A 56,163-nucleotide genomic window follows, 5' to 3' on the forward strand; every position below is an offset into this window, starting at 1 on the left:
GCGCATAACCCAGAATGCCACCGATCAGCAATGCCCCGATCGCCACGTCGGCATGGTTGCTGCGGCGGGATTCGTAGCGCTGGCGCGGTGGCTGGTAGGGGCGGCCCGGGCCGCCATACTGGTGGCTGTGACCGTTGCTGTAGCCACTGCCATAGCCAGGGTGGTAACCGCGGTCGTACCGCTGGCCGTAGCCTTGCTGGGCCATGGCCGAGCCGGCCGCCAGCAGGGCTGCCAAAGCCAGTGCGATGCCGGTGAGTTGTCTGGGCATATCGAAAATCCTTTCAACCGGATGAGCAGTATCCATGCAGCCATCAACGCGGCTGCGAGCACATCAGCTTACACAGCGCATGTAAAGCTGCAATAACGACAGGTTTCGCTGTCGAGAACAGGTATTGAGGGTGGCAGGATCGCCTTGGCGCGGATAATCGCGCTCCATGGCATTGATTTCCCTTTTGAACCTGCAGCTGGCCTTTGGCGATGTGGCCCTGCTCGACCAGGCCGACTTCAGCGTCGAAGCCAATGAACGCATCGCCTTCATTGGTCGCAATGGCGCCGGCAAGTCCTCGCTGCTGAAAATCATGGCGGGCCTGGCCTACGCCGATGATGGCAGCATCCACATCCAGAACGGTCTGCGCATGGCCTATGTGCCGCAGGAACCGGTACTGGATGCCGACGCCCGTATTTTCGAGGCGGTCTCGGCGGGTCTGGCCGAGGTGATCGCGCTGCGCGACCAGTACCTGCGGCACGAGGACGGCGTGGACCTGGATGCGCTGCAGTCAAGCATCGAGGCTGTCGATGGCTGGAACTGGGAGCAACGCGTCGAGGAAACCCTGCAGCGCCTGCACCTGGACAAGGACACGCTGGTGGGCACGCTCTCGGGCGGCAACAAGAAACGCGTGGCGCTGGCCCAGGCGCTGGTGACCAAGCCCGACCTGCTGCTGCTCGACGAGCCGACCAATCACCTCGACCTCGATTCCATCGCCTGGCTCGAAGAATTGTTGCTGGATTTCAAGGGCAGCATCGTCGTCATCACCCACGACCGGGCCTTTCTCGACCGCGTCGCCACCCGGGTGGTCGAGCTCGATCGGGGCAAGCTGCGCTCCTACCCCGGCAACTACAGCCAGTACCGCGCCCAGAAGGAACAGCAACTGGCGCAGGAGGCCATCGAAAGCGCCAAGGCCGACAAGCTGCTGGCACAGGAGGAGGTGTGGATCCGCAAGGGAGTGGAGGCGCGCCGCACGCGCAGCGTTAGCCGCATTGCCCGGCTCGAGGAACTGCGCCGCCAGCGTGCCGAGCGCCGCAACGCACAGGGCAATGTGCGCATGGAGGTCGCCAGCGGCGAATCCAGCGGCAAGCTCGTGGCCGAATTGCAGGACGTCCACAAGGCCTATGGCGAGAAGGTGCTCATCAAGGATCTCAGCACCACCATCCTGCGCGGCGACAAGATCGGCCTGTTGGGGCCCAATGGTGCGGGCAAGTCCACGCTGCTCAAGCTGATCCTGGGCCAGATCCAGCCCGATGCCGGTCGCATTCGCCAGGGCACCAACCTGCGGATTGCCTATTTCGACCAGATGCGCGAGGCCATCGACCTTGAGGCCACGCTGGAGGATTTCATCAGTCCGGGCAGCGAATGGATCGAGATCGGCAACCAGAAGAAGCACGTCAAGAGCTACCTGGGCGATTTCCTGTTCTCGCCACGGCGCGCGCTCTCACCGGTCAAATCGCTCTCGGGTGGCGAACGCAACCGCTTGCTGCTGGCGCGCCTGTTCGCGCAGCCGGCCAATGTGCTGGTGCTCGACGAGCCGACCAACGACCTCGACATGGAAACCCTGGAACTGCTCGAAGAACTGCTGCAGACCTATGACGGCACGGTGTTCCTGGTGAGCCACGACCGTGCCTTCGTCGATAACGTGGTCACCAGCATCCTGGCCGCTGAAGGCGATGGCCTGTGGCGCGAATACGAAGGCAGCGTGCAGGACTGGCTGCTGCAGTCGCAGCGCAGCCGTGACATTGCCGCGCAACGCCAGGCCGCGCAGCAGAAGGCTGTGGTGCCAGCCCAGAAAGCGCCAACGCCAGCTACACCTGCCACGCAGCCCGCGAGCAAGCGCAAGCTCAGCTACAAGGAGCAGCGCGAACTGGAGGCCCTGCCGGCCCGCATCGAGGCACTGGAGGCCGAACAGGCGGACATCCATGCCCAGTTGGCCGATGGCAGCCTGTATGGCACGGACCATCAGCGCGCCATGGCCCTCACCGAACGGGCTGCCGCCATCGAGGAGGAACTGATGCAGGCGCTGGAGCGCTGGGAAGCATTGGGCGGCTGAAGTCGGCCCAGCGCTGGAAAAAGAAAAAGCCACTGTCATAGTGGCTTTTTTATGGCTCGTACACGGTCATTCCACCTGCAGGGTGAGACCGTGCACGGACAGGATCGCTCTTCACACAAGGCGAAAACGGTAAGAAAAGCGCGATGCCAATGTTCTCACCATGACTATGAAGACTTTTTAAAAAAAGGAAATAGTCATAGTAATAGGCCTGCTGCCGTTCTGTTGACAAGTGCTCTTTTCCTTTTCAGAACAGCTGGTTGCAGACCTGGAAAGCATGTGTTGCAACGGCGGTAAACAGCAGGTCCGATTGTGGATGGATCACCTCTCGGGCTCCAATCTGTGGACAAGTGGTCTTTTATTCCCGGCGCTGCCCAAAGACTTGTCCACAGCTTGTCATGGCCCGCGGCTGCCGTCCGCGACGGTGCTGCTCAGCCCAGCGCGGGATAGTCGGTATAGCCGGTGGCGCCACCGCCATAAAAGGTGGCACGCTCGGGTGTGTTCAGCGCCGCATCGCGCTGCCAGCGTTCGACCAGGTCCGGGTTGGCAATGAAGGGCCTGCCAATGGCGACGATGTCGGCCTGGCCAGCCTGCAGGACCTGCTCGGCCAGCGCCTTGTCATAGCCGTTGTTGACCATCCAGGCGGCCGTGCCCCCCGCAGTGCGGTAGGCGTGGCGCAAGGCCGCATAGTCGAAAGGCCGCTCGGGCAGCACGCGCGGGCCGCCGGTGGCGCCTTCGATGATGTGGATGTAGGCCAGTGCATGGCCCGCCAGTTGCTGCAGCACGTAGGTGAACAGCGGCTGCGGGTCGGCATCCTCGATGCCATTGGCCGGCGTGACGGGCGAGAGGCGGATGCCGGTGCGGCCGGCGCCGATCTCCCCGGCAATGGCCGCCACCACTTCCAGCAGCAGGCGGGCGCGGTTCTCGATGCTTCCGCCATAGGCGTCGGTACGCTGGTTGGCGCCGGTCTTGAGGAACTGGTCGATCAAATAGCCATTGGCGGCGTGGATTTCGATGCCATCGAAGCCTGCCTCGATGGCCGCGGCGGCGGCACGGCGGTAGTCGGCAATGATGCCGGGGAGTTCATCGAGCGCGAGCGCGCGGGGCGTGGAGGTTTCCACGAATGCGCCCTGACCATTGGCATCGATCACATAGGTCTTGGTGGCTGCTGCCAGCGCCGACGGGGCTACCGGCGCAGCGCCGCCAGGCTGCAGGCTGACATGCGAGACGCGCCCGACGTGCCAGAGCTGCGTGACGATGGCGCCGCCCCTGGCATGCACCGCAGCGGTCACGGGCTTCCAACCCTCGATCTGCTCGGGCGCATACAGCCCCGGCACGTCGGCATAGCCCTGGCCCTGCTGGCTGATGGCGGTGCCTTCGGTGATGATCAGGCCGGCGCTGGCGCGCTGGGCATAGTATTCGGCATTGAGGGCGTTGGGCACGGCGCGTGGCGAGCGGTTGCGCGTCAGCGGCGCCATGGCGATGCGGTTGCGCAGATGCAGGCTGCCGGCCTGCACAGGCGTGAACAGGATGGAACTCATGGAGTGACGGACCTTTCGTCTTTTTTGCAGGTTTACTTGAGCAGGCCTTCGGCCTTCAGCGCGGCCTGCACGGCTGGGCGTGCCGCCACGCGGTCGCGGTGGGCCTGCAGGTGCGGATAGGCGCCGATGTCGAACTTCACAGGCACCGTCCAGCTGGTGACGGTGAACAGATAGGCATCGGCAACGCCGAACGATTCGCCGCAGAAGTAGGGCTGTGTGGCCAGTACGTTATCGACGAACTGGAAACGGTTCTGCAATGCCGCCACGGCATCTTGGCGCGCCTGCTCGGCGCTGCCGGGCTTGAACAGCGGGCCGAAGTTCTTGTGCAGTTCGGTGCTGATGAAATTCAGGCGGCTTTGCAGCACGTAGCGCTCGAAGCTGCCATTGGCCGGCGCGAGCTGCTTGTCCGGCACCTGGTCGGCCAGGTACTGCACGATGGCCACGCCTTCGGTGAGGCGGCGGCCGTCGTCGAGCTCCAGCACCGGCACATAGCCGAGTGGATTGATGGTGTAGAAGTCGGTGCCGTCGCGCAGCTTGTGGGTCTTGGTGCTGGCCAGCACCAGTTCGTGCGGCAGGCCCGCCTCCTGCAGGATGATGTGCGGGGAAAGTGAACAGGCGCCGGGGCTGTAGTAGAGCTTCATGCAATCCTCTTGGTGATGGGAAAACGGTCCCGAAGGGACGATTGGCGCGGTGCTGCGCAGCGCCGGCGCCACTGACCATTCGACTATAGCCAGAATCACCAGAAGGTGCTTGTGTGGGCTCGTCCGGCCGGACCGGAACGCCTTGCACGATAGGCGCGGCCAAGACAAAAAAAGGTGACCGGGGTCATCCCCCGGTCACCCGGCTTGTCGTGCGCGCATGTTTGCAGCACCCCAGGACCAGGACATGGCCCTGGCGCCCGTCAGTCTTGCTTGGTGCGCAGGATGGAGCCGTCGGCTGCGTCGATCTTCACCTCGAAGATGCGGCCGTCGGCCTGCAGGATGTCGACCTCGTAGCTGGTCTTGCCCCAGTGGGAGTCAAGCTGCGCCGAGAAGGGCGTGCCCGGGGTGTTCTTGACGGCGGCATCGATGGCCTGGGTGATGTCGATGCGCGCTTCCTCCAGGCGCGACAAGTCCTTGCGCGACGCCTTGCCATCATTCTTGAACTGGTCGATGGCGCCGGTGGCGGCATTGACGTGCACCTCGATGTTCTCCTGCTGCGCGGTGATGATCTCCAGTTCGTAGCGCACCACGCCATCGTCACGGTCGAGATCGATGTCGATGACCTTCCCGGGAGCGGCTTCGAGGCCCTTCTCGATGGCCTGTGGCAGGCTGAGGCTGGCGCTCGAGAGACGGGCGCGGACTTCATCGGGCGAGTCGGCCAGCGCTGGCGCGGCCAGGCTGAAGGCCATGGCGGCCGCTGCCAGGATGTTGCGAGCGTTCACTTCGGATGTTTTGATTGTGGTCATTGGTTCCTCCTGTGTTGATCAAGGCACCATTTTGGCGCAGTATTTAGGCCGTGTTTGTCATCCAAGGCCGCATTGCCGGTGCGGGATTGTTCCACGTGAAACAGGCCTGTCCGTATGGGTTTCCTTCCTGACGGCATGGCGGGCAGGGCGCTTGTCGGAGTGAACCGGTAAAATCGCCGGTTTGATATGCCCGGCGCAAGACCCTGTTCTTCTTCTTTCGGTCTTGCCGCCTGATGAGGCCCACGCACCATGTCCGATCTCACTCCCTACACCTACCCGCAGGAATTCGACGTCATCGTCGTCGGTGGCGGCCATGCCGGCACCGAGGCAGCGCTGGCGGCTGCCCGCATGGGCTGCCGCACGCTGCTGCTGACGCACAACATCGAGACGCTGGGGCAGATGAGCTGCAATCCTTCGATCGGTGGTATCGGCAAGGGGCATCTGGTGCGCGAGGTCGATGCGCTCGGCGGCGCCATGGCGCTGGCTACCGACGAGGGCGGCATCCAGTTCCGCACGCTCAACAGCAGCAAGGGACCGGCGGTGCGTGCCACGCGTGCGCAAGCCGACCGCATTCTCTACAAGGCGGCCATCCGCCGCATGCTCGAAAACCAGCCGAACCTGTGGTTGTTCCAGCAGGCCGTCGAGGACCTGATGCTCGATGGCGAACGGGTGGTGGGCGCCGTCACGCAGGTGGGCATTCGCTTCCGTTCGCGCACTGTGGTGCTGACGGCCGGCACCTTTCTCGATGGCCGCATCCACGTGGGCCTGAACAACTACCAGGCCGGCCGGGCCGGCGATCCGCCGGCGGTGTCGCTGTCGGCGCGCCTGAAGGAGCTGAAGCTCCCGCAGGGGCGGCTCAAGACCGGCACGCCGCCGCGCCTCGATGGCCGCAGCATCGACTTTTCCAAGTGCATCGAGCAGCCCGGTGATGGCGTGCCCGGCGGCGAGCGGCCCGGACACATGCCGGTGTTCAGCTTCATGGGCAACCGGACCATGCACCCGCGCCAGATTTCCTGCTGGATCACGCACACCAATGCGCGAACGCACGAGATCATCCGCAGCGGTTTCGACCGCAGCCCGATGTTCACCGGCCGCATCGAAGGGGTGGGGCCACGCTACTGCCCGAGCGTCGAGGACAAGATCAACCGCTTTGCCGACAAGGACAGCCACCAGATCTTTCTCGAACCCGAAGGCCTGACGACGCACGAGGTCTATCCCAACGGCATTTCCACCAGCCTGCCGTTCGACATTCAGTACGAACTGGTGCGGTCGATGCCGGGGCTGGAGAATGCCCATATCCTGCGGCCCGGTTATGCGATCGAGTACGACTATTTCGATCCGCGCGGTCTCAAGAACAGCTTCGAGACACGCCAGATCCAGGGCCTGTTCTTCGCCGGCCAGATCAACGGAACCACCGGCTATGAGGAAGCGGCTGCGCAAGGTCTGTTCGCGGGGCTGAATGCCGCGCTGCAGTGCCAGGGCAAGGAACCCTGGCTGCCCCGCCGCGACGAGGCCTACCTGGGCGTGCTGGTCGATGACCTGATCACCAAGGGTGTGACCGAGCCTTACCGCATGTTCACCAGCCGCGCCGAGTACCGGCTGCAGCTGCGCGAGGACAACGCCGACCTGCGCCTGACCGAGGCCGGCCGCCGGCTGGGCCTGGTGGACGACGCACGCTGGGATGCGTTCTGCCGCAAGCGCGATGCCATCGAACGCGAGACAGCACGGCTGAAGGCCACCTGGGTCAGCCCGCGCAACCTGCCGCAGAGTGAGGCCGAGCGCGTGCTGGGCAAGGCCATCGAGCATGAGTACAGCCTGTTCGACCTGCTGCGCCGCCCCGGCATCGGCTATGCAGATCTGATGGGTCTGCAGGCCGAGGCCTCCGCAGCGCCGATTGCCGCCCCTGATGTTTCACGTGAAACATTGGGAGACCTGTACGAGCCGGTGGCCGAGCAGGTCGAGATTGCCGCCAAGTACAGTGGCTACATCGACCGGCAGAAGGACGAGGTCGAGCGCGCGCAGCACTTCGAAAACCTGCTGTTGCCCGAGGACCTGGACTACGGCCAGGTTACCGCGCTGTCCTTCGAGGTGCGGCAGAAGCTCGCCCAGCATCGTCCGCAGACGTTGGGGCAGGCCTCGCGCATTTCCGGCGTGACGCCGGCGGCCGTTTCGTTGTTGCTCATTCATCTCAAGAAGATGGGCAAGAAGTGGGCTGCCAGCGGGTCGGTGGAGGCCTGATGCGGGACGAGCAACTCGACACCAGCCTCCGGGCCGGCACGCAGGCGTTGGGACTGGCCCTGACGGATGGGCAGCACCAGGCCCTGCTGCAGTATCTGGCCCTTTTGTCCAAATGGAACAAGGTCTACAACCTGACGGCGGTGCGCGATCCGGCCGAGATGCTGCGGCTGCACCTGCTCGACTGCCTGGCGGTGGTGGCGCCGCTGCAGCGCGAGGCGGCGCGGCTTGCCACCCCGGAGCAGGGCGCGCAGCTGCAGTTGCTCGATGTCGGCGCTGGTGGTGGCTTGCCCGGCGTGGTGCTGGCCGTCTGCTGTCCTGGTATTTCCGTCAGCTGCGTGGATGCGGTGGCCAAAAAGATGGCCTTCGTGCGCCAGGTGGCGGCCGAGCTTCGGCTGCCCAATCTGCAGGCCATTCATGCCCGTGTGGAGACGCTGACACAGTCCTGGGACATCATCAGCTCGCGGGCCTTTGCCAGTCTGAACGACTTCGTCTCGCTGACTTTGCCGGTGCTGCGGCCTGGAGGCCTATGGATGGCGATGAAGGGGCGCGAGCCCGATGCCGAGATCACGGAACTGCCGTCTGGCGTGCAGGTGTTTCACGTGGAACAGCTGCAGGTTCCGGGCCTGGATGCACAGCGCTGCATCGTCTGGATGGGCAAACCGGCTATCATCGGCCGCTGATGAATGAACGCGTTGCGGGTACTGCCCGCTGCGGCCGGCACGGCCGGGGCGTGGCCAATGGTGCAAATGCAAAGCGGCAGGAGGAAACTGAAAAATGGCGCAAATCTACTGTGTGGCGAACCAGAAGGGTGGAGTGGGCAAGACCACCACCACCGTCAACCTTGCCGCGGCGCTGGCCGGCATCGGCCAGCGCGTGCTGCTCATCGACCTGGACCCGCAGGGCAATGCCACCATGGGTTGCGGCGTGGACAAGCGTGCGCTGGAATTCTCCGTCTACGACGTTTTGCTCGGAACCAGCACTGCCGTGCAGGCGCTGGTGACCTCGCCCGCCGCCAGTTTCCAGGTGCTGGGCGCCAACCGCGACCTGGCCGGGGCCGAGATCGAACTGGTGGGATTGGAGCGCCGCGAGCGCCGCCTGCGCGATGCGCTGGCGGATCTGGATGACCAGTTCGACTTCATCCTGATCGACTGCCCGCCCTCGCTGGGTCTGCTGACGCTCAACGGCCTGTGTATGGCCAATGGCGTGATCGTGCCGATGCTGTGCGAATACTATGCGCTCGAAGGCCTCACCGACCTGGTCAACACCATCAAGCAGGTGCACGCCAACCTCAACCGCGATCTGCAGATCATCGGCATCCTGCGCGTCATGTTCGACACCCGCATCACGCTGCAGCAGCAGGTCAGCGACGATCTCAAGGGACACTTCGGTGACAAGGTGTTCGACACCATCATCCCCCGCAACGTGCGCCTGGCCGAGGCGCCCAGCCATGGCAAGCCCGGCGTGGTCTACGACCCGCATGCCAAGGGCAGCAAAGCCTTCATCGAATTCGCGCATGAGATGGTGCGGCGCACCCAGCCGCAGGCCGCGGCGCGGCAAAAGGCCCCCAGCGCATGAACGCGCCGGTGCAGGACGTGGCGGTGCTGATACTGCCGGGTTGGCAGGGCTCCGATGCGCAGCACTGGCAGAGCCGCTGGGAAGCCTTGTACGGCTACCAGCGCGTGCAGCAGCACGACTGGCAACACCCCCGAAGTGGTGACTGGCAGGTCCAACTCGAGGAGGCCGTGCTGCGGCAGACACTGCCGGTGGTGCTGGTAGCGCACAGCCTGGGCTGCCTGTTGGCGGCGCGCTGGGCGGGCCACAGCCGCCATGCCGCCCGCGTCAGGGCCGCATTGCTGGTGGCACCACCCGACACCGAAACCATCGAGAACCGGCACCTCCTGCCCGGCTGGCAGCCGATCCCGCGCGCCGCGCTGCCGTTTGCCAGTCTGGTAGTGGCCAGTAACGACGACCCATACTGCAGCCTGGCACGCGCCCGTGCCATAGCTTCGGACTGGGGCAGCCAGTGGCAGGAACTGCCGACCTGCGGCCACATCAACAGCGCGAGCGGCCTGGGCGACTGGGCCGCCGGCCATGCCCTGTTGCAAGGCCTGATCGCACGGACAACGGAACACTGAGGAACATTGAGGAGAACACACATGGCAACCAAGAAGCCCAAAGGACTGGGGCGCGGCCTCGATGCCTTGCTGGGGCCCAAGCTGGCCGAGCCGGGCGAAGCTGAAGCGGCCTTTTCGAAGACGCATGGCAGCCCGCGCGAGCTGGCGCTGGAAGACCTGGTGCCCGGCCAGTACCAGCCGCGTACCCACATGGACGAAGGCGCCCTCTATGAGCTGGCCGAGAGCATCAAGGCCCAGGGGGTGATGCAGCCGCTGCTGGTGCGTCAGCTCGCCGATGGCGAGCATGCCGGCCGCTACGAGATCATCGCCGGTGAGCGGCGCTTCCGCGCCAGTGCACTGGCAGGTCTGGCCACTGTGCCGGTGCTGGTGCGCGAGGTGGACGACCATGCTGCTGCCGCCATGGCGCTGATCGAGAACATGCAGCGCGAAGACCTCAACCCGCTGGAAGAGGCCCGTGGCCTGCAGCGGCTGGTGCAGGAATTCGGCCTGACGCACGAGCAGGCCGCCGGTGCCGTGGGGCGCTCGCGCAGCGCGGCGAGCAACCTGCTGCGCCTGCTGAACCTGGCCGAACCGGTGCAGACCCTGTTGATGGCCGGCGACATCGAGATGGGCCATGCGCGCGCGCTGCTGGCGCTGGGCAAGGCCGAGCAGATCACCGCCGGCCACGAGATCGCCGCCAAGAAGCTCACCGTGCGCGAGGCCGAGGCGCTGGTCAAGCGCGTTGCGCAGGGCAAGGGCAGCGAAAGCGCCAGGAAGACTGCCAGCCGCAAGAGCGGCGATATCCGGCGTGTCGAGGAGACGCTCTCGGATCTGCTGATGGCCCAGGTCGACATCCACGTGAAAAAGCGCGTGAAGAAGAACGGCCAGGTGCAGGAGTCGGGCGAGATCCGCATTCCGTTCGCCTCCATCGAGGTGCTTAATGGCGTACTCGAGCGCATCCAGGGTCCGCAGGATTTCTGAACCAGGATGAGCGGCCCGCGCGCTACCACCCTGATCGAGCTGGAGACCCCGCGCCTGCTGCTGCGGCAATGGCGGGCATCCGACCGCGCGCCGTTTGCCGCGATGGGGGCCGACCAGCGCGTGATGCAGTACTTCCCGGCCCTGCTCGATCGCGTGCAAAGCGATGCCATGGCCGACCGCTGCGAGGCGCTGATCGCCGAGAAAGGCTGGGGCCTGTGGGCGGTAGAGTGCCGCGCCAGCGGCGCCTTCATTGGCTTCGTCGGTCTGCATGAGCCGGCAGCCGCGTTGCCGTTTGCCCCGTGCGTGGAAATCGGCTGGCGATTGGCTGCCAGCCATTGGGGGCAGGGTCTGGCCATGGAAGCGGCCGCAGCGGCGCTGCAGGCAGGCTTCCAGGAACTGGCGTTGGCCGAGATCGTGGCATTCACCAGTGTGCCCAACCGGCGCTCGCAGGCCGTGATGCAGCGCCTGGGCATGCGTCAGGATGGCTTCTTCGCACATCCGTTGCTGGCAGCGGACCATCTGCTCAGCCGGCATGTGCTCTATCGGCTCGACTCCGCGGTGTTCAGGGCCAGCTCGCGGTCCATGACGCCAGTCTTGCGGCGCCAGGCCTCTTCTCCTTCTTTCTCGTGAGAATCTGACATGCCCGCAAGTACATGGATGCAGCACTGCCTGGCCCTGGCGGCCAGGGCGGTGGGGATCTCCAACCCCAACCCTGCGGTGGGCTGCGTGATCGTCAGCGCCGCCGGGGAGGTGCTGGGCGAGGGCCATACGCAGGCCGTGGGCGGCCCGCATGCCGAGGTGATGGCCCTGCGCGATGCCGCCTCGAAGGGCCATGGCGTGCATGGCGCCACCGCCTATGTGAGCCTGGAACCCTGTGCCCACCATGGGCGCACGCCGCCTTGCTGCGATGCGTTGATCGCTGCCGGCATCGGCAAGGTGGTGGCATCGCTGGCCGATCCCAACCCGCTGGTGGCGGGGCAGGGTTTTGCGCGGCTGCGTGGCGCCGGCATTGCCGTGGAGGTGGGCGACGGTGCCGAGCAGGCGCGCGAGCTCAACATCGGCTTCCTGCAGCGCATGGAACACCAGCGCCCCTGGGTGCGTGCCAAGGCCGCCGCCTCGCTCGATGGCATCACTGCGCTGCCCAACGGGCAAAGCCAATGGATCACCTCGGCCGAGGCGCGGCACGACGGACAGCGCTGGCGCGCGCGCGCCTGTGCCATTCTGACGGGCATCGGCACCGTGTTGCAGGATGATCCGCTGCTCAACGTGCGCGAGCCTGAGGGTGTGGCGCTGCCGCGCCAGCCGCACCTGGTGATTGTCGACAGCCGGTTGCGCACGCCGCCGTCGGCGCGGCTCTGGAGCGTGCCGGGGCGGCGCGTGCTGGTGTTTGGCGTGGCACCACCGGCGCATCAGGAGGACGAAGGCCTGCTGCAGCGCCAGCAGATGCTGCAGCGGCGCGGCGCCGAGGTGCTGCTGCTGCCACCGGCGCAGGCTGCGCAGCAGGGTGGGGCGCAGCGCGTCGATCTGCAGGCGCTGCTGCAGCATCTGCTGGCGCTGCCGGTCAATGAAATCCATGTCGAGGCCGGCGCGACCCTCAACGGCGCGCTGCTGGCGGCGGGATGGATCGATGAATGGCTGGTCTATCTGGCACCCTGCCTGCTGGGCACGGGCCGGCCCATTGCGGCGTTGGTGCCGCCGCTGCAAAACCTGCAGCAGGCCGGTCGGCTGCACTGGCACGGTGTGGAGCGAATCGGACCGGATTTGCGGCTGCTGGCGCGCCGCGGCTGAAACGGCCTGCTGCCTGGGGCTGCAACTCAGCCGGCCTGCCGCTTCAGGCCCACCAGGCAGAGCTTGTGCCGGGCCCGGGTGGCGCCGATGTAGAGCAAGCGCTGCTTCTCTTCCATCTCGGATTCGGTCGAGGGCAGCTCCGCCGAATCGATGATCACCACCAGCCCGAATGCCAGGCCTGCGCTGGCCTGCAGGCTCATGATCTTGACGGTGTCCTGCGCCGGGTCGAACTCGCCTGCGCCATGGCGCAACTGCTGCGGAATGCCCAGCTGCTGCAGCGCACCGTGGCACACGTCCATCTGGAAGCGGTTGCGGCACAGCACCGCCATGTCGCCCCAGGCCATGCCTTTGGCATGGGCCTGGCGCAGCAGCCTGGCGGTTTGCTGGCCCTGTTCGCGCAGATGGTCCATCCAGAAGATCTGTACGGCCGCGCCGCCCTGCCGGTCGCTCGCAGGCTTGAGACGGGGAATGCCATGCTCGCCACGCTCTTCGGGTTCGAGCAGGTCGCCGGCCATGCGCAGGGCTGCATTGAAGATCGGTGCGCTGTTGCGCTGATTGCCGGTCAGCCGCCGGATGTTCGCTGGCGCGATGCCCAGCCCGTCAAGGCGGATGTGCCGGGTGCGCCTGCGCCGGTAGATGCTTTGGGCATCGTCGAAGCTGAGCACCAGATGGTTGTTGCCGGGCTCGGGCAGCTGCGTGAGCATGGCCAGCCAGTCCGGCAGGAAGTCATGGGCCTCGTCGACCAGCACGGCCGCGTACTGGCCGGCCGGGATCGCTCCGTCGGCCAGGGCGGAGGTCACGCGCTGCACCACGTTCTTGATCTGCTCGGCCGCGGGCATGTGGCGCGGCGGCAGCTCCAGGTGGTAGGCCACCAGCTGCTCGCGGCACCAGCGGTGAAAGTGCAGTGCCAATACCTGCCCGGTGAGGTCGCGCTGCCGCATCTCATGCTGCAGCCACAGGGCCAGCGGCTCGTTGTAGCAAAGCAGCAGGATGGGGCGTGGATGGGGCGATTGCGCCTGCATCGCAGCCAGTTGCACCGCATGCGCGCACAGCTGCGTGGTTTTGCCCGAGCCGGCCACGCCGTGGATGATGTGGTGCCCGCGATGGGCGGCAATGCCTGGTGCGGGCGCCTGCGTGGGGTGATTTGCCGATCGGTCTTCGGCCTGCGGGGGCAGTGGGGATGAAGGCGCTGCGCTGCGCGAGAGATGCGCAAAGGCCTTGCCGAACAAGGTGGACGGCTCGAAGCGCCTTTCGGGATCAATCGGCTCTGGCATGGCGGTGCCGCGGGTGAGGCGCTTTTGTTTGCATGGCCCCGCCTGCTGGCGCAGGCCTGTGCTCAGTGGTGGTGACCATGTTCGCCGTGGGCGTGGCCGTGGGCGACTTCCTCCGGCGTGGCTGCGCGCACACCCAGAATGCGCACGACGAAGCGCACATGCTGGCCGGCCAGTGGATGGTTGCCGTCGAGCAGCACCTCGGTGCCCTTGATCTTCGTGACATGAAAGAGGTGTTCGCTGCCGTCCGGCCCCGGACCACGCAACTGGCCACCCACCTTGGTGCCGGGAGGCAACTCGGATTTCGGGATGGTCTTGACCAGGCTTTCGTCGCGTACGCCAAAGCCTTCCTCGGGCGGCAGGTCCACGGTGGTGGCAAAGCCCGTGGCCTGGCCTTCGAGCGCGGCCTCGATCTTGGGCAGCAGATTGCCGTGGCCGCCATGCAGGTAGGCCACTTCGTCGGCCTTGCTCTGCATGGGGCGGCCCTGGGCGTCGTCGAGGCGGTAACGAATGGTGACCACGGTGTCAGGCTGGACGGTGCTGCTGGATGGGCTCATGCACGGCTTTCATTGGATTGGGAATGGTAACAACATCGGTAAGTATAGAGGAGGGTGCGTGCCTCGAAGCCCCGGCCGGCACCCGGACGCCCCCTGCTCGTGGCAATGAAAGTTCCCGATTATTGTTCCTATATTAGGAACTAATATTAATAATTTTGTATGTTTATCTATTTATTTTTCAACAATAAAGTATGGCCCATCGCATGACGCGATTGCGCTCCGTGACCATGGCATGGCATCCCGCCGGATCAGGACGCGAAGTGCACACCTTCACGGTGAATTCATTGCAACAAAGGAGCAGACTATGAAAAAAATTGCCAGGATCATCTCGATGGCTGCCATTGCCGCGGCTGCGGCCAGCGCAGCCCATGCGGCCGCCTATGGCGACGACTCGGTGGGCGATTTCGACCGCCAGGCGCTTTCCACCCACGATCGCGCCGAGGTGCAGAAAGAGGCGCGTGCAGCCATCGCCCAGCACGCCTTCCGTGACGATGTGACCGCCGACTTCGACCGGCAGCAGGCGGGCTCGCAGCTCAGCCGCGAAAGAGTGCATGCACAGGCAGTCGAAGCCGTGCGCCAGCATCGCATCGATACGGGCTCGTGAGCGCGGCTCGTCGCACCACTGGCGGAGATGCGCCGGCGGCGGCTCAGCGTCTTTGTGCCGCCTCCTGCTGAGGTCCCAGCGAACGGCCCAACTGCGCAAAACGCTGCAGGTCCTGCCGCAGCAGTTGCGCGAAGGCGTCCGAGCGGGCCTGACCGTCATCGCTGACGTGGTAGCCCAGATCCTGGAGCTGCCGGCGCAGGCCGGGGCGCTGCAGTGCGGCCGCCAGCACCGCGTTGAGACGCTCGATGACGGTGTCGGGCGTTGCCGCCGGTGCCAGCAGGCCATGCCATTGGTCCAGCGCATAGCCGGGCAGGCCTTGTTCGGCCACGGTTGGCACGGCCGGCAGCAGTGGCGAGCGTTCGGGCGAGGTCACCGCAATGGCGCGCAGGCGGCCGGAGGCGAGCATCGGCATGGCGCTGGAGGCGGTGACGATGCCCAGCGCCACTTGACCGCCCAGCACATCGGCCACCGCCGGGCCGCAGCCTTTGTAGGGCACCTGCTCGAACTTCACTGTGGGTGCATAGGGCTGCAGCATGGTGCCTGCCAGGTGCTGCGGCGTGCCATTGCCGCAGGAGGCGAAGAACAGCGGCGTCTGCCGGTGTTTCCGCTCGGCCAGCAGGGCCGGCAGGGTGTGCACCGGGGAGTCCTGCGGAACCACCAGCACCGAGGGAATGAAGCCCACGTTGATGACGGCGCGGAAATCGCGTGCGGGGTCGAAATCCGGCGTGCCCAACACCGCCGGATTGATGGCGAAGGAGCTGTTGACCATCAGCAGCGTGTGGCCATCGGCGGCCGCGCGCCCCACATGGCTGGCACCGATGTTGCCGCTGGCGCCGGCGCGGTTTTCCACCACCACCGGCTGCCCGAGCGCCTGTTCCAGTTCGGGGGCGAGCTTGCGTGCCAGCAGGTCGGTGCCGCCACCGGGAGGAAAGGTCACGACGATGGTGATGGGTTTGCTCGGCCAGTCGTCGTGCGCGGCGGCCAGAGGTGCCGCGCCGCCCAGCAGCGCGGCGGCCAGTGCCAGTGGCAGTGGCCGGGCCGGCCATGGTGGGGTGGGTAGGTGCTTCATGGATGGCGTTCTCGAAGCCGGGATTGGGATGAAGGGGTCATGAAAAGACTTTGAACGGGTCCTCATACCGCATCCAGGCCGATGTCCAGCACCGGCGCGCTGTGGGTGATCCAGCCGACGGCGATCAGGTCCACGCCGGTGGCGGCAATCTGCGGCGCAGTCTCGGGCGTGACGCGGCCGGAGGCCTCGGTGATGGCGCGTCCGGCGGTCATCCGCACGGCCTCGCGCAGCGTCGGCAGGTCCATGTTGTCGAGCAGCACGATGGGCACCTGCAGCGTCAGGGCCTGTTCCAGCTGCGCGAGCGTGTCCACCTCCACCTCGATCTGCACCATGTGCCCGGCCACGGCACGGGCGCGCTGCACGGCTTCTGGCAGGCCGCCGGCAATGGCGATGTGGTTGTCCTTGATCAGCATGGCGTCGTCCAGGCCGAAGCGGTGGTTGCTGCCGCCGCCGACACGCACCGCGTACTTCTGCACCGCGCGCAGGCCTGGCAGGGTCTTGCGCGTGCAGGTCACGCGGGAGGCCTGGCCGGCGATCGCATCGGCAATGCGGGCCGTGGCACTGGCGACGCCGCTGAGCAGGCCCAGCAGGTTCAGCGCGCTGCGTTCGGCCGTCAGCATGGCGCGGGCCGGGCCCTGCAGGCGCGCAATGCCATCGCCAGGCTGCAGGCGGGTGCCATCGCTGCGCAGCGTCTCGAAGCGGATGGCCGGGTCGATCAGCTCGAACGCCAACTGCGCCAGGGCCAGGCCGGCCAGCACGCCGGCCTGGCGCGCCCGCAGTTCCAGCGTGGCGTGGGCGGAGGCTGGCACGATGGCATCGCTGGTGATGTCGCCACTGCGGCCCAGGTCTTCGAGCAGCGTGGCGCGCACCAGGGGTTCGAGCATGATGCGCGGCAGCGGTGTGATATCGGCAGGAGAAGCATCGGGCATGGGCATGACGGCAGACAGCAAGAAAATACGGGTGGCGGAATTTTATTCTCTTTCTGAGCATAAAAAATTCGAAGCATGACAAAACGCCATCCGTGGTGGCGGATGGCGTCAAGGGCCGGCTTGCATGCGCGGTTCCAGGGGAACCGGACTGTCGGGCTGCTGGGAGCGTGCTTCTTCAGCCCAGATGTGGCCCCAGCTTGCCGGCCAGTTCGAACATGCCGACGCGGTCCTGGCCGAGCACGGCGCGCAGCTTGTCGTCGGCGACGATGGTGCGCTTGTCTTTGGGATCCTGCAGGTTGTGGGCCTTGATGTAGTCCCAGATCTTCTTCATCGCCTCGGTGCGGGCCACCGGCTCGCTGCCGATCACGGCGGCCAGCGCCGCGCTGGGCTGCTTGCCGGCGGCCGGTTGGCGGGTGGTGGTCTTGCGGGCGGTTTTGGCGGCTTTTGTGGTGGTCTTTTTCGCGGCCGACTTGGTGGCGGTTTTCGTCGCCGTCTTGGCCGCGGTCTTGGCCGCGCCGAAGCGGCTGCCGCCGCGCGCGGGTTTGCCGCCCTCGCGTGGCTCGAAGGCAAAGCCGACCTTGCCGGTGGCCGCATCCCATACCAGTCGCGCCTTGAAGGGGCGGCGTGTGCGGTTGGAGATGAACTTGTCGAGCACGTCGGTCTGGCCTTCGGCCAGCAGCTTCCTGATCTGTTCTGGCTCGATGGGCTGCTGCAGGATGATCTTGCCGACCTTGAACTGGCTGCTGGGCTTGGGGTTGCGGGCGGTGGGCACGGCCAGTTCGCTCACGTAGCTGTTGCCCCATTCGTAGACCTGGCCTTCGTCGGCCGGCGACTGGCCCAGCGGCTGCTGGCCGGAGAAGTCGGCCAGCTCGCCGGCCTCGGGTTCGCGGTCGTCGCCGAAATCGAATTCCAGCTTGACGTTGTCGTGCTCGGCATCGGGCACCAGCCGCAGCTCGGCCGTGAAGGGCCAGCCGGCCTTGGAGCGAAAGCCCTCGAGCGGGCCGAGGTGGCGCTCGCGTACCAGCTGCTCGGCCTCGGCCGCCGAGAAGGTGCGCCCACCGGGCGACTTGGTGAACGAGAAGCCGCAGCCTTCGCCCTGGCCATCGCGGCCGGTGCAGGCATAGCGCCGGTAGTTCTCCTTGACGATGCCGCCGCAGTGCGGGCAGGGCGCGGCCAGCGTGGCGTAGTCGCCGGGGATGGTGTCGCGGTCGTATTCCTTGGCCTTCTTGACGATGCGCTCGGTCATCGCGGCGATGTCGGCCATGAAGGCGGCGCGGCTGAGCTCGCCCTTCTCGATCTGCGCGAGCTTGTACTCCCAGTCGCCGGTCAGGTCTGCGCGCGAGAGCTCCTGCACCTCCAGGCCGCGCAGCAGCGTCATGAGCTGGAAGGCCTTGGGCGTGGGAATCAGCTCGCGGCCTTCGCGCAGCATGTATTTCTCGGTCAGCAGGCCTTCGATGATGGCCGCGCGCGTCGCCGGCGTGCCCAGGCCTTTCTCCTGCATGGCTTCGCGCAGTTCGTCATCCTCGACCTGCTTGCCGGCGCTCTCCATCGCGCCGAGCAGCGTCGCTTCGCTGTAGCGCGCCGGCGGCCTGGTCTTGAGGGCCTTGACCTCGGCGGCTTCGGTCTGCACAGACTCGCCCGGCTGCACGGCCACCAGCGACTTGCTCTCGGCGCCTTTGCCGTCCTTGCCCTCGGCGAGTTCGCCATCGGCCTCCTTGCCGTAGATGGCCAGCCAGCCGGGCTTGACCAGCACCTTGCCCTCGCTCTTGAAGTGCTGCACCGGCGCGGGCAGCGCGGGCGAGGGGACCTTGGTGATGCGGGTGGTCACCAGGTATTCGGCGCTGGGGTAGAACACCGCCATGAAGCGGCGCGTGACCAGATCGTAGATTTTCTGCTCGGCATCCGAGAGGCCGGCGGGCGGCTGCGTGGTCGGAATGATGGCGAAGTGATCGCTGACCTTGCTGTCGTCGAAGATGCGGCGGCTGGGCTTGACGTAGCCGCTTTGCAGCGCGTGCGCGGCATGCGGCGCCAGGTGCGCGAGGCGGCTTTGCGCGAGCGCCTTGAAGGTATCCTGCGCGACGCTCAGGTAATCCTGCGGCAGGTAGCGCGAGTCGGTCCGGGGGTAGGTCAGCGCCTTGTGCCGCTCATACAGCGATTGCGCCAGCGCCAGCGTGGTCTTGGCCGAGAAGCCGAACTTGCCGTTGGCTTCGCGCTGCAGGCTGGTGAGGTCGAACAGCAGCGGGCTGGCCTGCGTGGTGGGCTTGGCCTGCTCCTCCACCGTGCCGCTCTGGTGCAGCACGGCCTGGGCGATGGCGTGGGCCTGCGCGGCGTCCCAGATGCGTTCGGCACGGGCGTGTTCGTCGTCACCTTTCCTGAACTGCGGATCGAACCAGCGGCCGGGGTAGTGGCCCGCCTGGGCCGCGAAGTCGCCGTGGATTTCCCAGTAGTCGCGGCTGACGAATTTGCGGATCTGCTCCTCGCGCTCGACCACCAGCGAGAGCGTCGGCGTCTGCACGCGTCCGACGGTGGTCAGGAAGAAGCCGCCGTCGCGCGAGTTGAAGGCCGTCATGGCCCGCGTGCCGTTGATGCCGACCAGCCAGTCGGCTTCCGAGCGGCTGCGCGCCGCATCGGCCAGGCCCCGCATTTGCGCATCGCTGCGCAGGTTCTGGAAGCCATCGCGGATGGCCTGCGGCGTCATCGACTGCAGCCACAGGCGCCGCACCGGCTTGCCCAGCGGCTGGCGCTGGCCGCCTTTGACGGGACCGGCGTACTGCTCGATCAGGCGGAAGATCAGCTCCCCCTCGCGGCCCGCGTCGCAGGCGTTGATGAGGTCGGCGACATCGGCGCGCTTGGCCAGTCGGGTGACGGCGGCCAGGCGCGACTTGGTCTTCTCGACCGGCTTGAGATCGAAGTGCGGCGGGATCACCGGCAGGTTGGCAAAACTCCATTTGCCGCGCTTGACGTCGAACTCCTCGGGTGCCTGGATCTCGACCAGGTGGCCGACCGCGCTGGTGACGATGTAGCGCTCGTTCTCGAAGTAGTCGTCATGCTTGGTGAAGCTGCCCGCCACGGGCGTGAGGGCGCGCACAATGTCTTGTGCGACCGACGGTTTCTCGGCAATGACCAGTGATTTGGACATAGGGGGTGCAGGTATTCCCGGTGGCCTGCTGCGCAGCGCGCCGGCAGGCCTCGTGTTATCAATGAAAACCGCCTCTACAATCGGCGGCTGAATGTGCGTGGCAGTGCATGCCGGTGAGCCGGCGCGTGCCGCACGCTTTTTTATAAATTAACAGAGTTTTGCCCATGCCACCCAAATCCCCTGCCGGCAAACCGCGCCCGGATGCCGCCGCCAGGCCCGGCCGCCGCATCCAGGTGCGCCGCTCGGGAGTGCATGGCAAGGGCGTCTACGCCTGCCGGCCCATCGAGCCGGGCGAGTGGATCATCGAGTACAAGGGCGAGCGCATCGACTGGCAGGAAGCCGAGCGCCGCCATGCGCTCAATGAGGACGATCCCTATCACACCTTTTTGTTCCAGCTCGACGACGGCTGGGTCATCGATGGCGGCGCCCAGGGCAATGCGGCGCGCTGGATCAACCATTCCTGCGCGCCCAACTGCGAGGCCTGCGAGGACGAGCGCGGCCGCATCTTCATCTGCGCACTGGTGCCGATCGAAGCCGGCGAGGAACTGTTCTTCGACTACGCGCTGGAGATCGAAGGGCGCCTGACCACCGCGCTCAAGCGCGCCTATGCCTGCCGCTGCGGCGCGCCCGAATGCCGCGGCACCATGCTGATGACCCGCAAGGGCCGTGCGCGCAAGCCGGCCGCGCCGCCGGCCAAGGCGGCCGGAGCCAGGCCATGACAGCCCCCAAAGCCTGGCAACTGTCCGAGCTGCAGCATGCCGCCGAGGTGGCATGGCCCGGCTTCGCACTGCAGTGGCTCGATGAAGTCGATTCGAGCAACAGCGAACTGATGCGCCGCTGTGCCAATGGCGTGGCCGCGCCCTGCCTGCTGCTGGCCGGGCGTCAGAGCGCCGGCCGCGGGCGCCTGGGCAAGCCCTGGCATGGTGATCCGGAGGCCTCGCTGGCCATGAGCCTGGGCGTGCCGCTGGCGCCGGCGGACTGGTCCGGGCTGTCGCTGGCGGTCGGGGTTGCGCTGGTCCAGGCACTGATGCGCCTGCCGCACGCCCAACCGCTGCCGCCGGCGCGCGCGCAGCGGCTGGGCCTCAAATGGCCCAATGACCTCTGGCTCATGGATGCACGGGGCCAGGGCCGCAAGATGGCCGGCATCCTGATCGAGACGGCCGCCTGCCAGCAGCCGCACGATGGCTCGGTCACTGCGGCGCCGGCCGCGCGCTATGTGGTCATCGGCATCGGCCTCAACCTGCGCCAGCAGGCCCTGCCCGATCTGTCGGTGCCCATGGCCAGCGTGGCCGAGTGGACCGGCCTGCCGCCGCAGCCGGGGCAACTGCTGGGACAGTTCGTGCCGGCGCTGCTGCAGGCCCTGCGGCGCTTCGAGCACCAGGGCTTTGCGGCCTTCCGGCAGGCATTCGCCGCCTGCGACCTGCTGCATGGGCGCCAGCTGCAGCTCAGCGATGGACGGCAGGGCCTGGGCGCCGGCGTGGACGCCACCGGAGAACTGCTGCTCGATGGTGGTGATGGAGCGGTCGAGCGCGTCATCAGCGGCGAGGTCAGCGTGCGCCCCCTGGCGCAGGCACCGGTCTGACCGAATTTGCAAGGGTTGAGGAAACATGTTGCGGGTCGTGCTTGGATTGCTGCTGCTGGCCAATGGCCTTTATTTCGCCTGGACGCAGGGCTGGTTGGCCTTTGCCGGCCTGGTGCCCCAGCCGCTGGCGGCCGTGTCGCTGACCGAGGCCGCACCCGCGCCGCTGCATCCCGAGCGCATCGAATGGCTGCAGCCGGGCGATGTGACGGCCCGGACGGCGACGCCTGCTGCCCCAGAGCCGCCGCCCACGCCGCCGGCTATCCCGGCGCCGCTGGCGGAGGAGCTGCCTGCCACCGTCAGCGCCGATGCCAATGCCGTCAACGCGCAGACCCCGGCCGAGGCGCAGAGCCAGACAGGCAACCAGCCGCAAAGTCAGGCGCAGGCCGCGCCAGCGGCGCCGCCAGAGACCCCCGCGCGCGAACTGCCCAGGCAGTGCATGGCGCTGGGCAGCTTCACCGATGCGCAGATGGAGCCGCTGCGCGAAGTGCTGCTGCGCTGGCCGCAGCAGAGCTGGCGGCTCGAGCGCAGCAGCACGCCGGCGCGCTGGATGGTGTTCTGGGGCGGCATGGAGGATGAGCTGATGCTGACGGCCCGGCGCGCCGAACTCGAGAGCAAGCGCATCGCCTATGAACGCCTGCGCGGCAGCAACTGGGGCGAGGGCTATTCGCTCGGCCGCTTCTCGTCGGAAGCGGCCGCGCAGCAGCAAAAGCGCTCGCTCGAAGGACGCGGCATCGGTGGCGTGCAGGTGGTGGTCGAGCGCGAGGAAGGCACGCTCTACACCATCCAGTTCCCGGACTACGAGGCTGTGCGCGCCGACATCCGGCGCGATCTCGGCCGCTTCATCAATGGCCGCAGCCTGCGGCCTTGCTGAGCGGCGCGGTCAGGCCATCGTTCAGATCAGCGCGCCGGGACGCTCGCCGCGCTCGTAGACCACGTGGGCGCGGCCGACGATGAGCGGGTCGAGCTTGCCGATGCGGGCCAGATCGCGGTTGGTGTAGGCAAGCTTGTGCAGCACGTAGCGCATGGCATTGAGGCGTGCGCGCTTCTTGCAGTCGCTCTTGATCACCGTCCATGGGGCCTCGGCCGTGTCGGTCTCGAAGAACATGGCCTCCTTGGCGCGGGTGTAGTCGTCCCACTTGTCCAGTGAGGCCTGGTCGATGGGGCTGAGCTTCCATTGCTTGAGCGGATGGGATTCGCGTTCCTTGAAGCGGCGGCGCTGCTCCTCGCGGCTGACCGAGAACCAGAACTTGATCAGATGGATGCCGCTGCGCACCAGGTGGCGCTCGAACTCGGGCGCCTGGCGCATGAATTCGCCGTATTCCTCGGGCGTGCAAAAGCCCATCACCCGCTCGACGCCGGCGCGGTTGTACCAGCTGCGGTCGAGCAGGACGATCTCGCCGCGCGTGGGCAGGTGCTGCACATAGCGCTGGAAGTACCACTGGCCCTGCTCGTTGGGCGTGGGCTTCTCCAGCGCCACCACGCGCGCGCCGCGCGGGTTGAGGTGTTCCATGAAACGCTTGATGGCGCCGCCCTTGCCGGCCGCATCACGGCCTTCGAAAACGATGACCACGCGCTGGCCGGTTTCCTTGACCCAGGCCTGCAGCTTGAGCAGTTCGACCTGCAGCTGAAACTTTTCCTTCTCGTAGACGCTGCGGCGCAGCAGGTTCTTGTACGGGTAGCTGCCATCGCGCCAGCCGCGGGCGAGTTCCTCGTCCGGATTGGTTTTCTCGCCGGCAGTGCCATCGCCATCGAGTAGGGCGCGGCGCAGTGCGGCGCGGTCGTCCGCAGCGGCACCCTCGATCAGCGCGCGCAGGGCGGCCGCACGCGCATCCGCGGTCTCGGCTCCTTCGATGATGCTGTGCGCGGCCTCGGCAAGTTCGGTCTGGCGAGCCTGCGTGGCTTCCTGGGCAACATGGCGCGCGAGCGCGGCGGGACGGGTCGATGGCGCCACATCGCCCTGGTGCACGGCGCGGCTGGCAGCGCGTGCGCCAGTGGGGCGGCGCGTGCGGCCTGCCGGTGCGTTGCCATCCGGCTCGGTGGTCGCTGTCGGGGTTTGGCGCGGGCGCGATGGACTCATGGTTCTTCTCCTGCCAAGCATGGCGGTTGCTGCAAATCCGGGAAAACCATTATCTCGCCATCGCCTCGGCTTGGGCGCGGTGCCGGGAACTTCTGGAACTTGTTTGCAATCTGTGCGCAACCCACGAAAAGACCGTGAACAAGATGTCAGGCAGGCACGGCCGCGTTGCGACGTTGCTGCGCGCAGGTGCTCAGTGCCGTATCGAGTGCGCTGACCAGCCAGTCGATGTCGTGCGTCTGGAAGGCCAGTGGCGGCCGCAGCTTGAGCACGTTGCCATGGGGGCCGGCCACGGAGGTCAGCACGCGCTGCTCGCGCAGCTTCTCGACGACGTCGAGCGCCAGCGCCTTGTCGGGCGTCTTGCTGGCGCGGTCGGTCACCAGTTCGAAACCGATGAAGAGGCCCGTGCCGCGCACGTCGCCCACGTTCTCGTGGCGCTCGGCCAGCTTGGCGAGTTCGGCCTGCAACTGGCCGCCGACTTCCAGGCTGTGCCGCTGCAAGCCTTCCTCGCGGATCACGCGCAGCACGGCCTGGGCCGCGGCGATCGAGACCGGGTTGCCGCCGAAGGTGTTGAAGTAGGGAATGTCGTCGCTGAAGGCAGCCAGCACCTCGGGGCGCGCCAGCAGGCCCGAGACCGGGATGCCGTTGCCCATGGGCTTGCCGGTGGTGACGACGTCGGGCACCACGCCGTGGCGCGCGAAGCCCCAGAAGGCCTCGCCGGTGCGCGCGAAGCCGGGCTGCACCTCGTCGGCGATGAAGATGCCGCCGTTGCGATGCACCACCTCCACCGCTTCCTTCAGGTAGCCGGCCGGGCCGGGCAGCACGCCATCGGACGAGAAGATCGAATCGGCCAGGAAGCCGGCGAATTGGATGCCGTGCGCGGCCATGTCGTCGATTTGCTTCTGGATCTCGGCGGCGAACCAGGCGCCGAGGTCGGGCGCGTCGACACGGTAGCGGTCGGGCGCCGGCACCAGCCGGGTGGTGGCCGCGAGCGGCTGGCCGCTGCCGAGGGCGGGGGAGACGCCCGAGGTCAGGCCGCTGGTGCCATGGTAGGCCTCTTGGCTGACGATGATGCCGGTGCCGCCGCTGTAGGCGCGCGCGATGCGGATGGCCAGGTCGTTGGCCTCGGAGCCGGTGCACATGTACATCGCCTTGGTGATCTCGGCGGGCAGGGTGCCCAGCAGGTCTTCGGTGTAGTCGAGGATGCGTCCGTGCAGGTAGCGCGTGTGGGTGTTGAGCTGCTGCATCTGCTCGTGCACGGCGGCGATCACGGCCGGGTGGCAGTGGCCGATGCTGGCGACATTGTTGTAGACATCGAGGTATTTGTCGCCATGGGCATCCCACAGGTACTGGCCCTGGCCGCGTACCAGATGCACCGGCTTGCGATAGAACAGGCGGTAGGAGTCACCCAGCAGCTTGCTGCGCTTTTCCGTCAGCCGGCGTTCGTCGGCGTCGAGCGCGGCGGCGTGCTCGGCGCGGAAGCTGTTGGTGTCCATGATGGTGGAGCGGGTGGCCATGGCGAGGTTTCCTTCTGAGGCAGGTCGGTGGCGAATTGGTGGTTCAGGCATGCCAGCGTTGGTGGGCAACCGGTGAGGTCAAGCATTGGCATATTATGTGCTTGTGCATTCTAGTGCATATGCAATAAAAAACGCAAATGCATAAAAATACACAAAACGGTGCATTTGAACGCACCAGTTTGGTGTGTTTCGTTGTCCTGCTCTTCGCTTGCACTTGAATGGAGTCCGCCATGAAGAATCCGCTGTCCCTGCGCCCCGTCCACCACGGCCTGACGGCCTTGATCCTCTCCGCCGCCGCCTGCCTGGCGCATGCCGGCACCGTCACGGTCTATACCGCACTGGAGGAAGACGAGATCAAGGACTATGTCGCGGCCGCCAAGAAAGACATGCCCGACATCGACGTCAAGGTGCTGCGCCTGTCCACCGGCGATCTCGGCCCGCGCATCCTGGCCGAGGCGGCCAATCCCCAGCATGACGTGATCTGGGGCTGGGCCGTCACCAACATGCTCGACCCGCGCGTGGCGGCACTGCTCGAGCCCTATGCGGCCAAGGGCCGCGAGGCGCTCGATGCCAAATACCGCGCCGAAGATGGCAAATGGTTTGCCACCACCGGCTACATGGCGGCGTTCTGCGTCAACACCGAGGTGCTCAAGGCCAAGAAGCTGCCGGTGCCCAGGACTTGGGCCGAACTGGCCGATCCCATCTACAAGGGCGAGGTGGTGATGCCCAACCCGGTGTCTTCGGGCACCGGCTATCTGCAGATTGCCGCGCTGCTGCAGGGCAAGGGTGAAGAAGAGGGCTGGAAGTACCTCAAGACGCTCGACGGCAATGTGGCGCAGTACATCAAGTCGGGATCGCGCCCGTGCAAGGCGGCGCGCTCCGGCGAGTTCGGCATTGGTACGTCGCTCGCATTTGCCGCCATGCAGTCGATCGAGGAGGGCTACCCGGTCGAGATGGTGATTCCCAGCGATGGCGCGGGCTACGAGCTGGAGGCCTCGGGACTGATGGCATCCTCCAGGAACAAGGCCGATGCCCAGCGCTTCCTGGACTGGACGCTCTCGCCGAGCGCGGCGGCCCTGTATGGCAAATACAAGGAGATCGTGACGATCCCAGGCACGCCGCAGTCCAAGGCGGCCAGGGAGGCCGGCCTGCCCGAAGACCTCTCCACGGTGCTGTTCCCGATGGACTTCGCCCAATCTGCCAGGGACCGCGAGACCATCCTCTCGACCTGGCAGAAAACCATCGGCCGCTGAGCCGCTGGACTCGCCCCGGCCGGCCGGCGCGCCGGGGCCGCGCCGCGATGCGATGCACTGCCGTGATGCCTTCGATCGCCAGCCCCTTCCCCACCATTTCGACCTCCATGTCCCTCTCCATCCAAAACCTCTACAAGACCTTCAATGGCCATGTGGCGCTCGAGCGCATCCATCTGGACATTGCCAGTTCCGAATTCGTGTGTCTGCTGGGGCCGAGCGGTTGCGGCAAGACCACGCTGCTGCGCATCATCGCCGGGCTGCTGGCCGCCGATGGCGGGCGCATCTCGCTGGACGGCCGCGACTTGGCGGCGCTGCCGGCGCGTGAGCGGGGCTTCGGCATCGTGTTCCAGTCGTATTCGCTGTTTCCGCACATGACGATCGCCCAGAACATCGGTTATGGCCTGCAGATCCGCAAGACGCCGGCGGCGGCGATTGCCGAGCGGGTACAGGAATTGCTCGAGGTGGTGCGGCTGCCCGGCTTTGGCGAGCGTTATCCGGGCCAGCTCTCGGGCGGCCAGCAGCAGCGCGTGGCCATTGCGCGGGCGCTGGCGGTCAACCCCTCGCTGCTGTTGCTCGACGAGCCCCTGTCGGCGCTGGACGCGCGGGTGCGCGTCGGCTTGCGCCAGGAACTGCGCGAGGTGCAGCAGCGCCTGGGCATCCCGACGCTGATGGTCACGCACGACCAGGAGGAGGCCATGAGCATGGCCGACAAGATCGTCTGCATGAATGCCGGTCGCATCGAGCAGGTCGGCTCGCCGCGCGAGCTGTACCTGCATCCGCGCACGCGCTTCGTGGCCGACTTCATGGGCCACAGCAACCTGCTGCCCGCCGATGCGGCGGCGCAGCTGCTGGCCGAGGGCCAGCCCATCGCGCCGCCACCGGCCGAGGGCATGGAGCTGTGCGTGCGGCCCGAGCACCTGCGGCTGACGCCGCGCGCCGGTGCCGGCGGTCGCGTCGTGGCGGTCAGCTTCCTGGGCAGCATCCAGCGCGTGCAGGTGCAGTGGCAGGGCCGCGCACTGCTGGTGGAGACCGGCAGCGACGTTGCGCTGCAGGAAGGCGAGGCCGTGGAGGTGGCTCTCGCCGGCGTGGCCAGCTGCGCGTGGGTGCGCGCCGACGGCAAGGCCTTTGCCCCGGCAGGAGATGGCCCATGCGCATGATCCAACGCCTTTTTCCCGCCGCCCGCCCCGATGTCTCCGGCGCGGCGCTGGACCGCTGGCTGCTGCGCGCCTGTCTGTGGCTGCCGATGGCGGCGCTGGTGCTGTTCTTCGGCATTCCGATGCTGGGCATCGCCTGGCGCAGCCTGGTCGACGACAGCACCGGCAGCGTCGGCCTGGGCAATTACCTGGCGCTGATGGATACGCCCGGCGTCTGGCGCGCGGTGCGCAACAGCCTGTTGCTGGGCGTCTCGACGACGCTGCTGACGGTGCTGCTGGCCTTCGTGGTGGCCTACGGCATCGAGCGCACCGCGATGCCCGGCAAGCGCGTGATCGGCATGGTCATGTCGCTGCCGGTGCTGGCGCCCTCGCTGGTGCTGGGTCTGGGCCTGATCTTCCTGCTCGGGCGCAATGGTGTGGTCGGCAAAATGTTGGGCATCCGCCCGGATGTGTACGGCTTCTGGGGCCTGCTGCTCGCTGATGTGCTGTATGCGCTGCCGCAGGCCATTCTGATCATCCGCGCGGCGCTGCGCCATGGCGATGCGCGTCAGTACGAGGCTGCCGAGATGCTGGGCGCGGGCGGCTGGCGCCAGTTCTTCGACATCACGCTGCCGGGCGTGCGCTATGGCCTGCTGAGCGCGTCCTTCGTGGTCTTCACCATCACCATCACCGACTTCGGCAACGCCGTGGTGATCGGTGGCGACTTTTCGGTGCTGGCCACCGAGATCTACAACCAAGTCAGCGGTCAGATGAAGTTCGGCATGGGCGCAGTGGTCGGCATTCTGCTGCTGCTGCCGGCGGCACTGTCGGTGTGGGTCGAGCGCCTGGCCGCCAGGCGCCAGGCCGTGGTGGGCAGCGAAGCGGCGCTGCCGCCGGTGCCCGGGCGCCTGCCGGCGCGCGATGTGCCGGTGTTCCTGGCATCCGCGGCGCTGGCCACCTGCGTGGTGCTGGTGGTGGGCACGGTGGTGCTGGCGAGCTTCATCCGCCTCTGGCCCTACAACCTCAGCCTGACGCTGCGCCATTACGACATCCACACGGCTGGCGGCTACACCTCGCTGTGGACTTCGGTGTGGATCTCGGCGCTGGCGGCGTTCATCGGCACGGTCCTGCTGTTCATGCTCACCTTCGGCGTGCGGCGCATGCCGGGCCGGCTGGCGGGCGCGGCGGCACTGCTGTCCTCGATGCCGGTGGCCGTGCCGGGGCTGGTGCTGGGCCTCTCGTACGTGTTCGCCTTCAACAGCGCCACCATGCCCTGGGGCCTGCTGTATGGCTCGGCGGTGCTGATCGCGTTCTGCAACTACATCCACTACCACACCCAGGGCTATGCCACCATGATGACCGGCATGCGCAACGTACCGGTGGCGCTGGAGGATGCCACCACGGTGATGGGCGGCGGCGTCGCGCGCATCCTCGGCGATGTCTATCTGCCGGCCGTGCGCACCACGCTGGTGGCGGTGGCGCTGTTTCTTTTCATGCGCTCGATGGTGACGCTCTCGGCGGTGATTTTCCTGGTCTCGCCATCGCTGCCGCTGGCGGCCGTGACCGTGATGCGACTCGACGAGGCCGGTTTTACCTCGCAGGCCGCCGCGTTCTCGACCTGCATCATGGCCATTGTTGCTACCATTGCTGCGCTGCTGCACCGGCTGACGCGTCCGCGCCACAGACGGTGAGGCACGGCGAAGGCGGCGCCTGTGCCGCCTTTCATCCGCCCCAGCCATGATCCAAGAAGCCCGTCTCCATCGCATCCGCGCCCTCCTGTCGACCTTCAATCAGGTCAGCACTGAACGCATCGCCCAGGACCTGGGAGTGTCGCGCGAGACCGTGCGCCGCGACATCCTCGAGCTCGAAGGGCAGGGCGCACTGCGACGTGTGCATGGCGGCGTGGTGGCCACCGAGCCCCAGCCGGAGTTGCCCCTGGCGGTGCGCCAGAGCGTGCATGCGCGCGAGAAGCGCGCCATCGCCCGCGCCGCGGTGCAGCTGGTGCAGCCGGGCCAGACGCTGTTTCTCGATACCGGCTCGACGACCATGCTGCTCGCCGAGGAACTCTCCACCATGAGCGGCCTGACCATCATCACCAATGGCCTGCATGTGGCGCAGAAACTCGCGGCGGCCGACACCCAGCGGCAGTCGGGCAACGAGGTGATCCTGCTCGGCGGCATGGTGCAGCCGTCCCTGGCGGCCACGTATGGCGACCACACGGTGGCCGAGATCCACCGCTATTGCGCGGATGTGGCGCTGCTCTCGCCGGTGGGGCTCAGCAGCGTCAACGGCGCCACCAGCTTCGAGCACCGCGAGGCCGCCGTCGCACGCGCCATGGGCGAGCGCGCCCGGCGCCTGATCATCCTGGCCGACAGCAGCAAGCTCGGCCAGAGCAGCCGCGTGGTGTATGCCGAGCCGCAGGCCATCGACGTCATCGTCACCGATGCCGGCGCGCGCGATCTGCCGGAGCTGCCGCAATGGAGCGGGCAGCGCTGCCAGGTGGTGCTGGCCTGATTGCCCCGGATCCGGCTGGTCAGCGCATCGGCGGCAGGCGGCGCCAGAGCGCGCCGCTGGCGATCACCACTGCCAGTGCCGCCAGCCAGGCCGGCCAGAGGCCGAAGCGTCCGGCCCAGCGGGCAAACGGCGTGATGCTGGCGGCGGCGCCATCCTGGCCGATGCCGCGCACCTCGCCATGCAGCACCGTGCGGGTGGCGCGGGGCGCCAGCGCCTGCACCTGGCCGCGGTGGTCGATGATGGCCGTGGCGCCGGTGTTGGTGGCGCGCACCATCGGGCGTTCCAGCTCCAGCGTGCGCATGCGGCTGATGTGCAGGTGCTGGTCCACCGCCGCGCCGTTGCCGAACCAGCCGATATTGCTGAAGTTGACCAGCACGGTGGGTGCCTGCGCGGCATCCGCAAAGCGCAGTGCCAGCTCTTCGCCGAACAAATCCTCATAGCAGATGTTGGGCGCGAAGCGCTCGCCCTTCCATTCGAACGGTGCCTGCACCGCGGCGCCGCGGCTGAAGTCGTCCAGCGGGATGTCCATCATGTCGTTGAACCACTGGAACATCGGCGGCACGAATTCGCCGAATGGCACAAGATGGTGCTTGCTGTAGGTGTAGACCGGCGCGCCCGGCTGGAAGCCCTCGACCGAGTTGGTGTAGCCATCGATCGGGTTGCCCAGCGGAATGCCGGTCAGCATGGCGCGTCCGCCGCCTGCGTCGTCCGCGAGGAACGGCGCGGTGACGACGGCGTAATAGCCGATCGGCAGCATTTCCTTGAGTACCGGGATGGCCGTCTCCGGGGCGATGACCAGGTCGGCGCGGCTGTCGACGAACTGGCCGCCATACCACTGCAGCGACTCCATCACGCCGGTTTGCATGTCGAACTTTTCGGCGATCGGGATGTTACCCTGCAGCAGCGCCAGCGAAACCGCCGGGCGCTGCTGCAGGGCGGCGTCGACCCGGGCGAACTGGCGCAGCTGCCACTGGTGGCCGAAATGGCCGGCAGCGCCCAGCAAGGCCAGCCAGGCGAAGGCCGAGAGCATGCGCGGGAGGCTGATCGGCAGGCGCGAGACGCTGATGAAGCGCCCAAGGATGTAGCCCAGCACGCCCATCAGCGCGAAGGCTGCCAGCGCCGCGAACACGGCGGCCGAGGCACCCACACCATAGACGCCGACATAGCGCGCCAGCCAGGCCAGCGGCCCGTCGATCTGCGCGTAACCCACCGCACCCCATGGAAAACCCGTCAGCAACTGGCCGCGCGCGAGTTCGGCCAGCGTCCAGCAGCCGGCGAACAGCAGTGCACTGGCCAGAAAGCTGCGCACCCGCAACTGCCAGTACAGCATGCCTGCCAGCACATAGTAGAGCGCCAGTGCCCCGGCCAGTGCCAGCACGCCACCGGCGGCCAGCGGCGCCGGCAGGCCGCCATACGTATGCATGGAGATGAAGAGCCACCAGAACACGCCGGCGAGCCAGCTGGTGGCGAACCACCAGCTGCGCCAGGCCGCCTGGCGCAGGCTGCGGCTGCCGTCGAGGAACAGGAAGAAGCCGGCCATCGCCGCGATCTGCACCCACCAGTGGGCCTGGCCCTGCCGGTCTGCCAACGCCCAGGCCTGCAGGCCGCCGAGCACCGGCAGCAGCACCAGGGCCAACAGGCGGGCAAAGCGGATCAGGCGGTGTTCGGTGACGAGGTAGGACATGGCAGGCGCTCGGGGCGGGTTGGCGATGCCGCCCATTGTGCCGCCTTTGGCAGGGCGACCGGCCCTGGTGCGGCCGTTCGCCGACGCTGGCGCACCTTTGCTTGCGCCGGCGCCGTCACCGACCCCGGTGGTGTTTCAGCCGGCTTCGGCCGCGTCGCTCGGCAGGCGGCTGACGCGGAACCAGCGCACCGCACCCCCCCTGGCGTGCAGCACCAGGAAGTTCAGGCCACCCAGATGCAGGCTCTCGCCGCGCGAAGGCACGTGGCCGAGCTGGTGCGCGACCAGGCCACCGATGGTCTCGACCTCGTCCTCGAGCTCTTCGGGCAGCAGCCTGACCTCGAAGGCGTCCTCGACGCGCTCGATGGGGGTGTCGCCGCTGACGCGCCAGCTGTTGTCGGCCAGCGCGAAGATGTCGCCCTCATCCTCGGGAATGTCGAACTCGTCCTCGATTTCGCCGACGATCTCCTCGAGCACGTCCTCGATGGTGACCAGCCCGGAGATGCGCCCGAATTCGTCGATCAGCACCGCCATGTGGTTGCGGTGCAGGCGGAACTCGCGCAGCAGGTCGTAGAGGCGCTTGGACTCGGGCAGCAACAGCGGCGGGCGCAGCAGCGCGCGCACGTTCAGCTCCGGCGCGCGCTGGAGCTTGAGCAGGTCCTTGGCCAGCAGCACGCCGATGATGTTCTCGCGCGAATCCTGGTAGACGGGAAAGCGCGAATGTGCGGTGTGGATGACTTCGCGCAGGTTGTCCTCGAAAGGCGCGTTGGCATCGAGCATGTCGATGCGCGGCGCCGCCACCATGACGTCGGCGGCGGTGAGGCTGGCCATGCGGATCACCCGTTCGAGCATGATGCGCACGTCGGCATCGATGACGTCATTGCCCTCGGCGGCGTTGATGACCTCGATCAGCGCGTCGGTCGAGTCCGGCGCGGGATGCAGCAGTTCGGCGATGCGCTGGCGCAGGCTGCGTTTGTCGGGGTTTTCCGCAGGTCGCGGGGGAGGCTGGTCGGAGCTCACTGTGGTGAAAGCGCTCGGCGGTTGTTGGACACCGTGCAAGCATAGCGGATGTTGGCCGTGCGGCCCGTTTCGGGGCGGGCGCAGGGCCCCTTCATGGTGGCAAGTGTTGCATTTGCCCCATGTCCGCCATGCCGGCGCGTGCCAGCGGTGTTCCGGACCCGGCGTCAGATGTCGATCGCCTGCGCCGAGCCGACCTGGCGGCGCAACTCGAACTTCTGGATCTTGCCGGTGCTGGTCTTGGGCAGTGCCCCGAACACCACGGCCCTGGGCACCTTGAAGCCGGCCAGGTGCTGCTTGCAGTGCGCGACGATGTCCTCGGCCGTCACGTCGGCGCCTTCCTTGAGTTCGACGAAGGCGCAGGGCGTCTCGCCCCACTTCGGGTCGGGCTTGGCCACCACCGCGGCGCCGAGCACGGCCGGATGGCGGTAGAGCACGTCCTCGACCTCGATCGAGGAGATATTCTCGCCGCCGGAGATGATGATGTCCTTGCTGCGGTCCTTGATCTTGATGTAGCCGTCCGGGTACTGCACCGCCAGGTCGCCCGAGTGGAACCAGCCGCCGGCGAAGGCCTTCTCGGTGGCGGCCGGGTTTTTCAGGTAGCCCTTCATGGCGATGTTGCCGCGGAACATGATCTCGCCCATGGTCTCGCCGTCCCAGGGTACCGGCGCCAGCGTCTCGGGGTCGAGCACGCGCGCTTCCTGCTCCAGGTGGTAGCGCACGCCCTGGCGGGCATTGAGTTGCGCGCGCGCGCCGATCTCCAGCGTATCCCAGTCGGTGTGCTTGGCGCAGACGGTCGCCGGGCCATAAACCTCGGTGAGACCATAGACATGGGTGAGATCGAAGCCCAGCTCCTCCATGCCCTCGATCATCGAGGCCGGCGGTGCGGCGCCGGCCACCATGGCCTTGACGCCGGCCGGCACGCCCTCCTTGAGCGAAGGCGGCGCGTTGACCAGCAGGCTGTGTACGATGGGTGCGCCGCAATAATGCGTCACGCCATGGTCGCGGATGGCATCGAAGATGGCCGCGGCATCGACGCGCCGCAGGCAGACGTTGATGCCGGCCCGCGCCGCCACTGTCCATGGGAAGCACCAGCCGTTGCAGTGGAACATCGGCAGCGTCCACAGATAGACCGGGTGCTTGGGGATGTCCCATTCCAGTATGTTGGAGACGGCGTTGAGCGCCGCGCCGCGGTGGTGGTAGACCACGCCCTTCGGGTCGCCGGTGGTGCCGCTGGTGTAGTTGAGCGCGATCGCGTCCCATTCGTCGGCGGGGCGCTGCCAGTTGAAGTCGGGGTCGCCGCCGGCGAGGAAATCCTCATAGTCCTGCGCATCGGGCCATTCGGCGGTGGCCGGGCCGAACAGCGCATCCTGCACCGTGATCAGCTTCAGCGGTTGCTCGCGCTTGCGCAGCGGCAGCGCGCGGGCGATCAGCCGGGCGAACTCCGGATCGACGATCAAGGCCTTGGCCTCGCCATGATCGAGCATGAAAGCAATGGTTTCCGCATCCAGCCGGGTATTGAGCGTGTTGAGCACGGCGCCAGCCATCGGAATGCCGAAATGCGCTTCGACCATCGGCGGCGTATTGGGCAGCATCACCGCCACGGTGTCGTTCTTGCCGATGCCTGCCTGCTGCAGCGCGCTGGCGAGCTGACGGCTGCGCCGATAGGTCTGTTCCCAGTTGCGGCGCAAATCGCCATGAATCACGGCCAGGCGCTCCGGATAAACCTCGGCGGTGCGCCGGATGAAATCCAGCGGGCTCAGGGCCGAGAAATTGGCGGCGGTTTTGTCGAGCTGCTGATCGTAGGGGCTGTTGGGCATGGGATGGTCTCCTGGATTATCGATGGTGCCGTGATGCACGCGCAATCGCCGCCACCGGTATGGAAATTGTAGGTAATTGAGTGGCCGCGGGGCCGCATGGAATACCGGCGATTCATTCAACTTTAGTCGTATTCGGCATCCGCTCGGCCGCATCGCTACCGGTATTGGCTGCCTGCGTGCCGGCACCGCCTGTGTGAACAGGCCCCGGGCGATGGACATGAATGCGGAAAATCCGGTTCCGGCCGGTCGGCATGTCCGCGGATTTCGCGTCTTTGCCTGACGCTCACCGGTTGAATCGATAAACCCGTCAAATGCCCGAATAGGGTGCGATGAATATCGATGGGCGCCTCGAATTGGCTGAAAAAGCAACTTGTTACATTTATTGACAATAAAATCGTTGCCTTGCGCTGGACGAGGGGTCTGCTTGACGTGAGAATCGCCCAAGACGTAATCTGGATGGGATTCCATGGGTGCAGGGATTGCATATGGACTCGACAATCGATTGGACATTCGGCCCTCCTCATTTGCGTTATCAATCAATGTATTTCTTGGAATAGGAGAATTTGATGGCGACCAACAAAAAGTCTGCAGCCAAGCCTGCCACGAGCAAGCCGGTGGCCAAGAAGCCTGCAGAAACCAAAAAGGCGAAAAGTGCTGATGCAACGCCTGTAGCGAAGAAAGTCGCCACCAAGAAAGCCGAAGCCGCTCCAAAGGCCGCCGCCAAGCCCGCTGCGACCAAGCCTGCCGCCAAGCCGGCCAAGACCAGCAAAACCGTGGCTGTGAAGAAGGCCGCCAGCAAGCCGGCCACCCCCCCGGTCGCCGAGGCCAAGGTCGCCGCGCCTGCCGCGGCAGTGAAGAAGCCGGCAGCCAAGAAGCCCGTGGCCAAGAAAGTGGCCGTGAAGAAGACGGCTGCACCGGTGGCGAAGAAGGCTCCTGCCAAGAAGGCCGCCGCTCCGGCTGCCAAGAAGACGGCGGCGGTCAAGGCGCCGGCGGTGAAGAAGGCCGTGGCCAAGAAGCCCGCCGCCGCGCCCGCCACCAAGCCTGCAGCCTCCGCCCCCAAGGCTGTGAAGACAACCACCAAGACCACCAAGGCCGCAGCGGCTCCGAAGGCAGCAGCCAAGACCGCTGCCGCGCCCAAGCCTGCTGCCAAGCCCACCACCAAGGCCAAGTCGGCAGCTGCCAAACCCGCTCCTGCGGCCAAGGCAGCCAAGCCGGCCGCCGCCAAGAAGCCTGCCAAGGCCGCCGCCAGCAAGCCGGTGGTCAAGACCACGCTGCAGCCCAAGGCGGCCTGGCCTTTCCCGACCAGCCCCAAGCCCTGATCGGTCCGGCGTCGTCCATGAGGGCGACGCAGCAGCCAAGGTGAAAAAAGCCGCTCATTGGAGCGGCTTTTGCTTTGGAGCCTGCCCGTCGGGCAGAGTCAACAGGTTCTCAGGCCTTGGCCTTGAACTTCAGGCGCCAGGCGTGCAGCAGTGGCTCGGTGTAGCCGCTGGGCTGCGCCACGCCCTTGAACACCAGGTCGCAGGCGGCGCGGTAGGCATAGGAGGTCTCGAAGTGGCCGGCCATCGGCAGGTAGGCCGGATCGCCCGCATTCTGCTGGTCCACCACCGCCGCCATGCGCTCGAAGGTTTCGTGCACCTGGGCCTCGCTGACCACGCCGTGCAGCAGCCAGTTGGCGATGTGCTGGCTGGAAATGCGCAGCGTGGCGCGGTCTTCCATCAGGCCGATGTTGTTGATGTCGGGCACCTTGGAGCAGCCCACGCCCTGGTCGATCCAGCGCACCACGTAGCCGAGGATGCCCTGGATGTTGTTGTCCAGCTCCTGCTGGCGCTCCGCGGCGCTCCAGGTGGCATCGGCCACCACCGGGATGGTCAGCAGGTCGGCGAGCAGGCTGTCACGCACCGATTCGTAGGCGGTCTTCTCCAGCTCTTCCTGGATCGCCTTGACGTCGACCTGGTGGTAATGCAGCGCATGCAGCGTGGCGGCGGTGGGCGAAGGCACCCAGGCGGTGTTGGCGCCGGCCTTGGGGTGGCCGATCTTGGCCTTGAGCATCTCGGCCATCAGATCCGGCATGGCCCACATGCCCTTGCCGATCTGGGCGCGCCCGCGCAGGCCGGCGGACAGGCCCACCAGCACGTTGTTCTTCTCGTAGGCGGCGATCCAGGCGCTGGACTTCATGTCGCCCTTGCGCAGCACCGGGCCGGCCTGCATGACGGTGTGGATTTCGTCGCCGGTGCGGTCGAGGAAGCCCGTGTTGATGAAGGCCACGCGCGCCGGCGCGGCCGCGATGCAGGCCTTGAGGTTGACGCTGGTGCGGCGCTCCTCGTCCATGATGCCGAGCTTGACGGTGTTCTCCGGCAGGCCCAGCAGCTTCTCGACGGCACCGAAGAGTTCGTTGGCGAAGGCCACCTCGGCCGGGCCGTGCATCTTCGGCTTGACGATGTAGACCGAGCCCTTGCGCGAGTTGCGGATGCCACCCTCGCCATGGCCCTTGAGGTCGTGGATGGCGATGGCGGTGGTGATGACGGCATCCATGATGCCTTCGGGAATCTCCTGGCCGGCCTCGCCCCACAGGATGGCCGGGTTGGTCATCAGGTGGCCGACATTGCGCAGAAACATCAGCGAGCGGCCATGCAGCTTGAGCGGCTGGCCATCGGCGCCCGTGTACTCGCGGTCGGCATGGAGGGTGCGGGTGAAGGTCTTGCCGCCCTTGCTGACCTCCTCGCTCAGCGTGCCCTTGATGATGCCCAGCCAGTTGGCATAGGCGGCGACCTTGTCGTCGGCATCGACGGCGGCCACCGAGTCTTCCAGGTCGAGGATGGTCGAGAGCGCGGCCTCGAGCACCACATCGCTGATGCCGGCGGCATCGTCCTTGCCGATCGGCGTGCTGCGGTCGATCTGGATGTCGATGTGGATGCCGTTGTGCACCAGCAGGATGGACGAGGGGCTGGCTGCATCGCCCTGGTAGCCGGCGAACTGCGTGGGGGCCTTGAGGCGCGTGCTCTGGCCGCCGGCCAGGCGCACCACCAGCTGGCCGTCTTCGATGGCGAGGCCAGTGGCATCCTTGTAGGAGCCGGCCGCCAGCGGGGCGGAATCGTCGAGAAACTGGCGGGCAAAGGCGATCACCCGGGCACCGCGCACCGGGTTGTAGCCTTTGCCCTTGTCGGCGCCGCCGTCCTCGGGGATGGCATCGGTGCCGTACAGCGCGTCATAGAGCGAACCCCAGCGCGCGTTGGCGGCATTGAGGGCATAGCGCGCATTGAGGATGGGCACCACCAGCTGCGGGCCGGCTTGCACGGCCAGCTCGTCGTCGACGTTGGTGGTGGTGGCCTTGGCATCGGTAGGGCTTGGCACGATATAGCCGATGCCTTCGAGGAAGCTGCGGTAGGCGGCCAGATCCCGGATCGGACCGGGATTGGCCAGGTGCCAGTTGTCCAGTTCGGTCTGGAAGCGGTCGCGCTCGGCCAGCAGGGCCGCGTTGCGCGGTGCAAAATCCTTGACGAGGGCGTCGAAGCCCTGCCAGAAGGCGCTGCCGTCGATGCCGGTGCCCGGCAGGACTTGCTCATCCACGAAGCTTTTCAGGTTGTTGGCAACCTGCAGGCCGTGGAGGGTGGTGCGTTGGGTCGTCGTCATGGTGTGGATCTCCAGTTCTAGGGCGGTATCGGTTGTTCCTTGGATTCCTTGTATGCCGGCGCAGCGCTCCTGGCAAGGGCGTCATCGATGCCCGTGAACAGGAACATGCTCTGAGACCAGCATGGACTGGACACTTTATTCCATATTGATGTGACAATAAAGCGCCTTCAAATCCATTTACTATTTACTTTTTCACAAAAGTCGCGGTTGCGTGACGGTGATCTCCAGCATGGACAGGCTCAAGGCCCTTGAAACCTTCGTCAATGTCGCGGCCCGCGGCAGCCTCACGGCTGCGGCCAAGGCCGAGGACGTGGTCACGGCCATCGTCAGCCGCCGCCTCGATGCGCTGGAGGCGCATCTGGGCGTCAAGCTGCTGGTGCGCACCACGCGCCGCATCAGCCTCACGCGCGAAGGTGCGGCCTTTCTGGAGGACTGCCAGCGCCTGCTGGCCGAACTGGCCGATGCCGAGGCCAACGTCTCGGCCGGCAGCGTCAAGGCCACGGGCCACTTGCGCCTGACCGCGCCGGCCGGTTTTGGCCGTCGCCACGTGGCACCGCTGGTGCCGCGCTTTCATGCCCAGCACCCGGAGGTGCGCGTCTCGCTCAATCTCAGCGATCGGCTGGTCGATCTGGCCGGCGAGGGTTATGACTGCGCGGTGCGGGTCGGCGACCTGCCCGATTCCTCGCTGATCAGCGTGCGCCTGGCTGACAACCGGCGCCTGTGCGTGGCAGCGCCCGCCTACATCGCACGGCATGGCGTGCCGGCCACGCCGGCCGAACTGCAGCAGCACAATTGCCTGGGCCTCTCCAGCGAGGCCTCGCAAAGCCGGGGCTGGGCCTTTGCGGTGCCGCAGGATCCGGACGCTACCCGCGAGCAGCAGGACGGCGCGCCAGCCGTGCAGCGCCACATCATCCACATCAAGCCGCGTGGCGCACTCGACTGCTCCGACGGCCAGGTGCTGCACGACTGGTGCCTGGCCGGCCACGGCATTGCCTGGCGCAGTACCTGGGAGGTCGAGGCCGACATTGCCAGCGGCCGGCTGGTGCCTCTTCTGGAGGAATTCCGCGCGCCGCCCAATGGCATTTATGCGGTGTTTCCGCAGCGCAAACACATGCCGCTGCGGGTGCGACTGTGGATCGACTTCCTGCGCGAGCAATACGAGCGGCCGGATTTCTGGTGGCGCTCTCCGGCGTCGCCATCATGAGCCGGCTGTGGGCGGCTACTGTGCTGTGCGTGTCGGCGGCTCGGCCGGCGCCGTGGTGGCCGCCGGCGGTGGCGACAGGCTCTGGTGCTGCGTCAGCGCCTGATATTGCGTCAGCGCCTGGCGGGTGGCGCGCAGCATCAGGCCTTCCTGGTCGAGCGGCACCAGTTGGCCGGCGTGGAAATAGCCCGCCAGGGTCTTGAGCTTGATCAGGTAGCTTCTGCCGGCCGATGACGAGAAAAGGTGCAGGTGCTTGTGGCGGCTGTGCCAGACATACTGCAGGCGGATGCCATCATCGCCATTGCCGTCATCCCCGCTGCTGCGCGCGCGGTTGGGGCCCTTGGCGTCGGCAGCCGGTGCCAGGGTGTACCAGCCGCCCAGCTCGCGGCTGCCGGCCCATGCCAGTAGCTCGGTGGGCACATCCTTCAGTGCCTCGGCATCCGCTGGCTGCAGCACCACGAGGTTGGAAGCATCCATGCCCAGCATCAGCTCGATGTTCTCGGGATTGAGCGGAATGTCGTCCACGCCCTCGGCGCTGATGAAGTTCTCCAGGTTCTCCAGGCGCCGCGACATGGCGCGCAGTTGCCCCGGGGCGAGCGTCTGGGTCTTGGCCAGGAAGGCTTCGCTGATGAGCCCGAGCAACCGGCCGAGCGCCGCTTCCTGCGCCATGTCGACCACGCCCACCAGTGCCAGCCCTTTGCGCAGGCGCCGCGTCAGCCGGGGCAGGGCCTGCGCGACGCGGCTGCGCTCGCGCGCGCTGGTCTTGGCGCTGGTGGCCCAGACCAGCAGCGTGGCGGCACGTTTGTAGCGCAGCGTCTCCTCGTCCTGCGGGCCGACCCGCACGGCCGAGACGGCCAGCACCTCGGCCCAGACCTTGAAGAGGAAGCTGCGCACCTCGTCCTTGATGGGCATGTCCTGCAGCATCTTGCGCAGCTCGATGGTGTATTTGACCAGCAGGGTCTCCTTCTCCTCGACCTGCTGCGCCACCGACATGGCCTTGCCCGCCTTGCGGTTCTCGGTGAGGAACTTGCGCAGGAATTTCTCGAACTCGGCCAGCGCCAGCTGAAACACCTTGGAGCCGGTGTCCGGGTACTGCTCGATCATCTGTACCAGCCGGCGCAACTCGGTCTCCAGCACGCTGCCCTGGAAATCCGCGCCGTCGAAACCCATCGCGGCGCTGCCCATGCGGTCGATCAGGCGGCGCGCCGGGTGGTTCATGTCGCTGAAGAATTCCGGCTCGGCCAGCGCGATGCGCAGCACCGGCACCTGCAGGCGCGCGAACAGCACGCGCACCGAGGCCGGCACGCGGTCTTCCGCCAGCACGCTCTGGAACATCAGGGCCACCATCTCGATGATGGCCTTCTCGTTGGGCTTGCCGGCCTTGTCCCGGATGGCCTCCGACTGCTGGCGCGCCAGCTCGGCAATCTGCGCACCGGCAGCGGCCGGCGAGCGCACGAAAGCGGTCTGCACCACTACGCCATGGAGGTTGGCGATGCCTTGCGCCTGCTGGACATTAAGCACCTGCGCCAGGTTGGTGGAGAGGTGGGTGGGTTGCTGGCCGCCGGGTTGCGCGCCCACGCCGACCACCTGGGCCAGGCGCGCCCGCACGTCTTGCCACAGCGCCTGCACCTGTTCGAGGGCCTTCTGGCCAAACTGTGCCTGGGGCGCATGCAGCGGCGGCAACATCGCCGCCGGCTGCTGCATGATGTCGGCAACGCCCGCGCCTGGCGCGTACAGGTGCGGTGCCAGGTAGCCGGCCGCGGCGATGCCGGTCGGCCCGCCGCCCTGCGGTGCGTGGATCCAGTGCGAGGGTGGCTGCGATGCCATGCCACCCGGACCTGCCGCCGCGGCACCCGCCCAGTCCGAGGGCGATAGCCCCGGTGGAGAGCCTGGATAGGCCCCACTACCGCCGCCGCCACCAATACCGCCACCACCGCCAGCCAGAGCGGCCGGCGGTGGTGCGGGGCGCGCCGCCGCCACCGGTTTGGCGCCATGCTCATCCAGGAAAGTGTTGGCCACCTGGTAGGCCTGCGAGAGCAGGGCCGCCCAATCACCGGCGATGGTATCCATGGCCCAGGTCAGGCTGTGCTGCGGCATGCCGGCCTTTTGCCAGGCCGTGAACAGGTTCTCGACGATCACCGAGGGACGGATCGGATCGCGCTCCTGCAGCTCCGGCTGGCGCAGGCCCCGCAGGCGCTTGCGCAACTCGGCGAACTGCGGATCGACCCGCTCGGCGATCCGCAGCGTCAGCTTGGAGGAGGCGATCAGGTTCTCGATGGCCTCATCGCTGATGAGTTCGAGGTCTTCGGGTTCGGCAGCGTCCTCGAGCGTCTGCAGGCCGCTCTGGCCCGAGTGCTGTGTGAACGCCTCGCGCCAGATGGCCAGCAGGCCCTGGGCCCAGTCGCGCCGCTGGCGCGCATAAGCCTGGCGCCATTCCTGCGGGGAGAAGGCCTTGTCGGCCTGCAGCTTGGCAGCATCGTCCTCGGGCACCGACTCGAAGCGCCGCAGCACCAGCTTGTCCAGCGCCGGAATGCTGCCGCACAGGTTCTGCAGGAAATGCTGCCTGGCCATGCGCGCCAGGTCATCCGCTTCGATGGAACCGCTTTGCTGCATCTTGGCCTCCTGCACTGCGCTGGGCTGGTGGGACGTGCGGCTGGGGGTGGACAAGCCCTAGGGCCTGTCCACACTATCCGAGGAGATCGCGTTGGAGCCAGGAGGGGCCGAGCGTGAAGCGGCAACCGCCGCAAGGCCGTATGCCTTGCGAGGATTGTCAACGCTGCGGGCGGCCCGCTCCGGCTCCAACCCTGCGGGATGCCATGAAAAATCGGCCCACTCGGCGTTGCCCGTCTTGCGCGTATCGACATAAGCGCTGCGACGAGTGTCTTGATTGGACAGGCTTTCCATGGCTTCGCGACTCCTTGGATGGAGTGAATAGGCGCTAGACCACTGCGCCGGCGTTCGGGTCGTTGGGGTCGTGGCTGGCCTTCTGGGGCTTGACCAGGTCTTCACGCGTCACCCCCATCCACAGTACCAGGCCGGAGCCGACGAAGATCGACGAGTAGACGCCGAAGACGATGCCGATGGTCAGCGCCAGCGCGAAGTAATGCAGGCTGGGGCCGCCGAAGAACAGCATGCACAGCACCATGGCCTCGGTCGAGGCGTGGGTGATGACGGTGCGGCTCATGGTGCTGGTGATGGCGTGGTCGAGCACCTGGCGCGTCGTCATCTTGCGGTGCTTGCGGAACATCTCGCGCACGCGGTCGAAGATCACCACCACCTCGTTGACCGAATAGCCGAACACCGCCAGCACGCCCGCCAGCACCGCCAGCGAGAACTCCCACTGGAAGAAGGCGAAGAAGCCCAGGATGATGACCACGTCGTGCAGGTTGGCGATGATCGCCGCGATGCCGAACTTCCACTCGAAGCGCAACGCCAGATAGATGGCGATGCCGGCGGCCACGAAGGCCAGCGCCAGCAGGCCATTGGTGGCCAGTTCGTCGCCGACCTGCGGGCCGACGAATTCGTTGCGCAGCAGCTGCACGCCGCCGTCACCTTGGCGCAGGGCTTCGAGCACCTGCTGGCTTTGCTGGTCGGAGGTCACGCCCTGCTGCACCGGCAGGCGGATCAGCACGTCGCGCGCGGTGCCGATGTTCTGCACCTGGATGTCCGAGTAGCCCAGCGCGGCCACGCGCGAGCGCACACCCTCCAGATTGGGTGCCTGTGCGTACTGCACCTGCATCACGGTACCGCCGGTGAATTCGACCGAGAGGTTCAGGCCGCGCGTGACCAGGAAGAACACCGCCAGCACGAACAGGACGATCGAGAGGATATTGAAAGGCAGGACATACCGCATGAACGGAATGTCCCGCTTGATTCTGAAGAATTCCATGGCCGCGTTTCCTTATGCTGCGTTGTTGGTGCGGGCAGGTGTCTGGCTGCCGGCACTGTCGGCCTCTGCGGCGGGCTTCCAGATCTGGCCGATCGAGATGGCCTTGAGGCGCTTGCGCCGTCCATACCAGAGGTTGACCAGGCCACGCGAGAAGAACACCGCCGAGAACATGCTGGTGAGCACGCCCAGGCAGTGCACCACCGCGAAGGCGCGCACCGGTCCGTGGCCGAAGGCCAGCAGCGCGAAGCCGGCGATCAGCGTGGTGATGTTCGAGTCGAGAATCGTCGCCCAGGCCCGCTCGTAGCCGGCATGGATAGCCGCCTGCGGCGACATGCCCACGCGCAGTTCCTCGCGGATGCGCTCGTTGATCAGCACGTTCGAGTCGATCGCCACGCCCAGCGCCAGCGCCAGCGCGGCAATGCCCGGCAGCGTCAGCGTCGCCTGCAGCATCGACAGCACCGCCAGCAGCAGCAGCAGGTTGACCAGCAGCGACAGCGAGGAGATCACGCCGAACACCATGTAGTAGATGCACATGAACACCACGATCAGGCCCATGCCCCAGATCACGCTGTTCTGGCCACGCTCGATGTTTTCCTGGCCCAGGCTCGGGCCGATGGTGTATTCCTCGATGATTTCCATCGGCGCGGCCAGCGCGCCCGAGCGCAGCAGCACGGCCGTCTCGGTGGCCTCGCGCGGCGACATCGAACCGGAGATCTGCACGCGCCCGCCCGGAATTTCCTCGTTGATGTTGGGGGCCGTCACCACCGTGCCCTGGCCGCGCTCGAACAGGATGATGGCCATGCGCTTGTTGACGTTGGCGCGTGTGACGTCGCGGAAGATGCGCGCGCCCGGCGCATCGAATTCGAGGTTCACCACCGGCATGTTGCCGCGCTGCGTGTCGAAGCCAGGCTGGGCATCGAGCAGGTTCTCGCCGGTGAGGATGACCTGGCGCTGCACGATCACGCGGCGGCCGCTGGCGTCCTCGAAGGCCTCCGAACCGAACGGCACCGGCCCTGCGCCCATTTCGGCGGCACGGCCCTCGGTCGATTCGTCGACCAGGCGGATCTGCAGCGTCGCGGTGCGGCCGATCATGCGCTTGGCCTGGGCCACATCCTGCACGCCCGGCAATTGCACGACGATGCGGTTGGCGCCCTGCTGCTGGATCACCGGCTCGGCCACGCCCAGTTCGTTGATGCGGTTGTGCAGGGTGTTGATGTTCTGCTTGAGGGCCTGCTCCTGGATGCGTTGCACCGCCTCGGACGCGAACACGAAGCGCAGGCGCTCGCCCGCGGCGGCGCTGGCCGGGTCGGGGGTGATGTCGGGCAGGGTGTCGGCCACCAGGTTGCGGATGCGGGTCTTGTCGTCCTCGTTGCGCACCGTCACCTCGATGGCCTGGCCGTCGCGGCGCATGCCGCCGTGGCGGATGTCCCGCTCGCGCAGGCTGGTGCGCAAACCGCTGAGGATGGCCTCGGCGCGCTGCGTCATGGCGCCGGCCATGTCCACCTGCAGCGTGAAGTGCACGCCGCCGCGCAGGTCCAGGCCCAGGTACATCGGCTTGGCGTTGATGGCCTGCAGCCAGGCCGGGGTGCGCGAGAGCAGGTTGAGCGCCACCGAATACGAGGGGTTGTTCTCGTCGGGTACCAGCTCATGGGCGATGGCGTCGCGCGCGGGCACCTGGTCGTCCTGGCGGTGCAGACGCACGCGCAGCGAACCTTCGTCGCGTTCGATGCTCTTGGCGTCGATGTTGTGGGCCTGCAGGATGTTCTGGATGCGCGATTGCAGGCCATCGTTGATGGAGGCGTCGGCCTTGAGCGAGGCCACCTGCACGGCGTAGTCCTCGCCGAAGATGTTGGGCAGCGTATAGAGAAAGCCCACCACCAGCGCAATCGCCATGATTGCGTATTTCCATACCGGGTAACGGTTCATGATCGTTTCACATCCATTCTGCACAGACTGGTGCAGCCATTAACGGGGCGGGCAACGCGCTTGCGGCACGGACGGCTGCGGGCCCATGCGGCGTCGCTGGCCAGCCAGGGGCTGCCGCCTTTGCCCGGCGGCAGCGGCCCGGGCGGGCTTCAGGCGGCGTTCTTGTCCAGCGTGCCCTTGGGCAGCACCTGGCCCACCGAGGAGCGTTGCACCTGGATTTCCACGCCAGGGGCGATTTCCAGGTGCAGCCACTGATCGGAGATCTTGTTGACCTTGCCGACGATGCCGCCCGCGGTGACGATTTCGTCACCTTTGGCCAGGGCATCGATCATGGCGCGGTGTTCCTTCTGGCGCTTCATCTGCGGACGGATCATGATGAAGTACAGCACCACGAACATCAGGACCAGCGGCAGCATGCCGGTGAGCATGGAAGCGCCGCCGGCGGCCTCGGCTGCCGGTGCGGTTTGGGCGTAAGCGTTGGAAATAAGCAAGGTGGATCTCCAGAGATTCAGGCATTGGCAAGTGGCATGGGCCGCGCTCGGGCAGTGCCGGACCAGCGGCCACGGCAATACCCCGGCGCATGCGCACGGAGCCGCCCATTGTATGCGGGCTGCCATGGCAGCCGGTTCTGAATGGCTTTTGGGACCGATACGTCCGCTGCTTGCCGGCGCGCCGATGCGCGGCAGGCAGGCAGCCGCAAAACCCGCGGACCGCCGATTGCGGTAATTCGATGACAATGACCAGCAATGTTGCTTTAATCGGAACAATGCGTTTCATCATCGATGGTTTCCCAGCGCCGCCATCCCCGTTACAGTCGGCCAAATCGGCATGGGGCGGGCACCGCCCTTGCAGAGGTCGCCGTCGTTCTCCCATTCAAGCAGCCAGCCCCCACGAACAATGACACCAGTCCCTCCTCTCCACACCGGCGCCAGATACTCGCCAGCGGCCATGCTGCTGCACTGGTTGCTGGCGCTGGGCATCATCGGCATGTTCGGCTTCGGCCTCTACATGGTCGGCCTGCCATTCTCGCCAGCCAAGCTCAAGTACATCAACTGGCACAAATGGGCCGGCATCATCGTGCTGGCGTTGTCGGTGCTGCGCCTGGCCTGGCGCCTGTGGCGCCGGCCGCCACCGCTGCCGCAGGCCATGCTGCGCACCATGCCGCACTGGCAGCAACTGGCCCACCATGCCACGCACCACCTGATGTATCTGCTGTTCTTCGCGGTGCCGCTGCTGGGCTGGGCCTACAGTTCGGCTGCCGGGTTTCCGATCGTGCTGTTCGGCCAATGGCCGCTGCCGGACCTGCTCTCGGCCAATCCGGAACTGGCCAAGCTCATCCGACCGTGGCACAAGTGGAGTGCCTTCGCGCTGATGGGGCTGGCCGTGCTGCATGTGCTGGCGGTCATCAAGCACCAGTGCATCGATCGGGACGGACTGCTCTGGCGCATGCTGCCCTGGGGCCGAGTGCCGTCCTGAGTCATGGCCGCGGAACCAATGGCGGCCAGACCCCTCTGTCTTTTTTTGCGTCGGTTGTTGCTCCATTCCATTTCTGTCTGATCGGTTTCTTCATTTCTTCTGAAAGGTGTTGTCATGCATTCCAAGAACATGCTGGTGGCCGCGGGCCTGTCCCTGCTGGTGTTCGGCCCGGTGGCCTGGTCCCAGCAGGCGCTGGTGGCGCCGCAGAGCGAGATCAAGTTCACCTTCAAGCAACTGGGGGTGCCGGTGAGCGGCCACTTCAAGTCCTTCGAGGCCGATGTCCAACTCGACCCGGCCGATCTCGCGGCCAGTTCCGTCAAGCTCGACGTCGATACCGGCAGCGCCACCATCGGCGACGCGCAGACCGATGCCGAACTGGTCAAGCAGCCCTGGTTCGACACCGCGCAGTTTCCCAAGGCCAGTTTCGTCTCCAGCAGCATCAAACCCCTGCAGGACGGCCAGTACGAGGCCGATGGCACACTGACCATCAAGGGTGTCAGCAGCGCCGTGAAAGTGCCTGTCACGCTCGAGCAGACCGGCGACGTCACGGTCGCCTCCGGAAGGCTGCCGATCCAGCGCCTGGGCTACAAGATCGGCGATGGCGACTGGAGCGACACCTCGGTCGTGGCCGACGAGGTGCAGGTCCAGTTCAAGTTCACGCTCACTGGCGTGGGCAAGTTGTGAGCACCGGCCAGCCATCCGCGAGTTCCATTTTTTCAACCATCACTCCGAGGAGAAACCAATGCGTACATCGATCCTGACCGCATCCGTCGCCGCCGCCCTGTCGCTGGGCGCCGCTTCCGCCATGGCGGCGAGCTACACCATCGATCCGACCCACACTTTCGTGACCTTCGAGATCGACCACAACAAAACCTCGACCAACCGGGGCCGCTTCGACAAGGCCGAGGGCAGCATCGAGTTCGACCGCGCCGCCAAGACGGGCAAGGTCGATGTCAGCGTGCAGATCGCCTCGGTCAATACCGGTACGCCCGGTTTCGACAAGCACCTTCAATCGGCCGACATCTTCAATGCCGCGCAGTTCGCCACAGCCCGCTTCGTCAGCGATCAATTCGTGTTCGATGGCGACAAGGTCGACGAGGTCAAGGGCCAGCTGACCCTGCTGGGCCAGACGCACCCGGTCACGTTCGATGCCGACAAGTTCAACTGCTATGCCAACCAGATGCTGCAGGGCCGTGAGGTCTGCGGCGGCGATTTCGAGGCGACCATCGATCGCACGCAATGGGGTTCCAACTTCGGCGTGGACTGGGGCGCCGCCAAGGATGTGAAGATCATCATCCAGATCGAGGCCGTCAAGGCCGAGTGACCCGGGTGACCCGAGTGACGGGATGGCGGTCTGAGGCGGGCTGCCCCGCCCGCCGGGCGGGGCAGCTAAAATAGGCTCCAGCTGCCATTCATTCAGCGGCATTCCATTCTGATGGAATGCCGTTTTACTTTGTGTCCACCATGAGCCAAGACGCCCCCGCACAGCCCGGCCTGCAAAGCCTTGCCAAGTCCTTCGAACCTGCTGCCATCGAGGCCCTCTGGGGGCCGGAATGGGAAAAGCGCGGCTATGCCCGCGCGGGGTATCGCGGCACCGGCCGGCCCGACGCCGATGCGGCGCGCGCCGGTCGCAACTTTTCCATCCAGCTGCCGCCACCCAACGTCACCGGCACGCTGCACATGGGCCATGCCTTCAACCAGACGGTGATGGATGCGCTCACGCGCTACCACCGCATGCGGGGTTACAACACCGCCTGGATCCCCGGCACCGATCACGCCGGCATCGCCACGCAGATCGTTGTCGAGCGCCAGTTGCAAAGCGCGGGCATCAGCCGCCACGAGATGGGCCCCACACCCGAAGAGGCGCGCAAGAACTTCGTCGCCAAGGTCTGGGAGTGGAAGCAGCAATCGGGCAACACCATCACGGGCCAGATGCGCCGCATCGGCGCCACGGTGGACTGGAGCCGCGAGTACTTCACGATGGACGAGCCGCGCTCCAAGGCCGTCGCCGAAGTGTTCGTGCAGCTTTACGCGCAGGGTCTGATCTACCGCGGCAAGCGGCTGGTCAACTGGGATCCGCAGCTCAAGACCGCGGTCTCGGACCTGGAGGTCGAGAGCGAGGAGCGCGACGGCAGCCTGTGGCACATCGCCTACCCGCTCGAAGACGGCAGCGGCCAGCTGGTGGTGGCCACCACCCGGCCCGAGACCATGCTGGGCGACGCGGCCGTGATGGTGCACCCCGGCGACGAGCGCTACCAGCACCTGATCGGCCAGCAGGTGGTGCTGCCGCTGGTCGGCCGCAAGATTCCGGTCATTGCGGATGATTATGTGGACCGTGAATTCGGCACTGGCGTGGTCAAGGTCACGCCCGCGCACGACTACAACGACTATGCCGTCGGCCAGCGCCACAACCTGCCGCTGATCGGCGTGCTGACACTGGATGCGCGCATCCAGTCCGCCGCCGATGCACCCGGTGACGCGAACATCGCCGCCATCCCGGCCGCCTACCAGGGCCAGGATCGCTTTGCCGCGCGCAAACTGATCGTCTCCGACCTGGAGGCGCAGGGCCTGCTGGTCGAAACCAGGAAGCACAAGTTGATGGTGCCCATCTGCACGCGCACCGGTCAGGTGATCGAGCCGATGCTGACCGACCAGTGGTTCGTCGCGATGAGCAAGCCCGGTGCCGATGGCCAAAGCATCACCGAGAAGGCCATCGCCGCCGTGCACTCGGGCCGCACCCGTTTCGTGCCTGAGAACTGGATCAACACCTACGACCAGTGGATGAACAACATCCAGGACTGGACCATCTCCCGCCAGCTCTGGTGGGGCCACCAGATCCCGGCCTGGTACGACGACGAGGGCAACGTCTTCGTGGCCCGCAGTGGGGAAGAGGCGCAACGGCAGGCGCCGGGCAAGACGCTGCGGCGCGACCCCGACGTGCTCGACACCTGGTTCTCCTCGGCGCTGGTGCCCTTCTCCACCATGGGCTGGCCCGGCAACGAAGCCAAGGACGACCCGCTCTCCGACTACAACCTCTACCTGCCCTCGTCAGTGCTGGTGACCGGTTACGACATCATCTTCTTCTGGGTCGCCCGGATGATCATGATGACCGAGCAGTTCGTCGGCAAGGAACCGTTCCGCCACGTCTACATGCACGGCCTGGTGCGCGATGCGCAGGGCAAGAAGATGAGCAAGTCCGAGGGCAATGTGCTCGACCCGGTGGATCTGATCGACGGCATCGCGCTCGAGCCGCTGCTGGACAAGCGCACCACCGGCCTGCGCCGCCCCGAGACGGCCCCGCAGGTGAGGAAGAACACGCAGAAGGAATTTCCGGAAGGCATCCCCGCCTACGGTGCCGATGCGCTGCGCTTCACCTTTGCCGCGCTGGCCTCGCTGGGCCGCAACATCAACTTCGACTCCAAACGCTGCGAGGGCTACCGCAACTTCTGCAACAAGCTCTGGAACGCCAGCCGCTTCGTGCTGATGAACTGCGAAGGCCATGACTGCGGCGCCACGCCCGAGACGGCCAAGCTGCCGCGCGAGACCAGCAGCGCCGACCGCTGGATCGTCTCGCTGCTGCAGAAGGTCGAGGCTGACGTGGCCCAGGGCTTTGCCGAGTACCGTCTCGACAACGTCGCCAATGCCATCTACCAGTTCGTCTGGGACGAGTTCTGCGACTGGTACCTGGAAATCGCCAAGACCCAGCTGCAGGCCGGCAACGAGGCCCAGCAGCGTGCCACGCGCTTCACGCTGATCCGCGTGCTCGAAGCCATTCTGCGCCTGGCGCATCCGCTCATCCCGTTTGTCACCGAGGCGCTGTGGCAGGTCGTGGCCCCCGTGGCCGGCCAGGGCGGCGAATCCGTCAGCATCGCCGAGTACCCGCAGAGCCAGCCCGAGAAGATCGATGAAGCCGCCATGGCGGAAGTCGATCGCCTCAAGGCCCTGGTCGATGCCTGCCGCAACCTGCGCGGCGAAATGGCCGTCTCGCCCGCGCAGCGCGTGCCGCTCTACGCCACCGCCGCCAGCCGCGAGGGCCTGCGGCTGCTCGAAGATACCGCCGGTGCGCTCAAGGCACTGGCCAAGCTCAGCGAAGTGAAGGTCTTCGCCGACGAGGCCGGCTGGGGGGAGGCGGCCGCCGCGGCGCCAGTGGCCGTGGTGGGAGATGCACGCCTGTGTCTTTTCATCGAGATCGACGTGGCCGCCGAGAAGGCCCGTCTTGCCAAGGAAATAGCCCGCCTCGAAGGCGAGGTCAAAAAGGCCGAGGGCAAGCTGGCCAACGAAGCCTTCGTCGCCAAGGCGCCGCCGGCCGTGATCGCGCAGGAGCGGGAACGCCTGACGAGTTTCGGCACCACGCTTGTGCGCCTGCGCGACCAGCTGGCGCGGCTGGGTTGAGCGCCGTCATGCCGGGCAACACCGCCAGTGGCGGCAGCGCGCGCGTGCAAGGCATCGTGAGCGGCTGGAACGACGAGAAGGGCTATGGCTTCGTGACCGCGCAGCAAGGCGGTGCCAAGGCCTTCCTGCACATCAAGGCGCTATCAGCGCGGGGCCGCCGGCCGTTCGATGGCGACTTGCTCTCCTATGAGCTGCAGCGCGACGCGCGTGGCCGCTGGCAGGCCGAGCGCGCGATGTTCGTGCAGGCTGCGCCGCCAGCGCAGCAGGCCCGCCACACGGGCGCAGCGGCTGCTGCCGCCGGTTCTGGCATGGCGTCGCAGCGTCTGTCTGCCGGCCAGTGGCGCACCTTCGCGGCGGCGCTGGGGCTGCTGGTCGTGGCCGTGCTGGCTGCTGCCGGCCTGCTGCACTGGAGCCTGCTGCCGTGGTGCCTCTTCGCCAGCCTCATCACCTATGGCTGCTACGCGCACGACAAGGCCGCCGCCCAGCAAGGCGCCTGGCGCACCAAGGAAAGCACACTGCAGATCCTGGCATTGGTCGGTGGCTGGCCCGGCGCGCTGCTGGCGCAACAGCGCCTGCGCCACAAGTCGCGCAAGAGGGACTTTCAGTTCGTGTTCTGGTGTGCCGTGCTGGCCAACCTGGCCGCAGTGGTCTGGCTGTGCACGGCGGCTGGCCGGCAGTTCGTCGATGCGCTGCTGCAGATGCTGTGAGAAGCCCGATCGCGATGACCGACGCAACGCTGACTGTGCCTCCTGCGGCACCGGGAGTCTCCAGCGGCCCCACGGCGCTGATCCTCGACACCAACATCGTGCTGGACCTGCTGCTGTTTGGCGATCCGGCCGCCATGGCGCTGCAGGCACAACTGCAGGCGGTGCTGGCGCAGCCGGCGCAATGGCGCTGGATCGCCACGCAGCCCATGCGCGAAGAACTGCGGCATGTGCTGGCTTATGCGCACCTGCAGCCGCGGCTGGCCTACTACCGGCGTGAGCCGGCGCAGATCCTGGCGCACTTCGACGCTGGCGTCGAACTGGTCGAGATCGCTGCTGCCACGGTGTTCCGCTGCAAGGATGGCGACGACCAGAAGTTCATCGATCTGGCCGTGGCCCACCAGGCCGTGCTGCTGAGCAAGGACAAGGCCGTGTTGCGGCTCAGGAAACGGCTGGCGCGCGTGGGCGTGCAGGTGGACACGCAACTGCCGTTGCCGGCCGCCGCATCCGGCGGCGCCTTCTGGTTTTGAGGCGCTGAATCGGCGCTTGTCCGGTGCCTGATTCAGCCGAACAGCTGCGCCAGCGCCTCGCCCGGCTCAGACGCGCGCATGAAGGCCTCGCCCACCAGAAAGGCGTGGATGCCGGCCTCGCGCAGCGTGCGCACGTCCTCGCGCGTGGCAATGCCCGACTCCGTCACCAGCAGGCGGTCGGCGGGCACCTGCTTTTGCAGCTCCAGCGTGGTCTGCAGGCGCGTCTCGAAGGTGCGCAGATTGCGGTTGTTGATGCCCACCAGCGGTGTCTTCAGGCGCAGCGCGCGCTCGAGTTCCTGGCCGTCGTGCACCTCCACCAGCACCGCCATGTCCAGCGAGAGCGCGATGGCCTCGAGTTCGGCCATCAGGCCGTCATCGAGGACGGCTGCGATCAGCAGCACGGCGTCCGCGCCCATCGCCCGCGATTCGTAGATGTGGTAGGGCTCGACCATGAAGTCTTTGCGCAGCACCGGCAGATCGACGCTGGCCCGGGCCTGCTTGAGGCAGTCCACGCTGCCCTGGAAGAACTGCGTATCGGTGAGCACCGACAGGCAGGCGGCGCTGGTCTGCCCATCGCCGGCGGCATAGCTTTGCGCGATGTCGGAGGGGAAGAAAGGCTCGCGCAGCAAGCCCTTGCTGGGGCTGGCCTTCTTGACCTCTGCGATCACCCCGGCCTGGCCCTTGCCGATCTTGCCTCGCAGGGCGCCGACGAAGTCGCGGGTGAGCACACGGCTCTCGGCATCGGCGCGCACGTCGGCGAGCGGCCGCTTCTTCTTGGCGGCGGCGAGTTCCTCGTGCTTGACGGCGATGATTTTTTCCAGAATGTCGGACATGGCAGGTATTGGGGCGAAAGGGGCCGGGAGCGGCGCGTGCCGCGATTATCCCTGAGAACCCGTTCACGATTTTTCCGTGCGGTCGATACCGGCGTTTGCAGATGTTTCCCCGGTGTGGCCCGCCATCGCCGAGTCCGGTTGGCGCACTTGCTATGATCAAAGGCCAACCTTGGCTGCCAGGCCCTGCTGTGGCCGGTCGGCACTGACAAAGAGAAACGGAGTACGACATGACAAGATGGACCACATGGATGGCGGGCCTGGCCAGTGCCGGCGTGCTGGCCGCATGTGCCAGCGGCCCCGCAGCTGGCGACGGCAGCCGGGCCGCCGCTGCTGGCGAGGCGGCGCAGCAGTTGACGGCCTATCACTGGCTGCTGCAGCGCATCGAGGGGGCCGAGCCCGAGCAGGCCTTGCTGGCGCGCGTCAAGCCTGCTGGCGAGCCGCCTGTGCGCCTGAGCTTCTCGGCCGATGGCCGCCTGGCCGTGCAGGCGCTGTGCAACAACATCGGCGCGCCCTACCAGATCGATGGTTGGGCGATCCACATCGGCCTGGGCATGAGCACCAGGCGTGCCTGCGCCGAGCCGGGCCTGATGGAGCTGGAAGACCGCCTGGCCCAGCGCCTGCCCCAGGCCCAGGGCTGGCAGATCGGCTCCGCCCAGGGCGAGCCGACGCTGCAATTGCGCTTTGCCGACGGCAGCCAGTGGCAGTTGCAGGGCACGCCCACCGATGAAACCCGCTTTGGTGGGACGCCCGAGCGCATCTTTCTTGAAGTGGCGCCACAGCCCGAAGCCTGCCAGCATCCGCTGATCCCTGATGGGCGCTGCCTGAAGGTGCGCCAGATCGAGTACGACGCGAACGGCATCCAGACCGGTGCGGGCTCCTGGCAGCTCTGGTACGAGCCCATCGAAGGCTATGTGCACGAGCCAGGCGTGGCCACCGTGCTGCGCGTCAACCGCTACACGCGCCAGAACGTGCCGGCCGATGCGTCGCGCTACGCCTACGTGCTGGACATGCGGGTTCGCTCGGAGATTGCCCGCTAAAATGCGCGTTTGGCATGCGCGGTTTGGCCGCACTTGCCAATCATTTTGTTGATTTGTCGCCAATTGACGATAAAAAACACCTTTTTACTTGATTCAAGGCATTCGCAAGGAGAGCAGCCCGCCATGTCCACGACCGAACAACGCCAACGCATCGCCAGCGGCCAGGGTTTCATTGCAGCGCTGGACCAGAGCGGCGGCAGCACGCCCAAGGCCCTCAAGCTCTATGGCATCGAGGAGTCGGCCTACGGCAATGACGCCGAGATGTTCAACCTGGTGCACCAGATGCGCACCCGCATCGTCACCAGCCCCAGCTTCGACGGCCAGCGCGTGCTCGGCGCGATCCTGTTCGAGCGCACGCTCGATGACAGTTTCGCCGGCAAGGATGCGGCGCTCTACCTGTGGGAAGAAAAGGGCGTCGTGCCTTTCCTGAAGATCGACAAGGGCCTCGAAGATGAGGCCAACGGCGTGCAGCTGCTCAAGCCGATCCCGGGCCTGGCCGAGCTGCTGGCTCGCGCCAAGGCCAAGGGCGTGTTCGGCACCAAGGAGCGTTCGGTCATCAAGGCCAACAACCCCGCTGGCATCGCCGCCGTGCTGGACCAACAGTTCGAACTGGCCCGCCAGGTGCTCGCCGCCGGTCTGGTGCCCATCATCGAGCCGGAAGTGGACATCAAGGCCGCCGACAAGGAAGCCATTGAGGTCGAGCTCAAGAAGGGTCTGCTGGCGCGCCTGGACACCATCGATGCGGCCACCCCTGTGATCCTCAAGCTCACGCTGCCGAGCGTGGACGGCTTCTTCAAGGAGCTGGTCGAGCACCCCAGCGTGCTCAAGGTGGTGGCACTCTCGGGCGGCTACAGCCGCGACGATGCCAATGCGAAGCTGGCCAGGAACCCTGGCGTGATCGCCAGCTTCAGCCGCGCGCTCACCGAAGGCCTGTCGGCGCAGCAAGGCGATGCCGAGTTCGACAAGGCGCTGGGCGCGGCGATCGAATCGATCTACCGCGCTTCGATCGCCTGACGGGCCGCTGCGGCCGGAGGCCCCCTGCCGAGAAAGCAGCCCGCCGCGGCTGCTTTTTTGCATTTCGGCTCCGGTCAGGCAAGGTGTCCGCTGCGTGCTTGTGCCTGCCGCGCTGGCGCCGCACAATGGCCGCTGGCATTTCCGATTCGAGAAGGTGTTTATGAAGTTCCAAGGTTCCGAGAACTATGTGGCGACGCAGGACCTCAAGCTCGCCGTCAACGCCGCCATCGCGCTGCAGCGCCCGTTGCTGGTCAAGGGCGAGCCCGGCACCGGCAAGACCATGCTGGCCGAGGAAGTCGCCCAGGCGCTGGGGTTGAACCTGCTGCAATGGCACATCAAGTCCACCACCAAGGCGCAGCAGGGCCTCTACGAATACGACGCCGTCAGCCGCCTGCGCGATTCGCAGCTCGGTGATGACCGCGTCAAGGACATCCACAACTACATCGTCAAGGGCGTGCTGTGGCAGGCTTTCACCGCCGAGCAGCCCACGGCGCTTCTGATCGACGAGATCGACAAGGCCGACATCGAATTCCCCAACGACCTGCTGCGCGAGCTCGACCGCATGGAATTCCACGTCTACGAGACGCGCGAGCTGGTCAAGGCCAGGCAGCGCCCCATCGTCTTCATCACCTCGAACAACGAGAAGGAGTTGCCCGACGCTTTTCTGCGTCGCTGCTTCTTCCACTACATCAAGTTTCCCGAGGCCGAGACGATGCAGCAGATCGTCAAGGTGCACTTTCCCACGCTCAAGGGCGAGCTGCTGGCGGCGGCGCTCAAGAGCTTCTATGAGGTGCGCAGCATCCCCGGGCTGAAGAAAAAGCCCTCGACCAGCGAGCTGATCGACTGGCTCAAGCTGCTGGTGGCCGAGGATATTCCGGTCGAGGCGCTGCGCAGCCAGGACGACAAGATCGCCGTGCCGCCGCTCCTGGGCGCCCTGCTCAAGA

The 56,163-nt window shown here is 66.6% G+C and carries 50 protein-coding genes (2 of these 50 running past the window's edge); 28 read left to right on the top strand and 22 right to left on the bottom strand.

Going from position 1 to position 56,163, the window contains the following annotated elements; translation table 11 throughout:
• Positions 1 to 268, bottom strand: the beginning of a protein-coding gene (locus tag EV687_RS10560) for a hypothetical protein (protein WP_122230051.1). The gene continues 275 nt to the left of window position 1, outside the view; only the first 268 of its 543 coding nucleotides appear in the window; it begins with the start codon at positions 266 to 268; its stop codon lies off the left edge, out of view.
• Positions 269 to 434: 166 nt separating this feature from the next.
• Between EV687_RS10560 and EV687_RS10565 the strand changes: the two genes are divergently transcribed.
• Positions 435 to 2,321: an ATP-binding cassette domain-containing protein gene (locus tag EV687_RS10565; protein WP_122230049.1), complete on the top strand. Its 1,887-nt coding sequence runs from the start codon at positions 435 to 437 to the stop codon at positions 2,319 to 2,321.
• Positions 2,322 to 2,749: 428 nt separating this feature from the next.
• Here the strand turns inward: EV687_RS10565 and EV687_RS10570 are convergent, their stop codons facing one another.
• The 3 genes from EV687_RS10570 to EV687_RS10580 form a co-directional block, all read right to left on the bottom strand.
• Positions 2,750 to 3,859, bottom strand: coding sequence for an alkene reductase (locus EV687_RS10570; RefSeq protein WP_122230047.1), 1,110 nt, complete (start codon positions 3,857 to 3,859; stop codon positions 2,750 to 2,752).
• 32 nt (positions 3,860 to 3,891) lie between these two features.
• Positions 3,892 to 4,500 (bottom strand): glutathione transferase GstA, encoded by a 609-nt coding sequence (gene gstA, locus EV687_RS10575; RefSeq protein ID WP_122230045.1) that lies wholly within the window; start codon positions 4,498 to 4,500, stop codon positions 3,892 to 3,894.
• Between the two features lie 260 nt (positions 4,501 to 4,760).
• Positions 4,761 to 5,306 carry a PepSY domain-containing protein gene (locus EV687_RS10580; RefSeq protein WP_122230043.1) on the bottom strand — a complete coding sequence of 182 codons (546 nt, stop codon included), beginning with the start codon at positions 5,304 to 5,306 and terminating at the stop codon, positions 4,761 to 4,763.
• Positions 5,307 to 5,555: 249 nt separating this feature from the next.
• Here EV687_RS10580 and mnmG point away from each other — a divergent pair, with 249 nt between their 5' ends.
• From mnmG to ribD, 7 genes are all read left to right on the top strand, one after another.
• Positions 5,556 to 7,544 (top strand): tRNA uridine-5-carboxymethylaminomethyl(34) synthesis enzyme MnmG, encoded by a 1,989-nt coding sequence (mnmG, locus tag EV687_RS10585; protein ID WP_122230041.1) that lies wholly within the window; start codon positions 5,556 to 5,558, stop codon positions 7,542 to 7,544.
• Positions 7,544 to 8,224, top strand: a complete 681-nt coding sequence (rsmG, locus tag EV687_RS10590; protein ID WP_122230584.1) for a 16S rRNA (guanine(527)-N(7))-methyltransferase RsmG — start codon at positions 7,544 to 7,546, stop codon at positions 8,222 to 8,224. Before mnmG ends, rsmG begins: the two co-directional genes overlap by 1 nt.
• A 94-nt stretch (positions 8,225 to 8,318) precedes the next feature.
• Positions 8,319 to 9,119, top strand: a complete 801-nt coding sequence (locus EV687_RS10595; RefSeq protein ID WP_122230039.1) for a ParA family protein — start codon at positions 8,319 to 8,321, stop codon at positions 9,117 to 9,119.
• A complete protein-coding gene (locus tag EV687_RS10600; protein WP_122230037.1) occupies positions 9,116 to 9,679 on the top strand; it encodes an RBBP9/YdeN family alpha/beta hydrolase in 564 nt (187 codons plus the stop codon). The genes EV687_RS10595 and EV687_RS10600 overlap by 4 nt, the downstream gene beginning before the upstream one ends.
• Before the next feature lie 21 nt (positions 9,680 to 9,700).
• Positions 9,701 to 10,639, top strand: a complete 939-nt coding sequence (locus EV687_RS10605) for a ParB/RepB/Spo0J family partition protein (RefSeq protein WP_122230035.1) — start codon at positions 9,701 to 9,703, stop codon at positions 10,637 to 10,639.
• Between the two features lie 6 nt (positions 10,640 to 10,645).
• The gene (locus tag EV687_RS10610; RefSeq protein ID WP_122230033.1) at positions 10,646 to 11,269 is read left to right on the top strand and encodes a GNAT family N-acetyltransferase; all 624 of its coding nucleotides are present in this window, start codon (positions 10,646 to 10,648) and stop codon (positions 11,267 to 11,269) included.
• A 9-nt stretch (positions 11,270 to 11,278) separates the two neighbouring features.
• Entirely contained in the window at positions 11,279 to 12,427 is a 1,149-nt protein-coding gene (ribD, locus tag EV687_RS10615; RefSeq protein WP_242612575.1) for a bifunctional diaminohydroxyphosphoribosylaminopyrimidine deaminase/5-amino-6-(5-phosphoribosylamino)uracil reductase RibD, read from the top strand.
• A 26-nt stretch (positions 12,428 to 12,453) separates the two neighbouring features.
• On the opposite strand, the gene EV687_RS10620 is transcribed toward ribD, so the two are convergent.
• Together EV687_RS10620 and EV687_RS10625 are read right to left on the bottom strand one after the other, a co-directional pair.
• Positions 12,454 to 13,701: a 3'-5' exonuclease gene (locus EV687_RS10620; protein WP_122230029.1), complete on the bottom strand. Its 1,248-nt coding sequence runs from the start codon at positions 13,699 to 13,701 to the stop codon at positions 12,454 to 12,456.
• A gap of 62 nt (positions 13,702 to 13,763) precedes the next feature.
• Complete coding sequence (locus EV687_RS10625) at positions 13,764 to 14,255, bottom strand: FKBP-type peptidyl-prolyl cis-trans isomerase (RefSeq protein WP_122230027.1); 492 nt, start codon at positions 14,253 to 14,255, stop codon at positions 13,764 to 13,766.
• A gap of 304 nt (positions 14,256 to 14,559) precedes the next feature.
• On the opposite strand from EV687_RS10625, the gene EV687_RS10630 reads away from it, so the two are divergent.
• The gene (locus tag EV687_RS10630) at positions 14,560 to 14,859 is read left to right on the top strand and encodes a DUF4148 domain-containing protein (protein ID WP_122230025.1); all 300 of its coding nucleotides are present in this window, start codon (positions 14,560 to 14,562) and stop codon (positions 14,857 to 14,859) included.
• Positions 14,860 to 14,902: 43 nt separating this feature from the next.
• On the opposite strand, the gene EV687_RS10635 is transcribed toward EV687_RS10630, so the two are convergent.
• Together EV687_RS10635 and nadC are read right to left on the bottom strand one after the other, a co-directional pair.
• The gene (locus EV687_RS10635; protein WP_122230023.1) at positions 14,903 to 15,928 is read right to left on the bottom strand and encodes a tripartite tricarboxylate transporter substrate binding protein; all 1,026 of its coding nucleotides are present in this window, start codon (positions 15,926 to 15,928) and stop codon (positions 14,903 to 14,905) included.
• Between the two features lie 62 nt (positions 15,929 to 15,990).
• The gene (nadC, locus tag EV687_RS10640) at positions 15,991 to 16,863 is read right to left on the bottom strand and encodes a carboxylating nicotinate-nucleotide diphosphorylase (RefSeq protein ID WP_122230021.1); all 873 of its coding nucleotides are present in this window, start codon (positions 16,861 to 16,863) and stop codon (positions 15,991 to 15,993) included.
• Between nadC and EV687_RS19285 the strand changes: the two genes are divergently transcribed.
• Positions 16,811 to 16,936 carry a hypothetical protein gene (locus tag EV687_RS19285; protein WP_278044256.1) on the top strand — a complete coding sequence of 42 codons (126 nt, stop codon included), beginning with the start codon at positions 16,811 to 16,813 and terminating at the stop codon, positions 16,934 to 16,936. The genes nadC and EV687_RS19285 overlap by 53 nt on opposite strands.
• Positions 16,937 to 17,032: 96 nt before the next feature.
• Here EV687_RS19285 and EV687_RS10645 read toward each other — a convergent pair whose 3' ends face one another.
• Positions 17,033 to 19,996, bottom strand: a complete 2,964-nt coding sequence (locus EV687_RS10645) for a DNA topoisomerase III (protein ID WP_122230019.1) — start codon at positions 19,994 to 19,996, stop codon at positions 17,033 to 17,035.
• Positions 19,997 to 20,160: 164 nt separating this feature from the next.
• Here EV687_RS10645 and EV687_RS10650 point away from each other — a divergent pair, with 164 nt between their 5' ends.
• Genes EV687_RS10650 through EV687_RS10660 form a run of 3 tightly spaced genes read left to right on the top strand, consistent with a single transcriptional unit; the run spans position 20,161 to position 22,449 of the window.
• A complete protein-coding gene (locus tag EV687_RS10650) occupies positions 20,161 to 20,715 on the top strand; it encodes an SET domain-containing protein (RefSeq protein ID WP_122230017.1) in 555 nt (184 codons plus the stop codon).
• A complete protein-coding gene (locus tag EV687_RS10655) occupies positions 20,712 to 21,578 on the top strand; it encodes a biotin--[acetyl-CoA-carboxylase] ligase (protein ID WP_162846627.1) in 867 nt (288 codons plus the stop codon). The genes EV687_RS10650 and EV687_RS10655 overlap by 4 nt, the downstream gene beginning before the upstream one ends.
• Positions 21,579 to 21,615: 37 nt before the next feature.
• Positions 21,616 to 22,449 (top strand): SPOR domain-containing protein, encoded by an 834-nt coding sequence (locus tag EV687_RS10660; protein WP_165392818.1) that lies wholly within the window; start codon positions 21,616 to 21,618, stop codon positions 22,447 to 22,449.
• A gap of 21 nt (positions 22,450 to 22,470) precedes the next feature.
• On the opposite strand, the gene ppk2 is transcribed toward EV687_RS10660, so the two are convergent.
• Both ppk2 and EV687_RS10670 read right to left on the bottom strand, forming a co-directional pair.
• Entirely contained in the window at positions 22,471 to 23,655 is a 1,185-nt protein-coding gene (gene ppk2 / locus EV687_RS10665; RefSeq protein ID WP_162846626.1) for a polyphosphate kinase 2, read from the bottom strand.
• Between the two features lie 146 nt (positions 23,656 to 23,801).
• Entirely contained in the window at positions 23,802 to 25,169 is a 1,368-nt protein-coding gene (locus EV687_RS10670) for an aspartate aminotransferase family protein (protein ID WP_122230009.1), read from the bottom strand.
• 230 nt (positions 25,170 to 25,399) lie between these two features.
• On the opposite strand from EV687_RS10670, the gene EV687_RS10675 reads away from it, so the two are divergent.
• The 4 genes from EV687_RS10675 (at position 25,400) to EV687_RS10690 (ending at position 30,069) form a co-directional block, all read left to right on the top strand.
• Entirely contained in the window at positions 25,400 to 26,422 is a 1,023-nt protein-coding gene (locus tag EV687_RS10675) for an ABC transporter substrate-binding protein (RefSeq protein ID WP_122230582.1), read from the top strand.
• Positions 26,423 to 26,529: 107 nt separating this feature from the next.
• Positions 26,530 to 27,579: an ABC transporter ATP-binding protein gene (locus EV687_RS10680; RefSeq protein ID WP_122230580.1), complete on the top strand. Its 1,050-nt coding sequence runs from the start codon at positions 26,530 to 26,532 to the stop codon at positions 27,577 to 27,579.
• Positions 27,570 to 29,246, top strand: coding sequence for an ABC transporter permease subunit (locus EV687_RS10685; protein ID WP_122230007.1), 1,677 nt, complete (start codon positions 27,570 to 27,572; stop codon positions 29,244 to 29,246). Before EV687_RS10680 ends, EV687_RS10685 begins: the two co-directional genes overlap by 10 nt.
• Positions 29,247 to 29,292: 46 nt before the next feature.
• Entirely contained in the window at positions 29,293 to 30,069 is a 777-nt protein-coding gene (locus EV687_RS10690) for a DeoR/GlpR family DNA-binding transcription regulator (RefSeq protein ID WP_122230005.1), read from the top strand.
• Positions 30,070 to 30,088: 19 nt separating this feature from the next.
• Here the strand turns inward: EV687_RS10690 and lnt are convergent, their stop codons facing one another.
• The 4 genes from lnt to EV687_RS19330 all read right to left on the bottom strand — a co-directional run bounded on the left by lnt (position 30,089) and on the right by EV687_RS19330 (position 35,386).
• On the bottom strand, positions 30,089 to 31,753 hold the full coding sequence (lnt, locus tag EV687_RS10695) for an apolipoprotein N-acyltransferase (protein ID WP_122230578.1): 1,665 nt from the start codon (positions 31,751 to 31,753) through the stop codon (positions 30,089 to 30,091).
• 135 nt (positions 31,754 to 31,888) lie between these two features.
• A complete protein-coding gene (locus tag EV687_RS10700; RefSeq protein WP_122230003.1) occupies positions 31,889 to 32,770 on the bottom strand; it encodes an HlyC/CorC family transporter in 882 nt (293 codons plus the stop codon).
• A gap of 164 nt (positions 32,771 to 32,934) precedes the next feature.
• Positions 32,935 to 34,587: an acyl-CoA synthetase gene (locus EV687_RS10705; protein WP_122230001.1), complete on the bottom strand. Its 1,653-nt coding sequence runs from the start codon at positions 34,585 to 34,587 to the stop codon at positions 32,935 to 32,937.
• 532 nt (positions 34,588 to 35,119) lie between these two features.
• Complete coding sequence (locus EV687_RS19330; RefSeq protein WP_341273256.1) at positions 35,120 to 35,386, bottom strand: hypothetical protein; 267 nt, start codon at positions 35,384 to 35,386, stop codon at positions 35,120 to 35,122.
• Between EV687_RS19330 and EV687_RS10710 the strand changes: the two genes are divergently transcribed.
• Positions 35,361 to 35,906: a histone gene (locus tag EV687_RS10710; protein ID WP_341273257.1), complete on the top strand. Its 546-nt coding sequence runs from the start codon at positions 35,361 to 35,363 to the stop codon at positions 35,904 to 35,906. The genes EV687_RS19330 and EV687_RS10710 overlap by 26 nt on opposite strands.
• Before the next feature lie 109 nt (positions 35,907 to 36,015).
• Here EV687_RS10710 and EV687_RS10715 read toward each other — a convergent pair whose 3' ends face one another.
• Positions 36,016 to 38,217, bottom strand: coding sequence for a malate synthase G (locus tag EV687_RS10715; protein WP_122229997.1), 2,202 nt, complete (start codon positions 38,215 to 38,217; stop codon positions 36,016 to 36,018).
• 229 nt (positions 38,218 to 38,446) lie between these two features.
• On the opposite strand from EV687_RS10715, the gene EV687_RS10720 reads away from it, so the two are divergent.
• On the top strand, positions 38,447 to 39,421 hold the full coding sequence (locus EV687_RS10720) for a LysR family transcriptional regulator (RefSeq protein ID WP_122230576.1): 975 nt from the start codon (positions 38,447 to 38,449) through the stop codon (positions 39,419 to 39,421).
• A 15-nt stretch (positions 39,422 to 39,436) separates the two neighbouring features.
• On the opposite strand, the gene EV687_RS10725 is transcribed toward EV687_RS10720, so the two are convergent.
• The 5 genes from EV687_RS10725 to yajC all read right to left on the bottom strand — a co-directional run bounded on the left by EV687_RS10725 (position 39,437) and on the right by yajC (position 45,724).
• On the bottom strand, positions 39,437 to 42,085 hold the full coding sequence (locus EV687_RS10725) for a DUF1631 family protein (RefSeq protein WP_130466488.1): 2,649 nt from the start codon (positions 42,083 to 42,085) through the stop codon (positions 39,437 to 39,439).
• 3 nt (positions 42,086 to 42,088) lie between these two features.
• Entirely contained in the window at positions 42,089 to 42,322 is a 234-nt protein-coding gene (locus EV687_RS10730) for a hypothetical protein (RefSeq protein WP_130466489.1), read from the bottom strand.
• A gap of 34 nt (positions 42,323 to 42,356) precedes the next feature.
• On the bottom strand, positions 42,357 to 43,307 hold the full coding sequence (gene secF / locus EV687_RS10735) for a protein translocase subunit SecF (RefSeq protein WP_122229993.1): 951 nt from the start codon (positions 43,305 to 43,307) through the stop codon (positions 42,357 to 42,359).
• 12 nt (positions 43,308 to 43,319) lie between these two features.
• Positions 43,320 to 45,233: a protein translocase subunit SecD gene (gene secD, locus EV687_RS10740; RefSeq protein ID WP_122229991.1), complete on the bottom strand. Its 1,914-nt coding sequence runs from the start codon at positions 45,231 to 45,233 to the stop codon at positions 43,320 to 43,322.
• Between the two features lie 149 nt (positions 45,234 to 45,382).
• A complete protein-coding gene (yajC, locus tag EV687_RS10745; protein ID WP_122229989.1) occupies positions 45,383 to 45,724 on the bottom strand; it encodes a preprotein translocase subunit YajC in 342 nt (113 codons plus the stop codon).
• Positions 45,725 to 46,130: 406 nt separating this feature from the next.
• On the opposite strand from yajC, the gene EV687_RS10750 reads away from it, so the two are divergent.
• The 6 genes from EV687_RS10750 (at position 46,131) to EV687_RS10775 (ending at position 52,335) form a co-directional block, all read left to right on the top strand.
• On the top strand, positions 46,131 to 46,709 hold the full coding sequence (locus tag EV687_RS10750) for a cytochrome b (protein ID WP_122229987.1): 579 nt from the start codon (positions 46,131 to 46,133) through the stop codon (positions 46,707 to 46,709).
• Between the two features lie 114 nt (positions 46,710 to 46,823).
• On the top strand, positions 46,824 to 47,393 hold the full coding sequence (locus tag EV687_RS10755) for a YceI family protein (RefSeq protein ID WP_242612578.1): 570 nt from the start codon (positions 46,824 to 46,826) through the stop codon (positions 47,391 to 47,393).
• A gap of 58 nt (positions 47,394 to 47,451) precedes the next feature.
• Positions 47,452 to 48,033 (top strand): YceI family protein, encoded by a 582-nt coding sequence (locus EV687_RS10760; protein WP_122229986.1) that lies wholly within the window; start codon positions 47,452 to 47,454, stop codon positions 48,031 to 48,033.
• A 140-nt stretch (positions 48,034 to 48,173) separates the two neighbouring features.
• Positions 48,174 to 51,101 carry a valine--tRNA ligase gene (locus EV687_RS10765; RefSeq protein ID WP_242612579.1) on the top strand — a complete coding sequence of 976 codons (2,928 nt, stop codon included), beginning with the start codon at positions 48,174 to 48,176 and terminating at the stop codon, positions 51,099 to 51,101.
• Positions 51,102 to 51,109: 8 nt separating this feature from the next.
• Complete coding sequence (locus EV687_RS10770; RefSeq protein WP_122230571.1) at positions 51,110 to 51,808, top strand: DUF1294 domain-containing protein; 699 nt, start codon at positions 51,110 to 51,112, stop codon at positions 51,806 to 51,808.
• Positions 51,809 to 51,822: 14 nt separating this feature from the next.
• On the top strand, positions 51,823 to 52,335 hold the full coding sequence (locus EV687_RS10775; protein WP_122229982.1) for a putative toxin-antitoxin system toxin component, PIN family: 513 nt from the start codon (positions 51,823 to 51,825) through the stop codon (positions 52,333 to 52,335).
• Positions 52,336 to 52,367: 32 nt separating this feature from the next.
• On the opposite strand, the gene trpC is transcribed toward EV687_RS10775, so the two are convergent.
• Positions 52,368 to 53,168: an indole-3-glycerol phosphate synthase TrpC gene (gene trpC, locus EV687_RS10780; RefSeq protein ID WP_122229980.1), complete on the bottom strand. Its 801-nt coding sequence runs from the start codon at positions 53,166 to 53,168 to the stop codon at positions 52,368 to 52,370.
• A 227-nt stretch (positions 53,169 to 53,395) separates the two neighbouring features.
• Here trpC and EV687_RS10785 point away from each other — a divergent pair, with 227 nt between their 5' ends.
• From EV687_RS10785 to EV687_RS10795, 3 genes are all read left to right on the top strand, one after another.
• Positions 53,396 to 54,205 (top strand): META and DUF4377 domain-containing protein, encoded by an 810-nt coding sequence (locus EV687_RS10785; protein ID WP_122229978.1) that lies wholly within the window; start codon positions 53,396 to 53,398, stop codon positions 54,203 to 54,205.
• Between the two features lie 123 nt (positions 54,206 to 54,328).
• Positions 54,329 to 55,219, top strand: coding sequence for a fructose bisphosphate aldolase (locus EV687_RS10790; protein WP_122229976.1), 891 nt, complete (start codon positions 54,329 to 54,331; stop codon positions 55,217 to 55,219).
• 160 nt (positions 55,220 to 55,379) lie between these two features.
• Positions 55,380 to 56,163, top strand: partial view of an AAA family ATPase gene (locus EV687_RS10795; protein ID WP_122230569.1) — the 5' portion only. It continues 59 nt past the right edge of the window; 784 of the gene's 843 nt are visible here — the first part of the coding sequence; its start codon is at positions 55,380 to 55,382; its stop codon lies off the right edge, out of view.

This window comes from Corticibacter populi, assembly GCF_004217315.1.
Classification (GTDB): domain Bacteria; phylum Pseudomonadota; class Gammaproteobacteria; order Burkholderiales; family Burkholderiaceae_C; genus Lampropedia; species Lampropedia populi.

What these genes read in the sequence shown, in the direction of transcription:
- EV687_RS10670 (WP_122230009.1), bottom strand. Translation starts at nt 25,169, where the DNA reads ATGGCCACCCGCTCCACCATCATGGACACCAACAGCTTCCGCGCCGAG.
- EV687_RS10750 (WP_122229987.1), top strand. Translation starts at nt 46,131, where the DNA reads ATGACACCAGTCCCTCCTCTCCACACCGGCGCCAGATACTCGCCAGCG.
- EV687_RS10720 (WP_122230576.1), top strand. Translation starts at nt 38,447, where the DNA reads ATGGACAGGCTCAAGGCCCTTGAAACCTTCGTCAATGTCGCGGCCCGC.
- mnmG (WP_122230041.1), top strand. Translation starts at nt 5,556, where the DNA reads ATGTCCGATCTCACTCCCTACACCTACCCGCAGGAATTCGACGTCATC.
- EV687_RS10625 (WP_122230027.1), bottom strand. Translation starts at nt 14,255, where the DNA reads ATGAGCCCATCCAGCAGCACCGTCCAGCCTGACACCGTGGTCACCATT.
- secF (WP_122229993.1), bottom strand. Translation starts at nt 43,307, where the DNA reads ATGGAATTCTTCAGAATCAAGCGGGACATTCCGTTCATGCGGTATGTC.
- EV687_RS10705 (WP_122230001.1), bottom strand. Translation starts at nt 34,587, where the DNA reads ATGCCCAACAGCCCCTACGATCAGCAGCTCGACAAAACCGCCGCCAAT.
- EV687_RS10645 (WP_122230019.1), bottom strand. Translation starts at nt 19,996, where the DNA reads ATGTCCAAATCACTGGTCATTGCCGAGAAACCGTCGGTCGCACAAGAC.
- gstA (WP_122230045.1), bottom strand. Translation starts at nt 4,500, where the DNA reads ATGAAGCTCTACTACAGCCCCGGCGCCTGTTCACTTTCCCCGCACATC.
- EV687_RS10715 (WP_122229997.1), bottom strand. Translation starts at nt 38,217, where the DNA reads ATGACGACGACCCAACGCACCACCCTCCACGGCCTGCAGGTTGCCAAC.
- EV687_RS10685 (WP_122230007.1), top strand. Translation starts at nt 27,570, where the DNA reads ATGCGCATGATCCAACGCCTTTTTCCCGCCGCCCGCCCCGATGTCTCC.
- ppk2 (WP_162846626.1), bottom strand. Translation starts at nt 23,655, where the DNA reads ATGAGTCCATCGCGCCCGCGCCAAACCCCGACAGCGACCACCGAGCCG.
- EV687_RS10765 (WP_242612579.1), top strand. Translation starts at nt 48,174, where the DNA reads ATGAGCCAAGACGCCCCCGCACAGCCCGGCCTGCAAAGCCTTGCCAAG.
- EV687_RS10610 (WP_122230033.1), top strand. Translation starts at nt 10,646, where the DNA reads ATGAGCGGCCCGCGCGCTACCACCCTGATCGAGCTGGAGACCCCGCGC.
- EV687_RS10570 (WP_122230047.1), bottom strand. Translation starts at nt 3,859, where the DNA reads ATGAGTTCCATCCTGTTCACGCCTGTGCAGGCCGGCAGCCTGCATCTG.
- lnt (WP_122230578.1), bottom strand. Translation starts at nt 31,753, where the DNA reads ATGTCCTACCTCGTCACCGAACACCGCCTGATCCGCTTTGCCCGCCTG.
- EV687_RS10790 (WP_122229976.1), top strand. Translation starts at nt 54,329, where the DNA reads ATGTCCACGACCGAACAACGCCAACGCATCGCCAGCGGCCAGGGTTTC.
- trpC (WP_122229980.1), bottom strand. Translation starts at nt 53,168, where the DNA reads ATGTCCGACATTCTGGAAAAAATCATCGCCGTCAAGCACGAGGAACTC.
- EV687_RS10580 (WP_122230043.1), bottom strand. Translation starts at nt 5,306, where the DNA reads ATGACCACAATCAAAACATCCGAAGTGAACGCTCGCAACATCCTGGCA.
- EV687_RS10600 (WP_122230037.1), top strand. Translation starts at nt 9,116, where the DNA reads ATGAACGCGCCGGTGCAGGACGTGGCGGTGCTGATACTGCCGGGTTGG.
- ribD (WP_242612575.1), top strand. Translation starts at nt 11,279, where the DNA reads ATGCCCGCAAGTACATGGATGCAGCACTGCCTGGCCCTGGCGGCCAGG.
- EV687_RS10690 (WP_122230005.1), top strand. Translation starts at nt 29,293, where the DNA reads ATGATCCAAGAAGCCCGTCTCCATCGCATCCGCGCCCTCCTGTCGACC.
- EV687_RS10635 (WP_122230023.1), bottom strand. Translation starts at nt 15,928, where the DNA reads ATGAAGCACCTACCCACCCCACCATGGCCGGCCCGGCCACTGCCACTG.
- EV687_RS10605 (WP_122230035.1), top strand. Translation starts at nt 9,701, where the DNA reads ATGGCAACCAAGAAGCCCAAAGGACTGGGGCGCGGCCTCGATGCCTTG.
- EV687_RS10650 (WP_122230017.1), top strand. Translation starts at nt 20,161, where the DNA reads ATGCCACCCAAATCCCCTGCCGGCAAACCGCGCCCGGATGCCGCCGCC.
- EV687_RS10595 (WP_122230039.1), top strand. Translation starts at nt 8,319, where the DNA reads ATGGCGCAAATCTACTGTGTGGCGAACCAGAAGGGTGGAGTGGGCAAG.
- EV687_RS10655 (WP_162846627.1), top strand. Translation starts at nt 20,712, where the DNA reads ATGACAGCCCCCAAAGCCTGGCAACTGTCCGAGCTGCAGCATGCCGCC.
- EV687_RS10620 (WP_122230029.1), bottom strand. Translation starts at nt 13,701, where the DNA reads ATGCCAGAGCCGATTGATCCCGAAAGGCGCTTCGAGCCGTCCACCTTG.
- secD (WP_122229991.1), bottom strand. Translation starts at nt 45,233, where the DNA reads ATGAACCGTTACCCGGTATGGAAATACGCAATCATGGCGATTGCGCTG.
- EV687_RS10785 (WP_122229978.1), top strand. Translation starts at nt 53,396, where the DNA reads ATGACAAGATGGACCACATGGATGGCGGGCCTGGCCAGTGCCGGCGTG.
- EV687_RS10675 (WP_122230582.1), top strand. Translation starts at nt 25,400, where the DNA reads ATGAAGAATCCGCTGTCCCTGCGCCCCGTCCACCACGGCCTGACGGCC.
- EV687_RS10730 (WP_130466489.1), bottom strand. Translation starts at nt 42,322, where the DNA reads ATGGAAAGCCTGTCCAATCAAGACACTCGTCGCAGCGCTTATGTCGAT.
- EV687_RS10565 (WP_122230049.1), top strand. Translation starts at nt 435, where the DNA reads ATGGCATTGATTTCCCTTTTGAACCTGCAGCTGGCCTTTGGCGATGTG.
- EV687_RS10760 (WP_122229986.1), top strand. Translation starts at nt 47,452, where the DNA reads ATGCGTACATCGATCCTGACCGCATCCGTCGCCGCCGCCCTGTCGCTG.
- EV687_RS10680 (WP_122230580.1), top strand. Translation starts at nt 26,530, where the DNA reads ATGTCCCTCTCCATCCAAAACCTCTACAAGACCTTCAATGGCCATGTG.
- EV687_RS10630 (WP_122230025.1), top strand. Translation starts at nt 14,560, where the DNA reads ATGAAAAAAATTGCCAGGATCATCTCGATGGCTGCCATTGCCGCGGCT.
- rsmG (WP_122230584.1), top strand. Translation starts at nt 7,544, where the DNA reads ATGCGGGACGAGCAACTCGACACCAGCCTCCGGGCCGGCACGCAGGCG.
- EV687_RS10770 (WP_122230571.1), top strand. Translation starts at nt 51,110, where the DNA reads ATGCCGGGCAACACCGCCAGTGGCGGCAGCGCGCGCGTGCAAGGCATC.
- nadC (WP_122230021.1), bottom strand. Translation starts at nt 16,863, where the DNA reads ATGCCCATGCCCGATGCTTCTCCTGCCGATATCACACCGCTGCCGCGC.
- EV687_RS19285 (WP_278044256.1), top strand. Translation starts at nt 16,811, where the DNA reads ATGATGCGCGGCAGCGGTGTGATATCGGCAGGAGAAGCATCGGGCATG.
- EV687_RS10775 (WP_122229982.1), top strand. Translation starts at nt 51,823, where the DNA reads ATGACCGACGCAACGCTGACTGTGCCTCCTGCGGCACCGGGAGTCTCC.
- EV687_RS10755 (WP_242612578.1), top strand. Translation starts at nt 46,824, where the DNA reads ATGCATTCCAAGAACATGCTGGTGGCCGCGGGCCTGTCCCTGCTGGTG.